Here is a 56359-nt window from a genome sequence, read left to right on the forward strand (position 1 = left end):
CGGCTGACCCGCGGGTCAGCCGTATCGCGCGGTTCCGAACTTCAGGCCCGGGTCTCAGCTCGCCGAGCGTCGCGACGCGTAGCCCGTGTCGTACGACGCGTCCCAGCCGCCGGCCATGACCGTCGCCGCGTGGGCCGCCGAGGCCAGCGTGATGTGACGGTGCCAGCCGCGGAACGATCGGCCCACGAAGTCCCGCAGCCCCGCCCCCTCGCCGACCTCCACGAAGTCCCGCTCCACCCGGCGGCCCAGCTTCGTGATCCGCACCAGCGAACCCACCGGGGAGTTCGTCAGATCGCTGATCCACACCCGGGCAGGGGCCCGCCGCGGGTCGTCCCACTCACCGAGCAGCACCAGCGGACGCATCCGCTCGCCGCCCGGCGCGGGCAGCGCGACCCGCACGGCCGTCGCGAGAGAGGTCCGCGAGGTCCGCGCGCCCGCCACCGTGTCCACCCAGCTCACCGGCCTGCGCAGCCCCTTGAGCGACTCCAGGATCTGCACGGCGGACAGCGGACCCGCGCCGAAGCCCGGCAGGGAACGGTCGGCGATCGCGAGCCGCGAACCCGGGTTGATCCGCGCCACCACCGGCACACCCGCCCCGGCGAGCCGCGTCAGGGCCGCCCGCCCCGCACCGCCCCGGATGTCGAGCAGCACCGGCTTGCGGGTGACGTCGCTCCAGCGGGCCGTGTCCAGCGCCGCCGCGACCGCGCACTCCTCGAGCGTCTCCTCGCCGGCCTCCTGCGGAACCTCCGCGCGGTCGCGCCGCGTACGGTCGTTCACCCAGGGATCCGGCAGGAACAGCCGCCAGTTGACCGGCACGCTCAGCTCGTCGCTCGCGAACCACACCCCGAACGCCTGCTGCCCGTGGAAGACCTGCCCGCGCTCCGGGTCGAACCTCCGGTCCACGCCCACCGAGTGCTCCCCGGCCTTCGGGATGGGCATCGGCCGCACCACCCACGCCTGCGGGCAGCTGTTCCGCTCCAGGTACTTGGCGAGCGCGGCCCGCATCGGCTGCCAGTCCCAGGTGGAGCTGGACACGAAGTGGTGCAGGCTCTGCTCGGCCGCGGGACCGCCGATCTGCGCGGCGATGTTGCGGATCGACTTGCGGCCCTGCGCCGTGAGCAGACCGTGCAGGTACTGCTCGGCCTTCAGCCGCTGGTCGCGGCGCGGGAAGCCGGAGAACAGCGCGGCACACAGCTCGGCGTAGACGTCCTCGCGCGAATCGGCCGCGCCGCCGGAGGACCTGACGACGCCCAGGGGCACGGCCGGGGCTACGGCCCCGGTGGCGGCCCTGCGCTTGGTTGCGACGGATGTACTCACGACACTCCTGCCCGAAGGTTGCGCAGCTCCCTCCCGCTGCTCCACCACCCTCGCCCGCCCCCGCCCGCCGGGACGAGGTGTACCCGGCACCCGAAATGGATTCCTGATGGTGGCCGGACCACCTCCCCCTCCGTCCGCGCAGGTCAGAGCCCCCGCCGGCGCCCTGGCACGGACCCCCGTCATGGGCTCCCGCAATACCCCCGGGGCACCTGGCGAATACCCCGCGGGGGGATCTGACAGACTCACCGGCCCGGCTTTGACCCGTCGCACGGCGTGGCCGGACCATCGCAGAGCGAGGCTGCACGGGCCGGACCCCGGTTAATGCCCCAGGCCGGGGACCGTGCCTGTGCGCCTCGCCTCGCGCCACCGGCGCCCGCCGGGACCCTTGGGGCCTGTCCGGCGGATCATGGCCGGGTCCGCGGGACAGGCCCTAACCTGGGGCGCATGGCGCTGCGGAGAGAACTGCCGGTCGTCGCGGTGATCGCCGCCGGCGGCGCCCTCGGCGCGTCCGCACGCTACGGCGCCTCGCTCGCCTGGCCCACCCCCGACGGCGCCTTCCCCTGGACGGTCCTCACCGTCAACGCCTGCGGCTGCGCGCTCCTCGGCGTCCTCATGGTCCTGCTCACCGAGACCACGACCGCCCCGCACCCGCTGCTCCGGCCCTTCCTCGGCACCGGCTTCTGCGGCGGGTTCACCACCTTCTCGACGTACAGCCTGGACACCCAGCGCCTGCTGGGCGCGGGCGACCCGACACGGGGCCTCCTCTATCTGGGCGGGACCCTGCTCACCGCCCTCGCCGCCGTCTGGGCGGGCGTCACCGCGGCCCGGGCGCTCGTACGGAGAGGGGGGCGGCACGCGTGAACTGGCTGCTCGTCGTGGCGGGAGCCGCCGTCGGCGCACCCCTGCGCTACCTCACCGACCGCGCGGTCCAGGCACGCCACGACTCGGTCTTCCCGTGGGGCACCTTCACGGTCAACGTCGTGGGCTCGTTCGTCCTCGGACTGCTGACCGGCGTCACCTCGGCGCAGGCGCACCTGCTGCTCGGCACGGGCCTGTGCGGGGCGCTGACGACGTACTCCACCTTCTCGTACGAGACGTTCCGGCTGTACGAGAACGGGGCGAAGGGCTACGCGGCGCTGAACGCGGCCGGGAGCCTGGCCGCCGGACTCGGAGCCGTATGGCTGGGAGTGGAGACGGCGACCAGGCTGTGGTGACCGCTACGCGGTGAGGCCGGACCGTGGTGCCTGCTAGGCGGTGATCCAGTCGCTGGTCGCGATCACCGGCTGGACGCCCTGACGGTGGACGGTGCCCTCGATCAGGCCGTACATGCGGTCGGCCGCGAAGTACACCTCGTTGTCGTTCTTCAGCCCGAACGGCTCCAGGTCGACCAGGAAGTGATGCTTGTTCGGCAGGTTGAGCCGGACCTCGTTGACCGTGGAGACATGGTCGAGGACCCGGTCCGCCATCGCGTGCAGGGTCTGCTGGAGCGAGTAGCTGTACGTCTCCGCGAACGCCTCCAGCATGTGGCGCCGCACCTTCGCGTACGAGGCGTCCCAGTCGTGCTCCGGATTGCCGGCCGCCGGGGCCGAGTTCGCCCAGCGGGCCGTCACCTTGGTGGCCAGGATGCGGTCGTACGCCTCCTGCAGCGTCGTGTACTCGTCCTTGATGAAGCCGTGGAACTCGGAGTTGGTCGAGTTCATCACCGTCAGCTCCTTCAGACCCGAGAGGACCTGGAGGCCGGTGGTCTCCGAGTACGTGATCTGCGCCGTACGGACCTCCTGCCCCTTGCGCGCGAAGGAGTGCTGCTCCTTGCGGCTCGGCACCGAGATCCGCTCCCAGGCGAACTCCTCGACGCGGATCTGCGCCTCGTGGATCACGGCCTGGGAGCTCACGAAGTGCTTCGCCAGGAGGATGCCGAAGGCCTCGGGGGAGGCGACGCCGTGCTCCTTGGCGAAGGCGTAGACCGTGTTCTTGGTGGTGTCGGTCGGCAGACAGTTGCCGTTGTCACCGGTCAGATGGACATCGCGGTACTCGCCGCGCAGGGCCACCGACACGTTCAGGTCACGGATCTCGTGCCACGCGCCGTCGTTGCCCTTGCGGGTGACCGTGACGATGCGGTTCTCGGCCTTGCCGTACTGGTTCTGGGCGAGGACGTGCTTGCTCATGTGCTGCTCAGCTCCTGCGGGTACGTGGATACGGATATCCCGTACGCCCGGCGTCCAGCACCCTCCGTCGTCCTGGAGGTGCGCTCCCCGCCGTCCGGCCCGTGAACGGCGGACCGCCCCGGGACTGACGAGCATCCCGGTCCGTAGGTGTCGGCTCGAAGATATGTGCACTTCCGGCCACAGGCAATGGGGGAGGGCCCCCGCGTAGGGGAACCGTCAAGACGGGCATTGACGGCGTTAGGGGCACGTCAACGGCGGCGGCGAGTCGCCGGAAAAGCGGTTTTCTCGTCTTGTCCGAGAATCCGTTCTTCCTTCTTCCTGCATCCGGGAGCTCACGATGGCCGACGTGGCCTTCGTCGTCACCACGGTCGCGATCTTCGCACTGGTGGCCTTCATCGCCAAGGGGGTGGCCAAGCTGTGAGTGCCGAGAACATCGTCGGTCTGCTCGTCGCGGCCGCCCTGCTGGTCTACCTCGTCCTCGCCCTCGTCAAGCCGGAGAGGTTCTGAGCACGTGAGTCCGGTTCTTGCTGGAGTGCTCCAGCTTCTGGCGTTGGCCGTCGCTCTGGGGCTGTCGTACCGGCCCCTGGGTGACTACATGGCGAAGGTGTACGCCTCGGAGAGGCACTACCGGCCCGAGAGGTGGATCTACAAGACGATCGGTGCGAACCCGGACGTCGAGATGCGCTGGCCGGCCTATCTGCGCGGGGTGCTGGCCTTCTCCCTGATGAGCGTGCTGTTCCTGTATCTGCTGCAGCGGGTGCAGGGTGCGCTGCCCGGGTCGCTGGGGTTCGTGTCGATCGATCCGGACCAGGCGTTCAACACGGCGGCGTCGTTCGTGGCGAACACGAACTGGCAGTCGTACTACGGCGAGCAGGCCATGGGCCATGTCGTGCAGACCGGTGGCCTGGCGGTGCAGAACTTCGTCTCGGCGGCGGTGGGCATCGCGGTCGCGGTGGCGCTGGTCCGCGGTTTCGCCCGGTCCCGTACCGGTGAGCTGGGCAACTTCTGGGCGGACCTGGTGCGGGGGGTCGTACGGATCCTGCTGCCGATTTCGGTGGTCGGCGCGCTGGTGCTGGTGGCGTGCGGCGCGATCCAGAACTTCTCCGGGATCCACGAGGTCGGCCAGTTCACGGGCGGGTCGCAGCAGTGGAACGGCGGGGCGGTGGCCTCGCAGGAGGTCATCAAGGAGCTGGGCACGAACGGCGGCGGATACTTCAACGCCAACAGTGCCCACCCCTTCGAGAACCCCAACGGGCTCTCCAACCTCTTCGAGATCTACCTGATCCTCGTCATCCCGTTCGCGCTGACCCGCACCTTCGGGCGGATGGTCGGTTCGATCCGGCAGGGCTACGCGATCCTGGCGACGATGGCCACCATCTGGCTCGTCTTCACGGCCCTGATGATGTGGACCGAGTTCGCGGGCAGGGGCCCGGCCTTCGACATCGCCGGCGGCGCGATGGAGGGCAAGGAGACCCGCTTCGGCATCGGCGCATCCGCGATCTTCTCCGTCGCGACCACGCTCACATCCACCGGCGCGGTCAACTCCTTCCACTCCTCCAACACAGGCTTCGGCGGCGGCATCAACCTGCTGGGCATGCAGCTGGGCGAGATCGCGCCCGGCGGTGTCGGTTCCGGCCTGTACGGCATGCTGATCATGGCGATCATCGCGGTGTTCATCGCCGGTCTGATGGTCGGCCGCACGCCGGAGTACCTGGGCAAGAAGATCGGCACCCGCGAGATCAAGTTCGCCGCCTGCTACATCCTGGTCACCCCGGCGCTGGTGCTCGGCTTCACGGCGCTGGCGATGGCCCTGCCGACGCCCGCGAACTCGATGACCAACTCCGGCGCGCACGGCTTCTCCGAGATCCTCTACGCGTACACGTCGGGCGCCAACAACAACGGTTCGGCCTTCGCGGGTCTGAACGCCGACACGCAGTGGTTCAACTCGACCATCGGCATCGCGATGCTGCTGGGCCGGTTCCTGCCGATGGTGTTCGTCCTCGCGCTGGCAGGTTCGCTGGCCGAGCAGACGCCCGTCCCGGAGACGGCGGGCACGCTGCGGACCGAGAAGCCGCTGTTCACCGGCCTGCTCGTCGGCACGATCCTGATCGTCACCGGTCTCACCTACTTCCCGGCCCTCGCTCTTGGCCCGCTCGCCGAAGGACTCGCAGCATGAGCACCCTCACTCCCACCCGGCCCCCGCAGCCAGGGGCGTCCACCGGAAGGCCTGCCGAGACCGGACGCGTCGGCAGTGGTCTGTTCGACCCGAAGCAGCTGGTCAAGTCGTTCCCGGACGCGGTCAGGAAGCTCGACCCGCGGGTGATGGTCAAGTCGCCGGTCATGTTCGTGGTGCTGGTCGGCTCGGTGGTCACCACCGCGCTGGCGTTCAAGAACCCGGGGGACTGGTTCGGCTGGGCGATCACCGCCTGGCTGTGGCTGACAACGATCTTCGCCAACCTCGCCGAGGCCGTGGCCGAGGGCCGGGGCAAGGCCCAGGCCGACACCCTGCGCAAGGCCAAGACCGACACCGTCGCCCGCCGTCTGACGAAGGACGGCAAGGGCGAGGAGCAGGTGCCCGGAACCGAACTCAGGATCGGTGACCTGGTGGTCTGCGAGGCCGGCGACATCATCCCCGGCGACGGTGACGTCGTCGAGGGCGTCGCCTCCGTCGACGAGTCCGCCATCACCGGCGAGTCGGCCCCGGTGATCCGGGAGTCCGGCGGCGACCGGTGCGCGGTCACCGGCGGTACGAAGGTGCTGTCCGACCGGGTCGTCATCAAGATCACGACGAAGCCGGGCGAGACGTTCATCGACCGGATGATCAACCTGGTCGAGGGCGCGGCCCGGCAGAAGACGCCCAACGAGATCGCCCTCAACATCCTGCTGGCGTCCCTCACCATCGTCTTCCTGCTCGCGGTGGTCACGCTGAAGCCGTTCGCGATCTACGCGGGCGCCGACAAGCAGACCTCGATGATCGTCCTGACGGCCCTGCTGGTCTGCCTGATCCCGACCACCATCGGGGCCCTGCTCTCCGCGATCGGCATCGCGGGCATGGACCGGCTGGTGCAGCGCAACGTGCTCGCGATGTCCGGCCGGGCGGTGGAGGCGGCCGGTGACGTCTCCACGCTGCTGCTCGACAAGACGGGCACGATCACGCTCGGCAACCGGCAGGCCTCCGAGTTCGTCCCGGTCAAGGGGACCACGGCCGCCGAGGTCGCCGACGCCGCCCAGCTCTCCTCGCTCGCCGACGAGACCCCCGAGGGCCGCTCGATCGTGGTCCTGGCCAAGGAGAAGTACGGGCTGCGCGAGCGCCACCAGGGCGAGCTGAGCCACGCCACCTGGATCGAGTTCACCGCCCAGACCCGCATGTCGGGCGTGGACGTCGACGGGCGCAAGGTCCGCAAGGGAGCGACCGGTTCGGTCGTGGCATGGGTGGAGGAGCGCGGTGGCGAGGTCACCAAGGATGCCCAGCAGCTCACCGACGCCATTGCGCAGGCTGGTGGCACGCCACTGCTTGTGGCGGTGGAGGACGCGGACGGGGCACGGGTCCTCGGCGTCATCCACCTGAAGGACGTGGTGAAGGAGGGCATGCGGGAGCGGTTCGACGAGCTGCGCCGCATGGGCATCAAGACGGTCATGATCACGGGTGACAACCCGCTGACCGCGAAGGCCATCGCCGAGGAGGCGGGTGTCGACGACTTCCTCGCCGAGGCCACGCCCGAGGACAAGATGGCCCTCATCAAGCGCGAGCAGGCCGGCGGGAAGCTGGTCGCGATGACCGGCGACGGCACGAACGACGCCCCCGCCCTCGCGCAGGCCGACGTCGGTGTCGCGATGAACACGGGCACGTCGGCCGCCAAGGAGGCCGGCAACATGGTCGACCTCGACTCCAACCCGACCAAGCTCATCGAGATCGTCGAGATCGGCAAGCAGCTCCTCATCACCCGCGGCGCGCTGACGACGTTCTCGATCGCCAACGACGTGGCGAAGTACTTCGCGATCATCCCCGCGATGTTCGCGGTCGCCTACCCGTCGCTGGACAAGCTGAACATCATGGGCCTGGCCTCGCCGGAGTCCGCGATCCTGTCCGCCGTCATCTTCAACGCGCTGATCATCGTGGCCCTCGTGCCGCTCGCCCTCAAGGGCGTGCGCTACCGGCCCTCCAGTGCCGACTCGATGCTCCGCCGGAACCTCGGGATCTACGGTCTGGGCGGTCTGATCGCCCCGTTCATCGGCATCAAGCTCATCGACCTCCTCATCTCCCTCATCCCCGGAATCGGCTGACCGATCATGAACAACTCCGTAGGAAACGCAGGACGGTTGCTGTGGGCCGGACTCCGCGCCCTCCTGGTCCTGACCGTGCTCACCGGCGTGCTCTACCCGCTCGCCGTCACCGCGATCGCCCAAGTGGCCTTCCCCGGCAAGGCGAACGGCTCCGAGGTGAAGGACGCGAGCGGCAAGGTCGTCGGCTCCGCACTCATCGGCCAGACCTACCTGGCCGGTGGCAAGCCGGACCTGAAGTGGTTCCAGCCCCGTCCCTCCAACGGCCTGGGCGCCAACAGCGTCAACACCCGGTACAAGCTGATCCTCTCCGGCGCCACGAACCGCTCCGGTGACAACGCCGATCTGATCCGGTGGGTGAAGGACGCCAAGGCGGCCGTCGTCAAGGACAACTCGGTGGCCGGCCACACCGTCGAGCCCTCCGACGTCCCCGCCGACGCCGTCACCTCCTCCGGCTCCGGCCTGGACCCGCACATCTCCCCGGCGTACGCGAAGCTCCAGGTCCACCGGGTCGCCGAGAAGAACCACCTCCCCGTCGCCCGGGTCGACAAGCTCGTCGCCGACCACACCGACGACCGCATCCTCGGCTTCATCGGCGAACCCCGCGTCAACGTCCTCGAACTGAACACCGCGCTCAGGGAACTGGTGGCAGGTCAGTAGGCCATCACCCGGGACTCGACCGTCGGCAGCCCCTTGACCCACCAGTGGTCGTAGCGGCGGTAGACGTGCGGGTCCCGGGCCGCGATCAGCCGCCCGAGCGACTCGGCCTCGGCGGCGAGGGCCTCCCACGCCCCGGCCGGGAGCGGGTGGAAGGCCGAGGCCTCGATCCCGCCCTCGACCGGTCGCCAGACCCCGGCCACGTACCCGTCGACGAGGAGCGTCGGGAGCGTGTCGCCGTTCACGCGGATGACGTGCTTGCGGTACTCGGGCGGGATGACCCGGCTGCGGTCGGCGTAGGCCAGCAGGACGCTGTCCCACATCGCCATCAGGCGGGGCGGTGCCGGGACGTCCTCGTCGGGCCGATCCGCCCCGGGTACGTCGTACAGCACGGTTCCGTCCGGCCCCTCCAGGCGGTCGAGCTCGCCCTCCAGGGCCTTCACCGCCTCCCGTACCAGGCCGCGGGGTGCCGTCGTGAACTGCGCCATGTCCGGTATGGACGCCGGGCCGAAGCCCTCCAGGTAGCGCCGGAGCAGGGCGGCGAGGCCGGCGGCGGAGGCCTCCGGGTCCCGGAGCACCGGCAGTTCGCTCGCCGTGACGAAGGACTGCGCGGTGCCGAACGACCACGGCGGGCCGGTCGGTGCGTGCCACAGCGGGGCGTACTGGCGGACCATCCGCCAGACCACGTTCTCCACGGGCCCGCCCCGGCCCTCCTCGATGTGCTGCTTGAGCTCGGCCCCGGTCCGCGCGCTCCCGGCGTACGCCAGGAGGCCGGGCAGCAGCGCGTCGGCGTCGGCGGCCGTGAACCCCGCCTTCGTGAACCGGGGATCGTGCAGCCGCGAGCCGCGCAGCGTCGGCTCCATGGCCTCCCGGAAGGCCCGGTAGTCCTCGGCGTGCACCAGGTGCAGCGTGAGCCGCATCAGCGTCGACCTGACCAACTCGAAGCCGGAGACGGCCCCGTCGAGACGGTCCGGGTCGAAGCCTTCGACCCTGTTCCACAGCGCCACGTACGGCGAACCCGGGTGCTGGGCCTGGAGGCCCACCACCCGCCGTACCGCGTCCGCGACACCGAGCGGCGCGCGCTCCAGGAGCAACTGGCGGTGCAGAGTCGAGCGGTTGAGGGCGCGCGCGGAGATGACCATGGCGGGATTCTCCCTCCCCGCCCCCATGGAAACGCAACGTAATGTCATGGCCATGGGATCCGCGCCGCCGCACCTGCCGACCCGCCCACGCCCGTCGGGAGAACGGGACGCGACGGCGGCCTCCGCCCCGACCCGGGGCGCGTCGCGGGCCGGTGGCAGGGGCCCGGCCCTCACCGCCCACTGCTTCCTCGTCTGCGCCGCCCTCGGCCTCCAGTCCTGGACGGCCCTGCGGGCCACGGGCTTCGACCTCGGCATCTTCGACCAGGCCGTGCGGGCGTACGCGCACCTCGAACTGCCGAGGTCGCCCATCAAGAACGTCCACCACGAGTTCCCGCCCGGCTTCTCGCTCCTCGGCGACCACTTCACCCCCGCGCTCGCCCTCCTCGCCCCGCTGTACTGGCTCTGGGACGACCCGAGGACGCTGATCCTCGCCCAGGCAGGGCTGTTCGCTGCGGGCGTGCCGGCGGTCCGCCGCATCGCCCGGCACGCCTTCGCGGGCGCGGAACCCGTGGTCGTACGCCGGGCCGCCGACCTCGGCGGACTCGTGTACGCCCTCGGCTGGCCGCTCCTCGACTCCGCCTACAACGGCTTCCACGAGGTCGCCTTCGCGGTGCCCTCCGCCCTCCTCATGCTGGAACGCGGCCTGGCCCAGAGGTACGGCGCGGCCGCCTTCTGGGCCGCCCTGCTCTGCACGGCCAAGGAGGACATGGGCCTCGTCGTCGGCGCGTACGGCCTCGTCCTCGCCGTCCGCGCCCACCGCGCCGGCCACCGCTCGGGCCGCGCCACGGGGATCGCGCTGGCCCTGGCGGGACCGCTGGTGTCGGCGCTCGCGATCTGCTGGTTCCTCCCCGCCATGGGCGGCCCCGAGGGCTACTACTGGTCGTACGGACGCCTCGGCGCCGACCCGGGGGACGCCCTGGCCCACGTCCTCAGCGCCCCCCGGGTGCTGCTCCAGGTCGCCGTCACCCCCTTCGTCAAGGTCGCCATGGTGGCCTGGATCCTGGGCACCCTCGCCCTGCTCCCGCTGGGCTCCCCGACCTTCCTGCTCGCCGTCCCCCTCCTCGCGGAACGCGTCCTCTCCGACAACCCCAACCACTGGCCGGTGATCAACCACTACGACGCCTTCCTGTGGCCGATCCTGCTCACGGCGGCCGTGGAGACCCTCGCCAGGCTGCACGAGCGCCGCCGAGGCATACGGCTCTGGGCGGTCGCCGCGCTCGCCCTGTCCTCCGTCGCGGCCGTCGTCCTGGGCCTGAACCTCCTCGTCCGCCCGGATTCCTGGCGGCCCTCCCCGGACAAACGGCCCCTCGCCACGGCCGCCGCGCTCATCCCCGACGGGGCGACGGTCGAGGCCGACAACACCATCGCGCCCCGGCTGACCGCCCGTACGGAGGTGGTCATCGCCGACCGGACACCACGCGGCGCCGACTGGGTCCTCCTCCGGGTGAACGACCGCACCTTCCCCTTCGCCTCCCCGGAGGAACAGAGGCAGCGGATCGACCTCCTCCTCGCCCACGGCTACACCACGGCCTGGCAGCAGGACGGCACGGTCCTCCTCCACCGCACGGACGACGTACCGATCCCCGGCATGCACCGCCCGGGCCCGGACAGCACCCCCGTCCGGGAGGCCGTCCCGGAGGACGTGGGCGCGAACCTGCTGCTGCGGTAGGACCTTTCGGCGGTCCCGGTAGCGAACCCGCGGCTGTGGTGCAGGCTTTCGGCTGCTCCTGCGGCAGGCCCCGTCCCGTTCCGTCCGGTTCACCGGGGCCACGTCCGCGAGTCACGCCGTCCTCACCCGCGCTCGTGAGCATCGGCGCATGACCTTCCTGCCTCGGGCCACGCGCCCGGCCGCCGTCGGCTCCGCCGTCGCCCTCGCCGTCGCCGCCGCACTCCTCGCCCCGACCACGCCGGCGTACGCGGCGGCCAACGCCGTCCCGACGTACGAGGTGAAGATCAACCTCACCACGGCGGCCCTCGACGCGAGCTTCGCCCCGAGCACGGCGGTCAAGTCCGCCTTCGGGATCACCGGTTCGGCCAAGGCCCGCTCGTACAGCTACTACGACACCGACGCGCTCGCGCTCGACGCCCAGGGCTGGAGCGTCCGCCTCCGCCACAAGAGCGGTTCGTCGTTCGAGGAGACGTACAAGAAGCGGTTCCCCGTGACGAACGGCGACATCGACGCCGCGCTCACCACGGCCAACGCCGCCGGCTTCGACAGCGGTGACACCAACTACGACGCCGAGGTCGACTGGGGCTACGCCAAGCAGACCCTGAGCTTCTCCAACGAGAAGTCCCACAGCTCCAGCGGCTACTCCGGCACCGCGATGCCCACGAGCACCACCGGCCGCACCTGGCTCGTCAACGACATCCCCGGCAAGCTGGAGAACTGGGGCAGCGCCGGCTGGGGCAGGACCACCCTCCAGGCCTCGCGCGCCCACGGCCCGGTGACCTCCAAGGTGTACGGGGGTGCCTGGGGACCCTCCAGCGACGCGAGCATCGAGGTGCTGCCGGTCGTCGGCGCGGGCGGGACGGGCACGGAGTACGTCGTCGAGCTGTCGTTCAAGACCGACTCGTACGCCGACGCGGCCGACCTGCACGCGGACGCCATCGCCGTCGCCGAGGCCAACGGCTGGCTCTACCACGGCGACATCCTCAAGACACAGCTCATCCTCGACCGTTACTAGGGCGGAGGACGTACGAGGGCGGACCGCGCGTTCACCCAGGACTCGCTCGGGCGTTGCGAACACGTCGCCCGGCGTTGTGTGAAGGACTGGACCATGAGGCCGCCCTCACCGGCGACTTTTCCATGTACTCCAGGGAGTTCACATGCATCCGCTGAGCGCGCGTCTCCTGCGCCGGCCCGCCCTCGTCGTCCTGCCGCTCTCCGCCGCGCTCGCCTGCTCGGTGGTCGTGGGCACGGCCGACGCCACGCCGGCGCACCACGGCGGCCCCGCCGCCCGGACCGTCTCCACCTCGACCCTCCCCGACATCCCGCTGGCCGGCTTCAGCAACGCCCTGCTGCCGGGCAGCGTCGCCGACGACCGGGGCGTCGACCTCGGCGGCATCGGCAGCGACCTCTACCCGGCCGGCCGGCGCGGCGAGTACTGGACCGTCACCGACCGCGGCCCCAACGGCCAGATATCCGTCGGCAAGGACAAGCGGCGCACCTTCCCCGTGCCCGGCTTCGACCCGGCCATCGTGAAGATCCGCACCGTCGGCGACCGGATCCAGGTCCTGAAGGCCATCCCGCTCACCACGGCCTCCGGCGCCCCCGTGACGGGCCTGCCGAACCAGCCGGGCCGCGACGAGGCCCCGTACACCTTCGACGCCTCCACCCCGCTCCCGTACAACCCGAACGGCCTGGACACCGAGGGTCTCGTCCGGGACCGGGACGGCAGCTTCTGGCTGGTCGACGAGTACGGGCCCTCGCTGGTGCACGTCTCCGCGAAGGGCCGGGTCCTCGCCCGCCACGTACCGAAGGGCCTCGGCCTGACCGGCACCGACTACCCGGTCGTCGAGTCGCTGCCGTCGATCTTCCTCCAGCGCAAGACCAACCGCGGCTTCGAGGGCCTCGCGCTGCTGCCCGACGGCGACCTCGTCCTCGGCCTGCAGAGCCCCCTGCTCAACCCCGACAAGGTCTCCGGGGAGAACTCGCGCACGACCAGGCTCCTGCGCTTCTCGCCCCGCGAGAACCGGGTCACCGCCGAGTACGCCTACCGCTTCGACACCGTCGACGCCGTCGAGCCCGGCCAGACCAAGACCTCCGAACTGAAGCTCTCCGCGCTCGTCGCCGTCGGCGGCGACCGCCTCCTCGTGCAGGAGCGCACCGACAAGGCCGCCCGCCTCTACGAGGTCCGCCTCCGCCGCGGCTCCGACATCCTCGGCTCGGCCTGGGACACGGCGGCGGGGCCCACCCTGGAGCAGCTCGACGACGCGGCGGCGGCCGAGGTGCCGGTGCTCGGCAAGCGGCTCGTGATCGACCTCAACACCGTCGAGGGCGTGCCCGGGAAGATCGAGGGCGTCGCCGTCGAGGGCTCCTCGACGCTCGTCCTGCTCAACGACAACGACTTCGGGATGACGGACGGCCCGGAGGCCTTCGACGCGAACGGCCGTCTCGTCGACAGCGGCGTGGAGACCACTCTCGTACGGGTCAGGCTGGACCGCCCCGTCCGCTGACGGCCGTGCCCAGCGGATTCGCCATGGGTACGTAGCGGGCGTCGGCGCCGTCCACGTCGAGCCAGCGCAGGAGCAGGTTGGTCTTGGCGGGCACGTACGGCGAGCCGAGCAGCTCGGTGACCTCCGCCGGGCCGCCGTGCTCCGCCGCGTACCCGGCGAACACCGCCCGCGCCCGCGGCCACAGCTCGCCGGCGAGCTCCGGATGGCGGTCGGTGAGCGCGCCGACGATCTCGGAGAGGTTGTTCGTCACCAGGCAGTACGCGAGCCGCTCCCAGCCGTGCGCCGCGTCGAGGACCGGGGCCGGCCCCCGCGCCGCGTACCGGTCCAGGAGGTCGCGGTGCCGCTCGGCGACGATCCGTATCCCCTCGTGGTCGCGGAAGACCACCTGCGCGGGGAGGCCGGCGGAGTCCACGCCGACGAGGGCGTTCTGCAGATGGCACTCCAGGACCAGGCCGTGCGCCCGCCAGGCGTGCAGCACCGGCGGCACCAGCTGGTCGAGATAGCGCTGCCACCAGACGAGGGCCCGCTCGGCGGTCAGTCCGTCGAGCGGGTTCCCGGGGAAGCCCTCGCCGATGCCCGCAGCGAGCAGCGGTGTCACCCCGGGCAGCAGATGCGGCCGCAGACCCTCGCGGGCGATCACCGCGAAGCCCTCGTAGGCGTGCTGTCCGCCGAGGTCGGCGGTGCGGTAGCCCAGGTCGGCGAGGAAGCTCGCGGTGGGGAGGGGTTCGAAGACGGGCTCGAGGAGCTCGCCGACCGTCCGCAGCCAGAGGAGGTCGCGCAGCTCGAGGCGGCGGTTTCCGTTGGTGATCTGCACGTCGAGGCTGAACTTGCAGAAGGTGTCGGTCTCGGGGAGGTACACGGTCCGCACCGACGAGGTCGCGACGGCGTGCCCCGCGCCCGGCGCACTGGGGCCCAGCCGGAGCAGCCGGCCGTCGCGGAAGGCCGGCAGGTCGCCCAGGAGTTCGAGCTCCCAGGGGTGGATGGGAAGAGGGACGTAACCGTCGGGGGCCGTCGTCCCCAGCGCGTCCAGGGGGGACAGGTCGCCGTCCTCCGCGACGGCATCGGCACGGACGCCGAGGAGCTCCAGCGGGAAGCGGGCGTACGCCTCGGGCGCGTACGGCAGCCAGCTCTCCGGGGCGCCCGTGCCCCGGGCCTTGGGCGCGGGGTGGTAGCGGTGCCCGGCGAGCAGGGCCTGTTCGGACCGCAGGTACGGGTCCTCCGGCGGGCGGGCGGACGCGCGCGCGTGCTCGAGCGCGGCGACGACGTCCCGGCTGTCGGTCATCTCGCGGACGACGGTCCGGTTGGTGACGCCGGTGCGGCGGGCGAGCTCGTCGGCGGTCAGCGCCACGAGGGCGTCGAAGGTGAGCGGGAGCCAGCCGCCGTCGGTCCGGACACAGGGCTCGGTGGGCCGCCGCCCGGCCCGCACCCGCAGCAGACGGCCGGTGGCGGGGAGCCGGTGGATGACGTGGTCGGCGGGGTCGGGGTCCGGTCCGGTCTCGGGGGCTGTTCCCGTCTCGGCGTCGGAGGCTGTTCCGGTCTCGGCGTCGGGGGCTGTTCCGGTCTCGGCGATCTCCCGGATCAGGCAGTTGAGGAGGGCGGTGGCCGACAGGGCGTCGGCCCGGCCCTTGGCTTCACTCACGACAGCGCCTTCCACCCGTGCCCCGGCGGGTCGTCCACCGGTAGGGACATCCTGCGCAGGGTAGTGAGCCTTCATGCACTCCACTCCGGATCACGATACGAGCGCTCATGACGGACCGCGCGCCCCCGAGCCGGTCTGCGGTGCCGAGCCCTCGCACGGCGCCGACGGGGCCTCCGGTGCCGAGGTCTCGATCGGTCGCGGACTGGCGGAGGCCGCTCCCCGGCTGCTCGCCGCCTACCGGCAGGAGCTGGCCCCGGCCCGGGCGGCGGTCCTCGGGCGGCTGTGGCGTGCGCTGCTGCACGAGCCGCTGCCCGGGGTCGCGGCGCGCGACGCGGACACCGGGCGCGTGGAGCTCGCCGACGGCCGGGTCCTGAGCGGGCCGCCCCGGCTCCCGTACGACCTGGCGGTCCCAGGCGAGGACGCGACGGTACGGCTCGACGGCCGCGCCCACGACCACCCGGCGGTCCTCCTCGCCGCGCTGGGACTGCCGGGCGCCGACACGCTCGTCGCCGAACTCGACCACAGCGTCGCGTCTTTGGCGCTGTCCAGGGCGGGCGCGGGTCCGGGTTCGGGTTCGGGCGCGGGTCCGGCTTCGGGTTCGGGCGCGGGCCGGGGCGCCCCCGGCGGCGACGACCCCCTCGCGTACGTCGAGCAGGGCATCGTCGACGGCCACCCGTACCACCCCTGCTGCCGCAGCCGCCCCGGCCTCTCCGTGGCCGAGCAGCTGGCGTACGCGCCCGAGCACCGGCCCGTCGTCCGTCTCGACCTCGTGGCGGTGCCGGCCGGCCGGTGCCGCGTCGTGGGGGAGTGGCCGGACCGGCTGCGGGACGGCGACCGGCTGTTGCTGCCCGTGCATCCCTGGCAGACCGCGCACGTCCTGCCGGGCCTCGGACACGCGCCGTACGTCACCGGGGCGATCCCCGCCCGGCCGCTGATGAGCGTACGGACCCTCGCCCCGCTCGACGGCGGCCCGCACCTGAAGACCGCGCTGAGCACGCGCATGACGAGCGCCGTCCGCGACATCTCGGCGAGCGGGGTGGAGAACAGCGCGCCGCTCTCCGCCCTGCTGGCGCACGTCGTGGCCGACCTGGCGGGCACCTTCCGGATCACCCGCAACCTCGCGGGCGCCTCCGCTCTCGTACGAGGAGAGCCCAGCGCCGACCTGGCCGTGCTGCTCCGCGAGTCACCGTCCGCCGCCGCGCGCCCGCGCGAGGGGGAGACGGTCCTGCCGGTGGCGGCGCTCGCCGCCCGCCCCGCCGGCGACGGACCGCCCCTGATCCGGACCCTTCTGGCGTCCGCCGGCGCTTCCGGCGCCGAGTGGCTGGCCGCCTTCGCGGAGCTCGCGGTCCCGCCGCTCGTCCGCCTCCTGAGCCGGGGCGTCGCGCCCGCCGCCCACGGCCAGAACCTCCTGGTCGTGCTCGACGCGCACGCCCGCCCGCGCCGGCTCGTCTACCGGGACCTCGCCGACGTCCGGCTGAGTCCGAGCCGTCTCGCCCGGAACGGTTTCGACGCCGCCCCCGTGGGCGGGAAGGTGATCGACGACGACCCGGAGGTCCTCCGCAGGATGGTGTTCGGCCACCTCTTCGGGACGACCTTCGGCACCCTGGTCTCCGCCCTCGCCGAGCGCGACCTGGCCGCCGGGACCCACCTCTGGTCGCTCGTCGCGGCCGCCGCCGACCGCGCCTACGACGCCCTCCCCGCCACCCCGGAGAACCGGGCCGACCGCGCGGCCCTCTTCGCTCCGGAACTCCCGGTCAAGGCCCTCACCCTGATGCGCCTGCGGGGCGTGGACGCCGACGCCTGGACCCCGTGCCCGAACCCCCTGGCCCGTACGCCCAAGCCCGGCGGGCGCTGAGGTCCCTGCACGCGGTGGGGCGAGGACGGGCGGCGCAGGAGGCGGAAGCCCCTACGGAAGGGCACCCGTGAGGAGGACGTCCCCGCCCAACCGCACCCCTGAGCCGGACATCCCGGCCCGGATGGTGGCGGGGCTGCCGAGGGAGTCCCCCATGTCGACGGTGATGCGGTCGATGCCGGCGCCGGCGAGGTGGGCGGCGAGGCAGGCGGTGCTGTTGGCGTTGGCGATGTCCTCGGGGACGCCGATCGAGGGGGCGAACATCCGGGCGGCGGCCCGTCCCGAGGGCGACGGCGCGGAGTACACGTAACAGCCCAGGAGCCCGAGGCGGTCGCAGGCGGCGCGTAGCCGCTCCATGTCCGGGGCGAGCGCGGCGAGTACGGCCCGCGAGGTGACCGGGACCAGCAGCCGGGGCCGGCCGACGGAGGCGACCCGGATCCCCGGGCCGAGCGCGTCGGGGCGGATGCCGAGCGCGGTCAGGGCGGGCTCGGACCCCTGGCCCGGCTCCGGCTCGCGCAGCTCCACGGACCCGTACGCGAACTCGGCTTCCACGTACGTCCCTCTCCGTACGGCCCGGGCGGGGAAGGTGCGGCCCGCGACCCGGAGGAGCACCCGGCAGGAGTCGGCGCCCGCGCGTGCGGCGAGGTACCCGAGGGCGGCGATCGTGCCGTGCCCGCAGGAGGGCAACTCCCCGGCGGAGGTGAAGAACCGGAGGGAGAAGAGAGGCAGCCCGTCCTGTTCGGGTCCGGGTGAGACGAACACGGCGTGCGAGGCGCCCGCGGCCCCCGGCAGGCGCCGGCGCTCGTCGTCGCCGAAAAGCCCGTCGTCCAGGACGGCCGTGGGACTGCCGCCCCGACCGTCCCGTACACAGGCGTGGACGACGGTCGGGGACGGCTCTCGGGAGAACATCACGTGACTTCCGTACCCACGGGCGGCCGGGTTCAGAGGCTGCGGGCGGTGATGTCGCCGTAGGAGGTGGTGGCGCGGATGCTGAGCCCGGCGGCGGCGCCGTCGGCGTTCCGGAGGGAGTTGCTGATCCGGCCGTAGGAGGTGCCGGCGTCGAGCGAGGCGGAGACGCCACGGGCGGCGGCGACGTTGATCCCGCCGGCCTCGGTGCGCAGCACGACCGTGCCGCGCAGGGCCTCGTCGATCCGGAGGTCGCCCTTCTGGGTCCTGATCTCGGCGTCCCCGCCGAGCCGCCCGACCGTGATGTCGCCGTCCTGGAGGGTGAGGCGGGCGCACGCGGTCTCGTCGAGCTTGACGGTGGCCTGGGCGCCGTCGAACGTGACGTCGCCGAGCCGCCCGACCCCACGGAGCTCGGCGGCGGCCGCCTTCGCGTCGACCCGGGAGCCGGCGGGCAGCTGGACGGTGACCTCGACGGCCCCGGAGGGACCGAAGTACTGGTTCTTCGCCGGCGGGGCGGTGATCCGCAGCACCCCGTCCGTGAAGGAGACCCCGATCTGCGCGGCCGCCTTCACGTCCCGGCTCTTGGAGGCGTCGGCGGGGAGGACCTCGACCGTGGTGTCGGTCCGGTCGGCGGCGATGAGGCGGATGCGGCCGGCGGGGATGTCGAGGACGGTGGAGACGGGGGCGGTGGTGGCGAACTTCTGCATGGTGCTTCTCCTTGGAGTCGTCGTTTCCGATGAAGGAAAAGCTACGTTGCATTCACGAGTCTGGCAACGCTCAAATTGCACCCATATCCAGTAACTGCAGGTGAGAGTGGCGATTTCATTGCAACGAGAGCAAGGTTAATGCAACGCCCGCCCCCTCCCTCGTTGCAATGGATGAAGGTGAACGCTATGGCGGGCGCGCGAAGGGCGACGGGCCGTCCGCCCCCGGACGGGACCTAGGCCAGGCGGGTCTGCGAAGTCGTGGCCCGGATGCGGCCCTGCCTAGCCTGTGGACGGGTGGCCGAGCGGGCGGGGGCGGCCGCCGTCCGACCTCGACTGTCGGCGTTCGGCAACTCACGTCCCAGGAGGCCGCTTGTGGTGCTGTGGATGCTCAACCACCTGAGTACGTTCGTACTGGCCCTGCTCATCGTCGGTTCGATCGTGCTCGTCGCCGTGGCGGGCAGCGCGCTCGCCCGCCGCCGCTACCCCCGCCTGGCCGAGGGCGAACACAACGAGATGGTCGGCGTCGTGCTCGGCATGTTCGGCGCGATCTACGGGATCATCCTCGCGTTCGTCGTCGTCACCCTGTGGACCCAGCTGGACCACACCCAGACGGTGGTCTCCCAGGAAGCCACCGACATCTCCCTGGTCGTCCGCGCCACCCGCTCCTTCCCGCTCGCCGAACGGGCACGGATCGACGAGGCGGTCGGTGAGTACGTACACGCCGTCGTCGAGGTGCAGTGGCCGAAGATGCGCGAGGGTCGGCCGAGCTTCGCGGTCACGTCCAAGCCGCTCACGGAGATGTACGACGCGCTGCAGGCCTACGACCCGCCCACCGCGCGCGACCAGGCCTTCTACGGGGAGGCCGTCACCCGGCTCAACGACGCGGCCGCCATGCGCCGGGAACGGATCAACATCGCCACGAACGAGCTGCCGGTGCTCCTTCAGGTCCTGGTCTACGGCGGTGCGGTGGTCATCATCCTGCTGACCTTCCTCTACGGCCTGCGCAGTCTGAGGATGCAGTTCCTCTTCGTGGCGACCGTCGCCGGCCTGATCGGCTTCAGCCTCCTCCTGGTCCTGGTCCTCGACCGCCCCTTCGCGGGCGACCTCACGGTGAGCTACCAGCCCTTCAAGGAGTCGTCCCTGTCCCAGTTCTGGCCGCAAGGAGCGCTGGGCGCACCGTGATGCGCCGTGTGTCGGGAGGGCGTCATGCGGTTCGACGCGAAGTGCTTCCGGCGGCCTCCCATGATCCCCGGCGCCCCCTCCGCGGGACCGTTGCACTGTATGGCGGAGCGACGAATCGGTTCGTCCGACCTGGCCGGGTGAAGCAGGGTGACTGGGGCTGGGCCCGGCAGGGCGGGCGGCGGCAGCCTGGGCGGTGCGAGGGCGGGCCGACGACCCGCCCCGCCGAACAGGGAGAACCCCACCATGAAGGCGTTCACGCGTCTTGTCGCCGTTGCCGCCTGTACGGCCGCGGCAGCGCTCGCCGTCGTCCCCACGGCACAGGCGGCGCCCACCGCGAAGGCGGCCTCCGGCTGCCGCTACTACTACACCAGCTACTTCACGGGCCCCAACGGCGAGAAGACCGGCAGCGGCGAGTACGCCGAAGGCGACCACGACCCCGAGGGCCGCATCTGCCGCAACGGCTGGTGGGTGTCCCCGTACGAGCTGGACGACCCGGCGGACCTCATTCGCTGACCCGGCGGTGACGAGGCGGGCCGCTCCGGCGGCCCGCCGCCCTCGCATCCGCATCCTGCGACGGTGTGACCGTGCGGGACGGGGAGCGCGTGGCGGACGGCGACGGCGTTCGACCTCATGGAGGACATGTGATCACCCGTTCGAAGGGCGGGTGATCGTTTTTGCGGCAGGAGGCCCGTGGAGACCACGACATGATCGCGGCGCCCTCGTCGACGGCGAGGGAACTCCTCACCCTGTTTCCGGAGGTGCACCGCCGTGGTCCTCGTCATCGTCGTCGCAGTAGTGGCCCTGCTCGCGGGGCTCGCGGCCAACCGCTGGCTGCGGCCGAGGCTGCTCAAGGAGGACGACGACACGGGCATGGCCGTGAAGGACCTGGTCGGTCCGCTGCTGACCATGACGGTCCTCCTGCTCTCCTTCGTCCTGGTCACGGCCAACGGCTCGTACGGGAAGGCCGAGGTCGCCTCGCGGGGTGAGGCCCGGGCCCTGGACCAGCTCGTGGAGACCGCCGAGTACGCACCCCAGCTGCAGCGGTCGCGGATCCAGGCCGACGCCGTGTGCTACGCCCGCGCCGTACGCGAGCGGGAATGGCCGGCCATGTCGGACGGCCACGGCTCGCCGGCGCCCAGCGTGTGGTCGACCGACTTCCGGGTCACGTTCCGCACCCTGGAGGGCAAGCCGGTCTTCGGCATGCTGATCGCCGCCGACAACAAGCGCTCCGACGAGCGCGAGGAGCGCCTCACGCAGGCGAGCGCGAGCATCCCCAGTGCCATCTTCTGGTTCCTGCTCGCCACGCTCTTCATCACCGTGATGGCCCTCGGCATCTGCCTGCCCCGCAGGAACAACCGCGGCCAGCTGGTCACCCTGACGGTGATCACCGCGCTCCTGACGACGATGCTGATCATCATCCGGGACGTCGACCGGCCCTTCGGCGGCATCGTCGACGTCCAGCCCACGGCGATCACCGAGGTCGAACGGCAGGCGACGCGCGACTTCCTCGCCCACAGCCCGGCAACCGCCCTGCCCTGCGACGACAAGGGCGCCCGCCGCGCCGTCTGAAGGAGCGGCCTCCGGCCCGGAGACGCTGATGCCCGCGCCGACGGTGGACCATTGATCCGAACCGGCCGAATTGGCTCGGACCACCGCGTAGTTGGCCACGTCGTCCCGATGGGGGGCAGGCGGAGCAAAAAAGGACCCTCCCGAAGGAGGGTCCTGATGTTGCGCCCCCGGCAGGACTCGAACCTGCGGCCAAGTGCTTAGAAGGCACCTGCTCTATCCACTGAGCTACGGGGGCCGGGTGGTGGCCGTGTGGCCAGGAGCCCCTGGTGGGTGGGGTGTGCCTGCCGGGACAAGGATAGGGCTCCGATGGCCTTGGCCCGGTTGCTTCACCTGCGTGGCACGATGTGGAGGTTCGGTGAAGCGAACCGATAATCGCAGGCAGGTGCGATTCGCGCAGCGCTTTTCGCGCCGCTCGCGGCGGGTGTTGTGCACTCGTTATGCCCGACCTTCCGGTCACCACCCTTCTCTTCGGCGCGCAGGGTCGCAATACGCTTCAAAAACACTCATAAATTGGGCATTCTTCGCATGTGGTGACCTTGGACGAACGGCCTCAGCTGATCGACGCACTCTCCGCCCTGCGCGACCGAGTCGCGGCCGTGCGTCTCCCACTGCCCCTTCCCGACACGCCCCGCGCCCGCCAGACCCGCTCCGAGTTGCTCGCCCAGCTCGACGACTACCTGGTGCCCCGGCTGAAGGATCCCGACGCGCCGCTCCTCGCCGTCGTCGGCGGATCCACCGGGGCCGGCAAGTCCACCCTGGTCAACTCCCTTGTCGGGCGCCGCGTCAGCGAGGCGGGGGTGCTCAGGCCGACCACCCGGACCCCCGTGCTCGTCTGCCACCCGGAGGACCACCACTGGTTCGCCGGCATGCGCGTCCTCCCGCAGCTCACCCGCGTCTGGCTGCCCCAGGCCGACGAGGACCACCCCGTCGACGAGCCCGCCCCCGAGGAGAACGCGCTCCGCGTCGAGACCGCCTCCTCCCTGCCCCGCGGGCTCGCCCTCCTCGACGCCCCCGACATCGACTCCCTCGTCGTCGAGAACAGGCTCCTCGCCGCCGAGTTGATCTGCGCCGCCGACATCTGGGTGATGGTCACCACCGCCTCGCGGTACGCCGACGCCGTGCCCTGGCACCTGCTCCGTACCGCCAAGGAGTACGACGCCACCCTCGTCACCGTCCTCGACCGCGTCCCCCACCAGGTCATCGGCGAGGTCTCCCGGCAGTACGAGGCACTCCTCGACAAGGCCGGCCTCGGCGACGTGCCCCGGTTCACCATCCCCGAGCTGCCCGAGTCCACGGGCGGCGGCAGCGGACTGCTGCCCGACAGCGCCGTCGCCGCCCTCCGCGGCTGGCTCGCCCACCGCGCCCAGGACCCCGCCGCCCGCCAGCAGGCGGCCGACCGGACCGCCTCCGGCGTCATCGACTCCCTCGACACCCGGCTGCCCGAGCTGGCCGGCGCCGTCGCCGCCCAGTACGCCACCGCCGTCCGCCTCGGCGGCGTCGTCGAGACCGCGTACGGCGAGCAGGGCAAGCGGGTCCGCAAGGAGCTCGGCCGCGGCGCCGTCCTCGCCGGCGACGCCCGCACCCGCTGGCGCGGCTACCCCCGCGACAGCACCGCCGAGGAGCTCCTGGACGCCCTCGCCGAGTCCCTCGCCGCCCTCCTGCACTGCGCGGTCTCCGCCGCCGAGGAGCACGTCCGGGACACCTGGCGCCGCGAACCCGCCTCCGAGCCCCTCGGCCCGCTCCGTACCGGCGGCGACCGCGAGACGGCCGAACGCATCGGCGTGGAGGTGCGCCGCTGGCGCCGCGTGCTCGAAGAGCTCGCCGAGGAAGAGGTACGGAACGTCGAGCGCCCCTCGGGCTCCCGCACCGCCGTCCCCGAGCCCGACACCGTCGCCGCCCTCCTCGCCGCCTCCCTCCTCGGCGGCCGCCGCGCCCGCGCCGCCGGCGAACGCCTCGCCGAACTCCTCGGCGCCCAGGCCGCCCTGCGACTGCGCGACAAGGGCGGCGAACTCGTCCTCTCGTACGTCGACCGCGTCCTCCACGCCGAGCGCGACCGCCGCCTCGCGCCCCTCGACGCGCTCGACGTCACCCCCGAGCCGCAGGCGGAGCTGATCGCCGCGCTCTCCGTACTGCAGAAGGAGAAGTGACGTGCTGGACGACGACCGAGGCCGCGCCCGAGGCGGTGCCCGCGACCCGCGAGACCCCCGTGCCCCCCGTGACCTCCGTGGCGGTGAGGACGGCAGCCGCCAGGGGGGCGGGGGGAGCGGAGGCGGGAGCGATGCGCGCGGTACTGGGCTTGGCCCTGGGCCGGCACACGGCCGGGATCGCGGGCGTGACGGTGAGCGGGATCGTGAGCGTGGGAGGGAGGCCGGCTCTGCGGCCGGTCCGGACGGCCGCCCCGCGTTCGGCGCGGCTCGCGGCCGTGAGCGTGGTCCGGACGGTCGCGCCCCGCTCGGCACGGAGCGCGGTCCCGCGCCCGGTACGGAACGCGGTCGTGAGCATGGTTCCGACGGGCGCCCCGCGTTCGGCCCGGAGCGCCGCCCCCCGCTCGGCCCGGAGTCCGGCCCCGCTCACGGCCACGCGCCCCGTGCGGAGGACGGTCGGCAGCGTTGGGACGACGGGTTGATCGCTCGGCGCGCGGCAGAGCGGGCCGCCGCCGTCGCCGAGGAGAAGGCGCGTGAGCCGCAGGTGCAGGACACCCTGCCGCCCCTCGGCGGCAGCTACGGCGGACCGCTGCGCAGCCGGCTCGACGCGCTCCACGAGCTCGTCGGCCTCTCCCGTACCCGCGTCGAGAGCGAGGCCCTCGCCGAGGCCGGGCGCGTCCTCGACGAGGCGGCCGCCCGCCAGCGGCTCTCCTCCCGGCACACCGTGATCGCCCTCGCCGGCGCCACCGGAAGCGGCAAGTCCACGCTCTTCAACGCCCTCGCCGGCGTCCCCGTCTCCGAGACCGGCCTGCGCCGCCCCACCACCTCCGCGCCCATCGCGCTCAGCTGGTCCGAGGGCGCCGCCGGGCTGCTCGACCGGCTCGCGGTCCCCAGCAGGCTGCGCCGCCGTCCCCTCGCGGGCGGCGCCGCCGACACCGAGCTCCAGGGGCTCGTCCTCGTCGACCTGCCCGACCACGACTCCGCGGTCACCGCCCACCGCGACCAGGTCGACCGGGTCCTCGGTCTCGTCGACGCGGTGATCTGGGTCGTCGACCCCGAGAAGTACGCCGACGCCGCCCTCCACGAGCGCTACCTGCGGCCCCTCGCCGGGCACGCCGAGGTCACCTTCGTCGTCCTCAACCAGATCGACCGGCTCGGCACCGAGGCCGCCGACCTCGTCCTCGACGACCTGCGCCGCCTGCTCGACGAGGACGGCGTGGCGCTCGGCGAGCACGGCGAGCCCGGCGCGACCGTCCTCGCCGTCTCCGCGCTGACCGGCGACGGCGTTCCCGAACTGCGCGAACTCGTCGCCCGTTTCGTCCAGGAACGCACCGCCGCCGAACGCCGCCTCGCCGCCGACGTCGACGCCGCCGCGGCCCGGCTGCGCCCGGCCTACGTCGCCGACGGGCGGGCCGGCCTCGACGAGCGCGCCCGGGACGCCTTCACGGACCGGCTCGCCGTCGCCGTCGGCGCCCAGGCCGCGGGTGAGGCCGCCGAACGCGTCTGGCGCCGGGGCGCCATCCGCGCCTGCGGCACCCCCTGGCTGCGGCTCTACCGCTGGTACGAGCGGCTGCGCGCGCACGGCTCCACCGACCCGCGCCTCGCCTCCCCGGTCGAGGATGAACTGACGGCACGCCAGCGCGTCGAGCAGGCCGTACGGATCGTCGCCGAGGAGGCTTCCCGCGGGCTCCCCGTGCCCTGGGCGCAGGCGGTGCGCGAGGCGGCGGCGCGCGGGGCCGAGGGGCTGCCGGAGGCCCTGGACGAGCTGACGGTCTCCATGGGGGACCCGGCGGCCCGGCCGCCCCGGCCCGCCTGGTGGCCGGCGGCCGTGCTCGCCCAGGCGGTCATGACGCTCCTGCAGATCTTCGGCGCGCTCTGGCTGGTGGCGCAGATCGTCGGAGTCGTCGAGCCGGGCCTGCTGCCGCCGGTCCTCGTGATGCTGGGCGGGATCATCGGCGGTCCGCTGGTCGAATGGGCCTGCGAGAGCGCGGTGAAGGGGCCGGCGCGCCGGTACGGGCAGGAGGCCGAACGCCGGCTGCGGGAGGCGACGGCGGCCTGTGGCCGGGCCCGGGTCCTCGACCCGGTGGCGGCGGAGCTGATGCGCTACCGGGAGGTCCGCGAGCAGTACGCGACGGTGGTCGGCTCACGGCCGTCGGCGGCGGCCCGGGTGGTGGGCGGCAGCCGGCCGGGAACGACGCGGCTGGGTGCGACGAGGGCGGGGGTACGGGGGAGGTAGGAGCCCCGCCGGGCGGCAGGTTTCACCCTTGCGGGTGAGGGAGTTGTGCACCGCCACAGGGCTGTCCACAGGCCCGAGCGAGATCCTCCCGACCGCCCGAGCATGGTCCCCACAGGGTGTCCGGAGAGATGGACACGGGACATTGGGGGCGAAACCATGAACGACACGACCGTGACGCTCGTCGGCAACGTGGCGACGGCGGTGGACTACCGGGAGACGGTGGCCGGCGGGGTGGCCCGCTTCCGGTTCGCGGTGACCGCGCGCCGCTGGGACCGGGAGCGGGGCCTCTGGTCCGACGGGAACACCAGCTTCTACACGGTGTCGGCCTGGCGCTCGCTCGGCGCCAATCTCGCCGCCTCGGTCTCGGTCGGCGAACCACTGGTGGTGCACGGCCGGTTGAAGGTCCGTGAGGAGGACCGCGACGGGCAGCGCAAGACCTTCGTCGACGTGGACGCGGTGGCCGTGGGGCACGACCTGAGCCGGGGCACGGCGGCCTTCCGGCGCGCCCCGAAGGTCGAGCGGGCGGCGCCCGAACCGCAGCCGGAGCAGGACCCGTGGACGGTCGCGGCGGAGGAGGGATCAGCCGTGAATCCGCACCTGGTAACCGCGTCCTGACCTTGCGTTGTGGCGATTTGTCGACCAACTCGCCCGGGTGATAACGATTCCGAGTCGGAATGGTTATCTGACCGTACGACAGGGGACCGGGGGGTTCCACGTCCCTAGGATTCCCGAATACTCATGTGGCACGTGAGCCCATCGAGTCTGCGAGTTCTGCTGGCGTGCGCTCCCCCCACGCGAATCGACCAAGTTCGCGGAGCGGCACGCCTGGAGGGGAATCCAATGTTTTCAGTTCGTGGGCGTGGCGTTGCCCGCCTGGCAGCCACGATCCTGGTCTCCGGCCTCGTCGCGACGGGTGCGATAGCGACCGCCGGACCGGCGCTGGCTGATGAAGGCGCCCCGGGCACCGGCGGTGTCACGGCGAAGTTCGGGGGCATGACCGACGACGCCGGCGCCGTCGTGATCACCGAGAAGGACGGCAGCAAGTGGCCGGTCAACGGTGGTCTGTTCAAGATGGAGGTCGAGGGCGGGGGCACCCTCTTCACCTACTGCATCGACCTCCGCACGGGGGCCAAGCGCGACTACGACTACAAGGAAGTCGGCTGGGACGAGTCCTCCCTGCACAACAACTCCAACGCGGGCAAGATCCTCTGGATCCTGGAGCACGCCTACCCGAAGCTCTCCGCCGAGGCCCTCGGTGGCAGCGTGGGCGTCGACCTCTCCAAGCAGGAGGCGGCCGCCGGCACCCAGGCCGCGATCTGGACCCTCTCCGACAACGTCGTCGCGACGCCGAAGGACGAGGACGCCGAGAAGCTGAAGGAGTACCTCCTGGAGAAGGCGGTCGAGCTCGACGAGCCGACGGCCTCCCTGAGCCTCTCCCCGGCCACCGTGGCGGGCAAGGCCGGCGAGAAGCTCGGCCCCATCACCGTCACCACCAACGCCACCGCCAAGATCGCGGCCGCCGCCGGCACCCCCGCCGGCGTGCAGATCGTCGACAAGACCGGCAAGCCGGTCACCGACGCCAAGAACGGCGACGAGATCTACTTCGACGTTCCGGCCGGCACCGCCGACGGCACCGCCGAGCTGACCGCCGAGGCCACCACCAAGGTCTCCCTCGGCCGCGCCTTCGTCTCCATCGACGGCCCGTCGCAGACCCTGATCCTGGCCGGCTCCAGCGACTCCACCGTCACCGCCAAGGCCTCCGCCACGTGGGCCAAGAAGGGTGCCGTCCCGTCCGTCCAGGTCGCGAAGGACTGCGCCAAGGGCGGCCTGGAGGTCATCGCCTCCAACAAGGGCGACGAGGCCTGGACCTTCGACCTGAAGGGCACCTCGTACACGGTCGCCGCCGGTGAGTCGAAGACCATCACGGTCCCGCTCGCCGAGGACGAGGCGTACAAGTTCACGATCACCGGCCCGAACGGCTTCGAGGAGACCTTCGAGGGCGTCCTGGACTGCAAGACGGCCACCCCCGGCCCGAAGCCGTCGGAGACCCCCTCCACCACCCCCTCGGCCACGCCGTCCACCCCGTCCACCACGGGCGGCACCACCGGTGACACCACGGCCGGCACCACGACCGGTGGCGGCGACCTCGCCGAGACCGGCGGCTCCAGCGCCACCCCGATGATCGCCGGCATCGCCGCGGCGCTCGTCGTGATCGGCGGCGGCGCGGTGTTCTTCCTCCGCAAGAAGAAGACCGCCGGCCAGTAGCCACACCCCCATGGGGTGAGCGCCCGACCGCACGGAGTGATCCGCGTCACGCGCGCCCCGCCCCATGACCCCGCACGACCCCGGACCGCACCCGCGCCCGGGGTCGTCGCACGTCCACGCCCCGAAACGGCCCCATTCGGCCCCCGCCGCCCCCTCCGCGCCCCCGCCCGGCGTCTTACCGGTTTCCGCCTGGGGGTGGCGGTCAGGCAAGATGGGGTGTTTCTCTCCGGCAGAGGGCACAAAACAGCCCCTCACCAGCAGTTTTCCCGCTGATGAGGGGCCGTCTCAGGCAGCCTGGGCCGTCTCTGGGCCGTCAGGCGAGTGCGGGGAGAGTCATCAGGCCCCGATTGCCAGTTGCTCGCCAGCGCTGTCCCCGACACCCAGGTCGGTGCGCATCACGCCCCGCATCGTCTCCCATTGCTCCCATAGCCGAACGAAGTCGCCCCTTATGTCGCCAAAGGATCCATCCGGGTCGGGGTTCCCTTCCTCCAGGCACATGATCCGGCGGTAGATCTCAGACAGTGCCGTCGTCATCTCATCCAGCTCGGCCAGAACTGCTGCGGACGCGATGAGCTGAGCCTCAGCGAAGACTGAGTGGTGATCGCGTCGGGCTTCCTCGACCAGTTCCCGGGCTTCCGGCGTGACAGCTCCCTTGTGCACGGTCCACAGGAAGTCCATGAGATGTGTCCGATAGCGTCGGAAGGACGCATTGACCTGCATGTAGCTTTCACGCCGGCGGGTCAGCTCGGCCACCTGCTGCTCGCGGCGCCACTGGGCGGCAGCCACCTGTTGCTGTCGCTCGAACTGTTCAGATTGAACGCGGCCTAGCAGGCGTTGCGACAGGACAGACGCGATGAGCGTGCCTGTTACACCCACCACCGCAGCGGCTAACCCGATGAGCGCGCTTCCCATGGAACCCCCTGACTGAGCGAGAGACATCGGTGGCATCCTGCCCGCAGTGCCATGGCGGCGGATGTCCTTTCGCGCCTTCGAGACGCCTGACAGAACGACCGCACAGATCCTGTTGGGGGCGCTGTTGGTACTGTCCGGCCGTGACGTTGACTGACCTAAGGCACGGCTTTCGCGATGATGACCAGCGGCGGTGCGTCCAAGCAGCGGTTCACAGTCGCCTCGCGGACGACCGGGAGCCGCAGGAGTGTCGCTACCTGATGCGCTTCTGGTGGCAGCTGAGCATGCCGTACCAGGAAGTTTCGCTTGAGGAACTGCGCCTGAACGTCGGTGGGCAGAAGCTGGACGCCCTCTTGGAACTGATCAGCGCCATCCGGTCGTCCCACGATGAGATCGACGCGTGGCTTGCCGCTGCACAGCAAGCGTTCCCGGTGATTCAAGACCGCGGCTTTAACTTGAACAACAACCTTTGAAGCTTGTCACGTGAAGGCACAGAACAGCCCCTCACCAGCAGGTTTCCCGCTGATGAGGGGCCGTCTCAGGCAGCCTTGGCCGTCTCTGGGCCGTCATGAGCGTGACCGGCGGCCCGGTACATCGCGGAGATGGCCTTCCGAGTCCGTGTCTCGCTGCTCGGCATCAGGTGCGTGTAGACCCGGAGCGTGAACCCCGGGTCGCTGTGCCCGAGGTACAGACTCAGCGCCTTGATGTTCTCGCCGGCGTCCAGGAGGACCGAGGCGTAGAAGTGCCGGAGCGCGTGCATCCCGTGCTCGCGAGCGGCGGCGTAACGGTGCCCCTTCTCAGGGACCGGGATGACCCCGGCGGAGGCAAGCGCCGGCTTCCACGTCTGGTCATTGAAGGCGTTGCTCCACAGGGCCGTTCCGGTAGGCGCCGTGAACACGAGCCGGTGAGTCACCTTCGGTCCGTTCGGCGTCAGCCACGGCAACGTGACCTCGACGGGCGGGAAGTGCTTCATGTGCTCGCGCAAGGCCGCCGAGACCTCCGGGTCGAGGGGGACGTCCCGGAGCTTCCCGCGCTTCGGGGGAGCGAAGACGAGCCCACCGCGCACCTTCTTCACCTGCTGGCGGACGTAGAGCCAGCCGAGATCCCCGATGTTGTCGACGGCGATCCCGAAGATCTCCCCTTGCCGAAGCCCGCAACCGGCACCCACGTCCACCATCGCCTGGTAGTGCTCAGGCAGGCCAGCGCGGACGCCGAAGACCTGAGAGGCGGCCCAGGGGTGTACTCGAGTCGGCGCCGGCCGGGGAGCCTTGACCGAACGGGCCCGGCACGGGCTGGACGCGAGGAGCCGATCGTCCACGGCGGCATTCAGCACCGAGGACACCGCGTCGAAGATGAGCCGCCGGTACGAGGCGGACCCGACGGTCTCTTCGAGCTGCCGGCTCCAGTCGCGGATGTGCTCCGCTTGGAACGAGCCGATGGGACGACCACCAAGGTATGGCAGCGCGTGAAGGCGAAGGCGCCCTTCCACGGCCGCACGGCTACTCAGGTCCGTGGTGAGAGCGGCGATCCAGCGCTCGGCGTACTCCCGGAACGTCGTCCGACTGGCCTTGGGATCGATGTACTGGCCCCGTGCCATGTCGGCTTCGATGTTGGTCAGCCAGACGTCGGCCAAGCGCTTCTGCTTGTCCGGGAAGCTCTTGCTCTTCTCCGAGCCGTCGGGGCCGACGTAGCGAGCGCGGTAGCGCAGCCCGATGCCGTAGCGGTCGGTCTTGACCTTGCGAGGCTTGCCATCGGGGCCGGTCTCGACCCTGAACCATCGATCCTGGATGTGTCCGGCCATCAGGCAGCAGCCCCTTCCATCTGTGCCTGAACCCAGGTCTGCACGTCGGTGGGGTCGAAGCGCACGTGCCGACCGACACGGAAGCCCCGGGGCCCGATCCGCTTGCGCCGCCACTGGTAGATGGTCTCGATGGGCACGCCGAGGAGCTCGGCGACGTCGACCGGGGTCAAGTACCGGTCGGGGAGGCTGTGCGACATGGTCACCACTCCTTCTCCTCGGGCAGGGCACGTAGGGCTTCGCGGGCGGTCTCACGGTTGAGCTGGATGTCCCGGGCGATGGATGCGGCGAGGGCGGCCTCACCGAGGGAGTGGCCCTGGCCGGCGTAGGACCAGGAGTTGAGGACGAGGACGGTGTCCGGCTCGATGTCGTCGAGGCCGCGAGCGGTGCGTTCCTGGGCGGCGCGGTAGTCGGCGCGGGTCTGGCGGAGTTCGCTCAGGGTGGTGGAGTACTGCCGGGACTTGGTGGAGAAGTGGCCCCGGAAGCCGAGCATGTGAGCCCAGGCGAGGAGTCGGCGGTCGGGGTAGAGCGGGTCGAGATCGAAGCAGGCTTCGACGAGGCGCCGGGTGTGGTCGGGGACGCCGAGGAGGACAAGAGCCTCGCGGTTGCCGACGCGGCGGTCGAGGCTGCCGGTGGTCTCGGCGGCTTTGGTGGCGTACTTGGCGATATAGGAGGCGACGACCTGTTCGGTGATGTCGGAGCCGTCGCCGAAGGCCTTGACGGGCCGGATGTCGATTTGGGTGCCCCAGCGGAGGCGGCGTAACGGCTGATCACCGGCGGCGGGGACCGTGACGGTCGTGTACGCGTGGGTGGCGGCGGCACGGATGGCATCGGTGAGATGCTCGGTGGTCGCCCACGACGGCGGCGGGGAGTCGGGACCATCCGGCCCGTCGATGCGGACAACGGCGTGGAAGTGGACGGCGCCCCGTCTCTGGAACTCGGCGACCTTCCCGTACGAGATCCGGGCGACCTCCTTCAGCTCCCTCTGCGAGAGGCCGGCCGCGGAGGCGATCTCCCGGCGGAGGCGGTTCGTGAACCGCTGCCAGAGCTGCCCGGCGTGGTTGTTGAAGAGGACGGCGGCGGCGTAGTCGTACGACTCGGGGTCGAGCGGCGTGCCGAGGACGACGTCGTCCTCGGAGTGGCGGGTGCCGCAGCGGCAGGGCCGGGTGCCGGGACGGTTGTGGACCGGTCCGAAGGACGGGGCGGTGAGGGTGAGGAAGACGCGGGGGTGCTCGCGGACGGTGGCGGGGATGTCCCGGGCGTTGTCTCCGGCGAGGCCGGCGCGGATGAGGTGGAAGGTGTCGCCCGCGTACGTCCAGGCACAGGCGGGGCAGCGGGAGGCACGGCGGTTGCCGCAGGCGATCCGGAGTCGTGCGCCCGGTTCGGTGTCGGTGGAGTACCGGTGGAGGGTCTCTCCGGTGGTCTTGTCTCGGGTGAGGGTCCAGCCCTGGATGTGGATGGGGTGGGAGCAGCCGCCGGTGCGGTGGATCTGTTCCTGCCAGCGGTCGAAGCCGGGGGACCCGGCCACCCGGAGCATGTCGCTCAGGGTGGCGGTGTCCAATCCCGCCGACGAGGCGGCCGGGGCGGTCATCATGGAGTGCTTCCTTCTGGTTCTGCGAGCTGGGTAGGGGCGGGGCTTCCGGGCGGCGGAGACTTGGCAGTTGAGCCGCCCGGAAGCCGACTGGTGCGGTGACTGGAATGGCCCACCGGACCGGCGCGGGTGGGGGACTGGACGGGCGCTCCGAGAGCTCGGGCGGCCCTGTCAGAGGGCGGTGAGACGATCACGCCGTGACGATCAACCTGCATGATTTCGACGGCGAGTACTCGCTGACCTTCAACGCTGGCGGCTTGGCTGCCGATGCCGCTGTAGCCGCTGCTGGGCACGAGCCGAACGGGTACTTCTGGGAAGATCTCGTGCAGTTCGCCTGGCCGGATATTGCCGAGAACCTCGAATTCGACAGCGAGGCAGGCATGTTCTGCGCGGTCGGGAGTCCGAGCGACCTCGCACGACTCAAGACGGCCCTTGGATCCGTCATCGCGAGCCCTGAGGCAGTCCGCGACATCGTTGCCCGTGCGGAGGCATCGGGCTTTGAGTTCGACGACTAGCGCTGTCGGCGCTGGCCGCTGAGGAGCGAGCGCAGGACGACGGCGCAGACGGCGACCGACGCGGCGGTGACGGCGACGGCGAGGAGCATGGAGACCAGGACCGTGCCGACGACCAGGACGGCTCCGGCGCCGCCGGCGACAACAACGGCCAGCCCAGCCGGGGTGAGGCGCACAGCGGAGGACGGCGCGGGGACCGGTGCAGGGACCGGGGCGTGGTGGTGGTTGCAGGCCGCCGCGTGGTCGGTGGCGTGGGGCGTGATGTCGGCGGTGACGGTCGGCTGGACGAGTGGGGTGACGATGCCGGTCGGGAGCGGGTTGACCGGGATGCGCGGCTGGAACGTGACGGTTCTCCCTACCTGTTGATCGTGGTGTCGATGAGCGGGGCGAGGACGCTGTCGGCGAGGAGGAAGCCGCCGAGGAGGATCACGGCGACGAGCCACCAGGGCGGGCGGATGAGCTTGATGCCGAGACCGCCGACGACGATCAGGGCGAGCCAGAGCGGGACGTCCATGAGACGGGCTCCTTCGGGTCAGCGGGGGTGGCAGCGGTGGGTGCGGGCGGCGAGCTGGGCGGCCGAGGAGCTGGAGTACTCGGTGGACCAGCCGCATCCGTCGGACGTGCACACGGCGGCGTACTTGGTGCGGCCGTGGCGGTCCCGGTGGGTACCGATCTGCACCGGCCCGATCCGCATCACGGAGTGGAAGTGGTCACGAGCGGCCATGAGGGTCTCCCTTCAAGCGAGCTGGGCGGCGATGGCAGCGGCCATCAGGGGCGGGACGCCGAGGCGGGCGCGCAGGGTGTCGGCGTCGATCGGGTAGCCGGTGCGGGCGCGGTAGTCGTCGGCGACCTTTCGGGCGTGAGCGACGAGGGCCGGCGGTACGGCCACGGGGGCGGGTTCCGGTTCCGGGGCGGGGAGGACTGGTGCGGCTGCGATCTCCGGCTCCGGCTCGGCGACGTCATACCGCTCGATGACCGCTTCCACGGCCGGGGCCTGCCCGGTGGCCGTGTCGGGTTCGGCAGGCTTGGCGACCGTCGGATGCCCGGGGGAGTGGACAAGCAGAGTGCCGCCGAGGAACGCGAGGGCGGGCCAGCCCGCGACGAGGATGCGCAGCCAGGCGGGGACGTGGCCGAGGTCGAGGAGCCCGGCGGTGGCGACGTTCGCACCGAGCGACGCGGCCAGGGCGACCATGAACCACGTCCAGGCAGAGCGGGCAGGTTCACCGGCGGCCCGTGAGGTCCGAAGCCGGTGCCAGGCGGCGACGAGCAAGAGATCCACGGAGACCGGGTAGGCCCACGCCTTCCAACCGGACTGTCCGGCAGCCGGAGCCAGGTCGTGGAGGTGAGCGAAGGACAGGGCGCCGTGAGCACGCAGCCGGCACGGCGGATGACCCGCGAGGAAGCGATCCTCCTCGTCGAGCGCGTCTTGAACCCAGAGACACCCGAGGAAGAGTCCTCCCAGATCCTGGAGGCCCTTGAACAGGGCCTGTCCTGCCCGCACATCAGCGACTACATCTTCTGGGACCCGGACCCCGAGCTGACGCCCGAGAAGGTCATCGACAAGGCCATGGCCTACAAGCCGATCGCCCTCTGAGGGCAGCGCGGTAAGACTTTCTCTACTTCATCAAGGCACCCGCCGCGCACGGCGCGGCGCGCGCGGCCCGTCGCCCGGGCCTGCGCTCCTGTCTGCGCCCCGCTCCAGCCCGGCCGCCGGCCGCACGCCTGACAGCTCGGGTTGACGGGTGACGAACCCACGATGCGGCCGAGGCGATACGCGAGCGCGGCTCAAGACGATGCTTCCGGCGGGGGCGCTCAGGCTCCAGGATGGCGGGGGCGCCGTTCGCGAGCGCCGGCCGATTGGTGGCGTGCGCGGGAAGCTCCCATCCCGTCTGCCATCGACCCAGGCAAAGCCGAGCAGTCGCGGCCCAGGGCGTCAAGGTCGTTCGTACAGTGGCGCGCTCCACCTTGACGCCCTGAACCACGCCCGCTCCACGGTGTGTGGGTCGACGGCAGACGGGATGGGAGCTGAGGTGAGTGGTGGGTCGAGGCGGGCGGTGAAGACCCGCAGTAGCGTGACCGCAAAATGCAGGCGGCTGTCACACCGGATACGACAAGAGGGCAGAACCGGCCGGATTCGAACCGGCGTCCTCGCGATTTTGGAGACCGCGCGCGACGACCTCTGCGCTACAGCTCCGCCCCGCCCGCCATCCTACGGACTCCTGCTGCTGCCAAGGTGGCACTCGTGCCCTTGGCGTGCCCGTTCGGACGGGAGCTGACGGGGAGCCACGGTGGTTGACGAGCAACGCACGTAAGGACAGCCCCCGACCGATCTGCCTGGTCAGGGGCCGTTTACCTGCGGTGGGTGTGGGATTTGAACCCATGGAGACATCGCTGTCTCGACGGTTTTAGACACCTACCCGACTAGGGACCCGCGTTGAGCACGGCCATGGGCTCGCTTGATCGCATTGTTGTCAGGCTCAAGAGCTGCCCAGTTACCAACCCGCGCACGGCCCCTTGGTCATGCTCGACCTCAGTCAGGCAGGCTGCCAGCCAAACCCGCTCCGTCAATGTCTGCTTTAGAGGAGTCGGCGAGCGTGAGCCGCAATCTCGATGGACTGGGGCTGCCCTGGCGTGGCACCACGACGACGAATCTGTTGAGACGAAACCCAAACTAGATCCGGGTGGTTGGAGGCTGCCAGCTGCCGGAGCTCGTTCTCCTGATCCTGATTGGGAATGAGTTCGTAAATGTCGGCAACGAGAATTTCGAGCGAGTCCGCGTATTCACTGTATCGGATCGGGTCCACCTCCCTGCGGAGATAATTATGCATGATGTGCGGGAAGTTGGAGGCGGACAAGATTCCCGTAGCTACCAACTCCTCCTGAAACTCGCGCCAGGGAGAATCCTCGCGCCCCTGCCTGGAATCGAACCAGCGAAAGAATTTTGCAATCATCTTCCCTGGCACACGCACGCGAATGTCTCCATATCTGGCTGGGTCAACCGGGATCAGGTCGTCATCGGTAACGCCCATCGCGTGGAGCGAACTGCTACCTTGCGGGGAAACCTTGTGCACCCCACCTATCGGTTGAAATTGATGCGCGTATCGAGCTCCGCGGATGAGAAGGTATTTCCCATCGATGATTATCCGGAAGAGGTAGGAGGTTGAAACCCTGATTACCCTCCTTCGATATCGGATTGAATACCAGACATGCCGAATCTGCCCCCAGTTCTGGCCGATTTCGTCAGCGATAGGAATAAGTAGCCCGACGCTCAGCCCTGCCGTCATGTTGACGATCGTCGAATTACTTATGTAGAAGCTTGCCGTTCCTGCGGCAATCGCCAAGATGAGATATGCAACGAGTCGGGACAAGTGATTGCTCCTATCGCGGAAGCGGGATGAGTGGATCCTTGAGCAGGTACCTACTTACCCAAGTAAGTTGAGAATCGGAGGCGGCAAGGCTCCTGAGTAAGGTCCGCGAAACGGATCTAGCTTCGTACATAGCGACCAAGAGGGCTCGCCGGACGTTGACGTTTGACTCGTCCTCGAACTCTCTACGGAGTAGCTGACCATCTGCCACTGTGCTGACCCGGCCCAAGTAGCGGGCGGCGAACTCTCTAGGCAGATTTGACTTATTCCTATCCTGAAGGATGCCCCAGGCGAGGTCACGAATGTCCGTTGATTGAATTTCTTGCCTCGTGGCCGCCTGGAGAACTCGCTGTTCGAGGTAGTCGTACTTGTGGCCGGCGGCCAGGTACAAAGTTGATTCATACCAGCGCCCGATAGTCGCGTATCGCGCAGGGAAGCGTTCCAGGTAACTTAGGAGTTGACTGGCCAGGTGATGACTATCTTTGAGATTTTTAAGGGCCCACGGAATGGCGCGATCATCTTTCAGTCGCCCCATTCTGAATAGAGCGAATTTCACATCGCGATCTCGCTGGACCCCCTCGACTGCTTCCGTGAATAGCTTGTAAAGCCTTTCCTCCGCCCCTCCTTCGCCTATATTGATGCCGTAATTGATCGCATCCTTTTCGAGATCCTCCAGCTGGGAAAGGGATTGATTATGTTCATATATATCGGTTTTGGTCGAGGACATCGAAAGGCGACGAGATCTGAGGATGGTATTTATCTCCAGTAGTGTGTTCCGAAGCGTCTCCCTGTCCGTGTCGAAGATCATCATGTCGTCCGAGTATCGCAGGTAGTGCATTCCTGATCGGTGAACGAACTCGTCGACAGGTAGCAAATAGAGGTTGGCGAGGATTGCAGAGGAATCAGGGCCCTGGGGGATCCCCCAGGCATGACTGGAGGTCTGGAACATTCGAAGGTACGTAGTGAGCCGCTCGACGATTTTCAGATTCGTCCCAACGGACTCGATGTCGATCCCTAGTGTGTGCACGTCTATGTGCTCGTAGAAAGATGTGACATCGGTGCGAGCTAGCTGAAAAGGGGTTTCTTCCATCAGCTTCACGCCATGTTTCTGCATTGAGACCCACGAATTCACGGGGCTCCAGAACAATTTCCCCTTATTTTTCCAGCGGGCACTGTAAACGCCGTCTCGCAGATGGGGTTCGATCAAGTCGGCCATCGAGAAGATGAGCGTGTCATAGACCAACCGGTCATGAACGGAAAGTCGAGCTATTGGGCGAACTGCTACCGCATTCTTCGGGATGTCTAGGATCTCGACATAGTCGGGACCGACGTGCCCACTCTTTATGGATGTGACAATTTCTGCGCGTATGTCACCCCAAGAGGCGTTAGTGTCAGCAAAGTTAATAATGTCCGGAACTTCCGACTGGCCTCGACCGTGAAACAGGCGCCCCCAGGCCATGTCGAGGTGACTGAAGAACGGTTGACTCACCCCGCACCCCCTACGTGTAGCAACTAAGAGTAATGGTCAGGCACTTCAGTCGGGTCTGCTCCGGGAACGCGCAGTTCGGTGGCTGCTTCTTGCTGGTTCACCGCTAGAGAGCGACAGTCCAGGCCCGATCGCAATGGGGTGTTTTCGCCTGTAATGACATGGCACGAGTGGCGAGCATGGTCGGCTCTGGTCCGAAGTGGGAACGAGGAGGGCATGACCATCGATCAGAAGGCAGCACACCAATTAGCCCGCCAGGCTCACGAAGTGGGGCGGGCGTCCGGGCGGAAGGGGTGGCTCGACCTGTTTCGGCGGGTGAGCCGCGGGCGGTTCGGGCGATGGCGTGGGTGGGCGAGAGTGCCGAAGCTGGACACGCCATGGCAAGACACTCTCTCGGGGGAACGGCAAGGCTGGCGTGAGCGCGCAGCCAATCTCGATGGCGAGTTCGCGTTCAGTGTCGACTACCAGGTCTGCCCGGACTGTCAGCTTGGGTGGGTGGAGCAGCCATACACGCTGCCTGAGTATCAGCGTTGCGGTTTAGCCTCCGCCGGCCTTGCAGCACTACGGATCGAGCATCCAGGTCTGTCGTGGCACACCTTGGGTGGGCACCTGCGTGATTCCAAGGGCTTCTGGGAGGCGGTGGGAGCCCATGTGCCTGGCGGTTACCAACAGAGAAGCCCGTGTGCCCACATCACTACTGGATGAGGCCCGACGACGCCTAGGGCCTGTTGCGAAAGTGGATCTTGTTCGTTGATGATCTCCTGCTGTGGGGCGTGGGGATCTGACGAACGGCCAGTGGGCCCGGCTTGAGCCGCTGCTGCCGCGCGGCATCAAGCCGGGTCGGCCGCAGGTGTGGACGCGGCGGCAGCTGATAGACGGCATACGGTGGCGGACCCGGACCGGTGCTCCCTGGCGGGACGTGCCCGAACGTTATGGGCCGTGGGACCGGGTCTATGACCTGTTCCGGCGCTGGCAGCGGGACGGCACCTGGGCCCGCATCCTGACCCGACTCCAGGCCGAGGCCGACGCGAAGGGTCTGATCACCTGGGACGTGAACGTCGACTCCACCGTCTGCCGGGCCCATCAGCACGCCGCCGGGGCGGCGAAAAGGGGGATCTCCAGAAGGAACCGCCCGGCGGGGTCTTCGTCGAGCCGGCCGACCACGGCCTCGGACGCTCCCGCGGCGGCCTGACCAGCAAGATCCACCTCGCGGTCGAGCAGGGGCAGAAGCCCCTGTCCGTCGTGATCACGGCCGGGCAGCGGGGCGACTCCCCGCAGTTCGAGCCGGTCCTGGAAGCCATCCGGGTTCCCCGGCTGGGTCTCGGCCGACCACGCAACCGCCCGGACCGAGGGACTTGGGAGAGCCGGAGCGAGGCGATGGTGCCAGCCCCGGTGGACATTGCGGCGCGCCTCGGCATCCCTGAGGCGGACTACTGCGTGCGTACGTCGTACGAGTACTTGGCCGACGGCAAGCCTGTGCTTGTGTCGACGAGTTGGGAGCCGTACAGCATCACGTCCGGCACGCTTGCCGTTCTGCCCGAGGGTGGGCCGTATGCGGGGATGGGCGTCGTGCGCCGTCTGGCGGAGATCGGCATCACGGTCAGCCGCGCGGTGGAGCAGCCGGAGCCGCGGCAGGCGAGCGCCGAGGAGGCCTCGCTCCTAGGCGTCCAGAAGGGTGCTCTCGTCACGCATATCCGACGGACCTACTACAGCGACGAGGGGCGGCCCGTGGAGACGGCGGATATCGTTGTGCCCGCGGCTCTCTGTGAAATCGTCTACGAGGTTCCCGTCAGTCGCTGACGGGGCAGGCGCAACCGAGGCGCACGGCTTCGAGAGGCCAGATGTGCTGTCTCTGATATAGCCCTGGTCGGTTCGTGGTGCGGACGCTAGTTTCACTTAGCAGGACGCTCACCGGGCCCCAGGCGACTGCCGGCTACTTCGTGCGAGCTGGAGGCAGACGAGATGAGCGCAGCAGTGGCACTCTTTGGTCGAGGCACCAGCTCTGTGGCCAGCGTCGAACTACCGGCAAATAATTCACGCCTCTGCAGGTGGTGCCATGTCCACTCCTGAGACGGTTGGGTCGTTGCGTGGTGACTCGGCCTAGGTGTGCGAGAGAAGGCCCCGAGGCGCGCGCGTTCACCTCGGGGCCCTGGTTTAGAAACTAATTAATAGCTACCTGTTGTTGCTTTTGATCAAGTAATAGAGGGTTACAAAGATTCCTAGCACGGTAGCCCCGCCAATGAAGGCGCTACCTGCCGCCTGAAGTGCTTCCCATTTCGTATTGCCTGCGGTTGTGGATAGCCATCCTGCCCCCAGTGCAACCACCAGCGAGGCGGTTAGTACCAGCAAGGTGGCGAGGAGGGCGTTCTTCCTAGGTTCGAAACCGGACGCGGACATGTCTTCGTTGGCTCCTTAGCGTCGTCTGAAATGTCATTTCTGCTCCAAATTGGTTGATTTCACCGATCGAATCGACTTCGATGGGCCGCATTGCAATTGCACTCGAGTCGATTCGTTTTAGATGTGCGGCTGCTGTGGCGGATCTCTCACGGCGACACCAGTTTCTTGTGTCTAGTCAGGATGGGTGACTCGCGTGTGAGTTGGGATTGCTCGACGATGTCACGGTGGATCCCTCATGATGCGCCTCCCGTTGATCATTTACGACAAGATCACGAACGCGCCTCCGCAATGGGAGGTGACCGTCCCCTGATACTTGGGGGTTCCGAGGGTATCTGCCATGCCCTCAGATGAGTAGACGTGCATTCGAGGCTGCGAGTTCCCCACTTCACCTGTTTGGGTTGGCCGACCGACGGCGAGATCACCAAGTCAAACCCTCGGCGGATGTCTGGCCTTCGGCCACTGCCTCTGTCATGCCAACGGCAACTGGAGGCGTCTACCAGGGCACGCCTGACGGTGGCCGCCAACCGTGGAGTACGGCAGCGCCGTACCGCAACCCCAGCAACCGCCCCTGTCCGGTAGTCCCTCCCCAGGGCCTCAGAGCGGCCGGTATGACCGCAGCTGACCGATCCTGCTAGAGCTGCGGATCAGAAGACAGCCGTGCCTATCCCGTACCCGACGATGCGGGGAACCGGGCTCACTCAGGCACCGGCTTGCCATGGCCGCGCAGAAGGTCGGCAGCGGCCAGCTGCATGTCCCGTTCGATGGAGGCGCGCTTGTCCGGCCAGTCTTCGCAGCTGCTCCACAACCCTACGAACAGGTCCACAAGCTTGGTCGAAGCGTCCGTCCGTTCCGGATGGCAGGCGCACCAGTAGATCTCGTTGCTGGCCTCATAGTGCGTGAGGGAGCCGGTGAGCATGCCCTCCGCCGCCTCAAGCATTCGTTCGCGCCAGGCTTCCTCGACTCCGGGCACAGGGAATTCCAGCTCTGCCATGGCCTGTGCGAAGAGGTCGCGGATGTCGGCCGGCGGGTCGCGTCGGGAGAGCCCTGCCAGCTCGACCGGGGCCGGGCTCTCCAGTCCGTCGGCCAACGCCTGGGCAGCGATCATCGGCAGGTCCTCGGTGGGCTGCTCCCCGAGGGCCAGCTTCAGGGCTGCACGGCGTAGGCGATCCATGAGGGCGCGCTAACCCTCCCGCCCGTGCGGTTACCAAGGAGTATCCAGGTAGGTCGCCAGCCTGGGCGGCGCGGCAGTCCTGGGCCGTCTGTGGGCCGTGCGAGGGGGCTCGGGGGTGATCGATGGCGACCAACAGTGACAGGTCGGCTACGAGGGTCATCCGGGAATCCGCAGGTCAGCGGGCCCGCCGCCTACTGGTTCGCACCCAGGGGTGGCGGTCAGGCAAGATGGGGTGTATCTGCCCACTCACTCTTTGCCGGACGGTTTCTCTTGGCTGAGTACATCTACACGATGCGCAAGGCGCGCAAGGCGCACGGCGACAAGGTCATCCTGGATGACGTGACGCTGAGCTTCCTGCCGGGCGCGAAGATCGGTGTGGTCGGCCCGAACGGTGCCGGTAAGTCCACCGTTCTCAAGATCATGGCGGGCCTGGAGCAGCCGTCCAACGGTGACGCGTTCCTGTCGCCGGGCTTCTCCGTCGGCATCCTCATGCAGGAGCCGAAGCTCGACGAGAGCAAGACCGTCCTGGAGAACGTCGAGGACGGCGTCGCCGAGATCAAGGGCAAGCTCAACCGGTTCAACGCGATCGCCGAGGAGATGGCGACGAACTACACCGATGAGCTCATGGAGGAGATGGGCAAGCTCCAGGACGACCTGGACCACTCCAACGCCTGGGACCTCGACGCCCAGCTGGAGCAGGCCATGGACGCGCTGGGCTGCCCGCCCGGCGACTGGCCGGTGAACAACCTCTCCGGTGGCGAGAAGCGCCGCGTGGCGCTCTGCAAGCTGCTCCTCGAGGCCCCCGACCTGCTGCTCCTCGACGAGCCCACCAACCACCTCGACGCCGAGTCGGTGAACTGGCTCGAGCAGCACCTCGCCCAGTACAAGGGCACCGTCGTGGCCATCACCCACGACCGGTACTTCCTCGACAACGTCGCCGAGTGGATCCTCGAGCTCGACCGCGGTCGCGCCCACCCGTACGAGGGCAACTACTCCACCTACCTGACCAAGAAGTCCGAGCGGCTCAAGGTCGAGGGCCAGAAGGACGCCAAGCGCGCCAAGCGGCTCAAGGAAGAGCTCGAGTGGGTGCGGTCCAACGCCAAGGGCCGTCAGGCCAAGTCGAAGGCCCGTCTCGCCCGCTACGAGGAGATGGCGGCCGAGGCCGACAAGATGCGGAAGCTGGACTTCGAGGAGATCCAGATCCCGCCGGGCCCGCGCCTGGGCTCCATCGTCGTCGAGGTCGAGAACCTCTCGAAGGCCTTCGGCGACAAGGTCCTGATCGACGACCTGTCCTTCACGCTGCCGCGCAACGGCATCGTCGGTGTGATCGGCCCGAACGGCGCCGGCAAGACCACGCTCTTCAAGATGCTCCAGGGTCTGGAGACCCCGGACTCCGGCTCCGTCAAGGTCGGCGACACCGTCAAGATCTCGTACGTCGACCAGAGCCGCGAGAACATCGACCCGAAGAAGACGCTGTGGGCCGTCGTCTCCGACGAGCTCGACTACATCAACGTCGGCCACGTCGAGATGCCCTCCCGCGCCTACGTCTCCGCGTTCGGCTTCAAGGGCCCGGACCAGCAGAAGCCGGCCGGCGTGCTCTCCGGCGGTGAGCGCAACCGTCTGAACCTCGCGCTCACCCTCAAGCAGGGCGGCAACCTGCTGCTCCTCGACGAGCCGACCAACGACCTCGACGTCGAGACCCTGTCCTCCCTCGAGAACGCGCTCCTGGAGTTCCCGGGTGCGGCCGTGGTCATCTCCCACGACCGCTGGTTCCTCGACCGGGTCGCCACCCACATCCTGGCGTACGAGGGCGACTCGAAGTGGTTCTGGTTCGAGGGCAACTTCGAGTCGTACGAGAAGAACAAGATCGAGCGCCTCGGCCCGGACGCGGCCCGTCCGCACCGCGCCACCTACAAGAAGCTGACCCGAGGCTGATCACCTCATGGCTCGGCACATCTACAGCTGTCCTCTGCGCTGGTCGGACATGGACGCCTTCGGGCACGTCAACAACGTCGTCTTCCTGCGGTACCTGGAAGAGGCGCGGATCGACTTCATGTTCCGGCTCGCGCCGGGGGACGGTTCCCCCTCGTTCTCCGGCGGGTCCGTCGTGGCCCGGCACGAGATCGACTACAAGCGGCCGCTGGTCCACCGGCACGAGCCGGTGACCATCGAGTCGTGGGTCACGAAGATAGGCGCGGCGTCGCTGACGATCGCGTACGAGGTCAAGGACGCCGACGTCGTGTACGTCCGGGCGTCCACGGTCGTCGTGCCCTTCGACCTGGAGGCGCAGCGTCCGCGCCGGATCTCCGCCGAGGAGCGCGAGTTCCTCCAGGAGTACGTCGACGACGGGATGTCGTCCGCCGCATGACCGTGCTCGCCCCCCTGCACTTCGCCGACCCGAGGGAGGCGGCGGCACTCGCCGCCTTCCTCGGCCGGCTGGTGCACTACGACCGCGCCGCCGCCGTCCGCCTCCAGGCCGCCGGCGGGGCGCTGGCCGTCTTCGGGCGGCCGCCGTCGTTCGAGGTGCTCGCGATCCGCACGGCCCGCCTCGTCGACGCCGTCGAGCTCGACGTCACCGTCTCCGCCGGTGAACTCCTCGACGGCATCGAGGAGTCGGCCGGCAAGGCCGTCGTCCCGGACTCCGTCACCGGCCCGCCGTGGGCCGGGGTCCTCCCGCCGCGCGGCGGCTGGGAGCCGGTCCCCGGCCTCCCCGACGTCGCCGGGATGCGGGGTGCCGTCGCCGCCGCCGTCCGTGAGTTCCGGGCGCGGGACGAGGAGCTGCCGGAGGAGCGGCGCACCCGCACCGAGCGGGACGCCATCGGCCGCGAGATCTGGTCCCGGACCCTCGGCACCACCGGGCTCCCGCTGCGCGCCGTGCACGCGGCCCAGTCCCTCGGCTTCCTCCCTTCTGGGCAGACCGGGGGCGAGGTGGCGGTCGCGCTGTTCGCCTCCGGGCCGTGGCTGCGGCTGCGCACCCCGTACGGCTCGATCGCGCTGCGTACCGGATCGTCGATCTCGCTGGGCGTCGCGCCCCGATGACCGGTGCCGGGGTCGACATCCACGTCGACGCGCCCCTCTCCGACGACGAGCTCAACGCCCTCTTCCGCGCCGCCTGGCCCGGCCACCGGGACACCGACTTCGGGCCCGTCCTCGCCCGCAGTCTCCTCCGCGTCACCGCCCGCCGGGCCGGGCGGCTCGTCGGGTACGTGAACGTCGTCGGCGACGGCGGCGTCCACGCCTTCCTCCTCGACACCACCGTCCATCCGGACGAGCGGCGTCAGGGACTCGGCGTCACCCTCGTACGGACCGCCGCCGAGGCCGCCCGGGCGCGCGGCGCGCACTGGCTGCACGTGGACTACGAGCCGCACCTCACCGCCTTCCACGAGCGGTGCGGCTTCCGTCCCACGGCGGCCGGGCTCATGGCGCTCGACGGCCCGACCGGCTGAACCGCCGTGCCCCCGCGGTGGCGGCGGCCAGCAGGAGTACGGCGAGGACCGCCTGCCGCCACGGCGAGGTGGAACCCTCCAGGGCCGGCGCCACCCGCCGCCGCGGATCGTAGGCCACGCGGACCTTCCCGCCGTCCGGCGCGGCCCGGTGGCCCTCCGTCACGGCCGACGGATAGCCGCCCGGGCAGCGCAGGGTGTGGTGGTACAGGACCCTGGTGGCGCCGCCGTCGCCGGACGAGGAGGAGCCCTCCTCGCGGACCTTCACGACGACGCACTCGGCGACCTCCCCGCGCGCGGCCGCCCGGTCGGCGGCGGCCACGGTGAGCAGCAGCGCGGCGACCAGCGCGAGCGCGCCGAAGAGTCCCGTGACGCCGTCGACGAGCAGGAAGTACGCCACTCCCGCCACCAGGACGGCCGCCCCGCCGACCGAGACCGCGACGGTGGTGGACGGCGCGGAGGCGCCGCCGAAGCACCAGGCCGACCACGCGTACACCGCGACCGCGCAGACCGCGGGCAGGGCCGCGGTTCCCCAACTCGCCACGCCTGACGTGGACTCGGCCGACGATTCCGTCGATGACATGGACATCACCCCCTGGGGGGAGGGACGCCCGGTCGCCGGGCGAGGGTTCCTCGGAAGACCTCGGCCTCGGCCCGGGGGAGGGTTCCTCGGAAGACCTCGGCCTCAGCCCCCGGCCTCGCCCTCCGACTCAGCCCCCGGCCTCGCCCTCCGACCCAGCCCCCGGCCTCAGCCCCTCGCCCCCGGCGCCCCGCCTCACCCCTCCGCGTCGTCCGGCCAGACCCCGATGTGGTCCTGCTCCAGCTCCAGGGCCACCCGGTGCTCCATGCCCAGCGCCTGCGTGTACTCCGCCGGGAGCTGGAGCCGGCCCGCGCGGTCGAGCATCGCGTACTCCCGGGCCACCAGGGACTCATGGCCCTGCTCGTCGACCTCCGTGCGGCGCAGCACCTCCGAGGAGGTGCGGCCGTCGCGGATGGCGACCGTGCGGCGCACCTCGGAGGCGACCGCCTGGTCGTGGGTGACGATCACGATCGTCGTGCCCAGCTCCTCGTTGGCGCGGCGGAAGGCCGCGAAGACCTGCTCGCCGGTGGCCGAGTCCAGCTCGCCGGTCGGCTCGTCGGCGAGGAGTACGGCCGGGTTGTTGGCGAGGGCGACCGCGATGGCCACCCGCTGCTGCTGGCCGCCGGAGAGCTGGTGCGGGCGCCGGTCCCTGATCTCCGCGATGCCCAGCATGGCGAGGAGCTCCTCGGCCCGCTCCGCCTTCTGCTTCGATCGGCCGCGCAACTGCATGGGAAGCGCCACGTTCTGGGCGGCCGTCAGGTACGGAAGGAGGTTGCGCGCGGTCTGCTGCCAGACGAAGCCGACGACCTCGCGGCGGTAGCGCAGCCGCGCCTTGCCGTCCATGCCGAGCAGGTCGCAGCCGGCGACCCGGGCCGCGCCGGCGGTCGGCACGTCCAGGCCCGCCAGGATGTTCATCAGGGTCGACTTGCCGGAACCCGAGGCGCCGACCAGGGCCATCAACTCGCCCTCCTTCACGAGGAGATCGAGGCCCTGGAGCGCCTGCACCTCCACCCCGTCCGTGGTGAAGATGCGGACGAGCCGGTCGCAGGCGATGAGCGCGTCATGACCGTAGGAGGGCCGGTCGCGGCGCGCCGTGGCCCGCCGCTCCAGCTCTTCCAGGGTCGTGTCGGACGGGGCCGTGTCGGTCTTCGTCATCGTGCGTCTCCTGCCCTGAGTTCCTTGATCGAGCCCGTGCGTCCCGCCCACCAGGCCTGTCCGACCGCCGCGAGCCCCGTCAGGACGACGACGGCGAGCGCGGGCAGCACGAGCGACCACGGGTCGGCCCGCAGCGGGGCGCTGTCCAGCGGGGCGAAGCCGGGTGCCGACGCGAGCGCGAGCCGGAACAGGTCGACGCCCGGGGCGAGCAGCGGCACCGTCGCCCAGCCGACGAGGATGCCGCCCAGCGCGGCGAGGACCGCCTGCGGCAGCGCCTCCAGGGCGAGCAGCCGGCGTCCCTGCTTCCGGGTGAGGCCCATGGTCCGCAGCCGTGCGAGGAGCGTGTTGCGCTCGGGTGCGCTCTGCATGAGGGAGAGCAGCACGGCCACGACGGCGAAGGCGGCGCCCGCGCCGATCGCGCCCAGGTAGATCCGCTCGGCGCCGGACTGGAGCGGCGAGTCCACGTACGTGGCCCGCTCCTCCTGCCGCAGCTTCACCACGAGGGAGTCCGACTTCGCCGTCGCGGCGGCGCGCAGCGCGGTGCCGTTCACCGTTCCGGTGACGAGCAGTGCGGTGTTCGTCCGGTGGGTGAGGTCGGCGCCGTTGACGAGGAGGAAGTCGGCGTCGTCGAGGGCCGGGGTCGTGGAGCGGACCGCGACCACCTTCACGCGGAAGACCCCGGCCGCCGAGATGATCTCCTGCGGTTCGCGGCCGAGCCGTTCGGCGACCTTCGGCGAGGCGATCGCGGGCAGCACCCGCTGGGTGTCCGCCACGGCGCCCTCGCCGCCCTTCCCCGTCGAGGCGAGCAGCCCGGCGGGGAACGGGCCGAAGTCCGTCCGGTGCGCGAGCCGGGTGTACGAGGCGGGCTCGACGCCCACGATCGGCGCGCTCATCGGCTCGGCGGTGGTCCCCTCGTGGGACGGCAGGTCGACCCCGTACTCGATCTGCAGCGGCGCCACGTCCCGTACCCCCGGCAGGCCGCGCACCGACTCGGTGAGCCCGGCGGGCAGCGGGGTCCACTCCACCGCGCCGCCGATCCGCGCGTCCGCGCCGGTCGCCAGGAGCGCCGCCCGGTCGCGGGCGTCGGCGACGCCGGCGAGGACGGAGCCGCCGAAGGCCGCGGTGGTCAGCGCGAGGACGAGGGCGAGCAGCGGGAGGGTGCCCGAGGAGGAGGCGCGCCCGGCGCGGGCGAGGGCGAGCGGTCCGACGGCCCCGCGCAGCCGGCGGGCCGGGCGGGCCAGCCAGCGCAGCGGCAGCGGGTAGATCCGTACGAGGACGGAGGCGGCGATCAGGCCGACGAGCACGGGCGCGGCGCTCACCAGATGGTCGCCGGAGTCGCCGGTGCCGCGCAGCCGCAGCGAGGCGACGGCGCCCACGGCGAGGACGAGCAGGGTGAGTTCGAGGACCGTGCGGCGCCGGGAGGGGCGCGCGGTGAGCAGGTCGTCGCGGCCGCCGTGCAGGCGGGGGCGCCGGTGGCGGACGAGGGCGCGCGCGGGCAGGACGAGCGTCGCGATCAGGGCGACGAGGGCGGCGGCGAGGACGGAGGGGGCGAGCGGGATGTCGCCGGAGCCTCCGGAAGGCGGCCGGACGGTCGCCACGGCGAGACCGAGGGCGAGGGCGGCGGCCGGTACGACGACGGCGGAGGTCTCGCCGAGCAGCCGCAGGCCGATGCCGGTGAGCGAGGCGCCGCGGGAGCGGAGCAGGGCGAGCTCGCTGTCGCGGCGGGCGACGAAGAGGCCGCCGGTCATCGCGAGGACGACCGCGGCGACCGCGCCGATCCCGAAGACGGCGACGGCCACGACCGGGTTGATGGCCTCGCGCATCGAGCGGTACGAGTCGACGATCGCGTCGAGCTGGGTGGTCAGGGTGGCGTTGCCCGGGACGACCTCGCGCATCCTGACCAGGCCGGGGCCGCCGGTCGCCGAGTCGAGTGCGGCGTCGAGCCGGTCGGTGTCGCGCCCGGTGAGGTGGCCGGCCTCCGGCATGAACCGGAAGAAGACCTCCACGTCGTTCGTCGTGGACAGCGCGGCGGGCGCGGAGGCGGGGGAGAGCAGCAGCGCCGCCTGCCAGTAGTACTTCACCTCGTCGCCGACCAGCGGGGTGAGCGCCGGAGTGTGCAGCAGCGGCTCGACCGCCCAGTACGGGGAGTCGGGGCTGCGGGGCTCGACGATCCCGGTGATCGTCACGGCGACCGGCTCCGGGCGGAACTTGTGCGGGACGTGCACGACGGAGCCGGGCTTCAGGTTCAGGGACTTGGCGGTCTCCGTGGTGACGACGGCCTCGGGGGCGTTGGGCGTGCCCGCGGCCGCCCGGCCCGTCCGCAGGGTGGTGTGCTCGGCGAGCCCGGACGGGGAGGCGAGTTCGAACTCGGGGAGGAGTCCGTCCGGTTGGGGAAGCCAGCGGTCGGTGCCGGCGACCCGCTTGAACGTGCGGACGCCGTGGACGGTCTGCTCCGGGTCGGTGAGGATCGGCGCGGGGAACAGCTTCTGCAGCTCGTCGCGCCGCTTCTGGAGGACGCCGGGGGCGATGCCGGCCCCGTGTTCGTCGACGGGGAGCGGGGTCGTCAGTTCGAGGACGGTGTTGCGCGGCGCGGCGTTCCGGATGTCGTGCCGCAGGCCCTCCGTCTCGTACCGGTCGACGGCGCGCGGCAGCGCCGCCGCGAGGTACGCGGTGACGAGGACGAGCAGGGCGAGGGAGGCGGCGGCCCAGGGCGCGGTCCGCAGCCGGGTCCGCACCCAGGGCGCCACCGGTCGGGCGGGCTTGTCGGACCGGGACCGGGGCATGTCGGGGGCCTTCCTGCGTACGGCGGGCATGTCGGTGTTCTCCCCGTCCTCGTCAGGGGCCGTCGGCGGCATCAGTTGTCCCCCTGGTGGCGCAGGGTCACGGCCGGGTCGGTGCGGCGCAGGGCGATCGCGGCGACGATGGCGAGCGGAAGGGCGGCGACGCCGGCGAGCAGCAGCGCCACCTGGCCGAGGGGCAGTTCGACGAGGACCGGCGGGATGGGCCGGGCGGCCTGGCCGGTGAGGACGACGAGCGGGACGACCGCCCGGGCCAGGACCGTGCCGAGACCGATGCCGACGAGCAGGCCGATGCCGATGAGCAGGCCCTGCTCGGCGGCGACGAGCCGGGCGAGCTTGCGGCGGGGCGCGCCGAGTGCCCGCAGCACGCCGAACTCGGCGGACCGTTCCCGCATCGCGCCCGCCGAGCCGACCGCGAAGCCGACGGCGGCGAGCGCGGCGGCGGCCGCGGCGACCGCCATCAGGGCGGCGTTGGGGCCGGCGCCGAGCGGGTCGCCGAGGAGTTCGGCGGCGACCTCGTCCCGTACGAGGACCTGGGCGGGGTCGGTGTCGGCGCGGGCGCGCAGGGCGGCGGCGACCTCGTCCGCGTGGCCGGGGGCGGTCTTCAGCCACCACTCGGTGGCCGGCAGGGTCGCGAGCCCGTCGGAGTCGGCCGCCAGCAACCGGTTGACCGAGGCCAGGTCGAGGAGGATCGCGCCGCCGTCCTCGGGCGTGGCGACGGCGGAGGCGACGGAGGCGCTCAGGGCGCCCGGTCCGGTGGTCGGCAGCTCCTTGACGACCCGGTCGACGGTGACGGCGAGCTGACGGCCTGCGATGCCGACCTGGATCGGGTCACCGGGCTCGGCACCGGTCGCCTTCATGAAGGTCTCGGTGGCCACGGCCGGGAGCCGCGCGGGAGGCTTCGGGGCGGGGGAGGCCAACCGCAGGGTGAACTCCGGGATCTCCCCGGGGAAGCCGGGCTTCGCGCCGACCACGGGGAACGCGGCGGAGTACGGGGCCGGGCGGCCGCCGGCACCGGCGGACCCGGTGCGGGCGGTCGGCTTGCCGTCGGTCGTGCTGCCGTCGGGCAGGGTCTGTTCGAACGTGGCGGCCCAGGGGCCGAGGACCTGCCCGGGGGCGTGGGTCTTCGTGCCGCCGGTTCCGGCCGTGGTGAAGGCCTCGACGTGGACGGTCTCCGTGGCGTCCGCGCCGTCGGCGACCACGCCGGTGAACTCCAGACCGGTGAGGGTGAGGAGGCCGCCGGTGCCGGGGGCGTCCTCGGCACCGGGCACGGCGGTCTCGGCGCCCAGGTCGAGGCTCAGCCGGTGGGTGCGGCCGTCCGAGGGCAGCAGCCCCAGGTCCCGTCGGTACGGGACCCCGCTCGGGTCCTCCAGGACGGCGCCGACCCGGGTCTCGGGCGCGCCGGCGGGCGTGGACGTCCGCAGGTCGACCGTGAGCGTGCGGGTCCCGGCGGGCAGCCGGAGACCGGTGCGGGCGGCGGCCCCGGGGGTGAGCGGGGCGAGCAGGGCCGGGGCGGGACGGTCGGCGAGGTCGGAGCGGAGGAGGATCCCGCCCGCCTTGCGGGTGTCGACGGCGAGGACGGTGGCGTTCTTCCCGGACACGTCCAGGGAGGTGCGGTGCACGGGCGCGACGGAGGTGACGCCCGGCACGGCGGCGAGGCGTTCGGTCTGCGTCGGCTCGCCCGGGCCCGCCCCGAGGACACGGACGTCCGTGCCGACCCGGAAGTCGGCCTGGTCGCGCTGCGAGCGCTCCCAGGAGCCGCTCTGCCCGATGGCCAGCATGCCCATCGCGACGGCGAGCACGAGGAGGAGGACGGGGCCCGCGCCGCGCAGCGGCCTGCGGCTGAACTGCCAGCCGGCGAGGGCGGCGGAGAGCCCGCGCCCGCCGGCCGCGCGCCGCTCGGCCAGCTTGGCGGCGGGCGGCAGCAGACGCAGCGTCAGGACGGTGCCGGCGAGCAGCGCGAGGGCGGGCGCGGCGACGAGCACCGGGTCGACGGACCCGCCGCCGGACTCGTCCGCGCCGAGGGTGCCGCCCGCGGCGGCCGGCCGCTGGAGCTGCCAGTAGGCGACCGCCGCGATCGCGAGGAGGCCGAGGTCGGCCCCGGCCCGTACCGGAGCGGGCAGGGCGGCCGAGCGGGCCTTGCGCAGCGAGACGACGGAGCCGTCCCCGGCGGCGAGCGCGGGGGCCACGACGGCCGCCGCACAGCACAGCGCGACGACGGCGGCGACCAGCCACACCTGGGCCGAGGGCGAGGTGTCGAGGCGCACGCCGAGCTCGGAGAGCGCGGACCGCTCGGCGAAGAGCCGGGTCAGCGGGCCGGAGAGCAGCGGGGCGGCGAGCGCGGCGGGCAGGGCGAGCAGCAGTGCCTCGGCGGCGGCGAGCCCGGCGATCCGGCGCCGCGAACCGCCGCGGGCCCGCAGCAGGGCCGTCTCGCCGGACCGCTCGGTGCTGAGCAGCCGGGCGACGAGCAGCAGCGCGTAAGCGGCGAGCAGCACCAGCTGGACGGCGACGATCAGCAGGGTGGAGCGGGAGACGAGCAGGGCCCGCCCGGTCTGGTCGAGGACGGTGGGGAGCGCGGTCTGCACGGAGATCGTCGTCCCGAACGCGTCCGTGGAGTCGGCGAGTTTCTTCGGGCCCTCGGTCGCCGTGGTGCGCAGGGCGTCCATCCGGTCCGTGGTGAAGCCGGTGAAGTCGGCGGAGCCGAGCCAGGAGGTGTCGCCGGCGCTCAGCGCCCCGGAGGTGAGGAGGGCCGGGTCGACGAGCAGCGGCCCGTACGTGGTGAACGCGACGGTCCGCACGCCGCGGCCGCCCGCCGGGTCCAGCTGCCAGTACAGGTCGGCGGTGTCGACGGGCTTGTAGACGCCGGTGATCCGGGCCTTCACCTTCCGGTTCGCGAGCCGGTCGGTGAGGTCGAGGACGGTGCCGGGGCCGACCTTGAGCCGCCGGGCGACCTCCTCGGGCAGCGCCGTCTCGACCACGCCCGCGGCCCGGGCGGGGGAGGGCCAGGAGCCCTTGACGAGCGAGAGCCGCGAGCGGTCGAGTGCGGCGAACTGTGTCAGGTCGGGGTCGCCCTCGCGGGCGGCGGGCGGCTGGAGGCCGCGGGGGAGCGCGTACGGCCCCGAGCGTTCGAGCCGCCATACGGTCACCGGCAGCCCGTCGAAGGTCTGCCGCATGCCGTCCTCCACGGCCGCCTCGGCACTGGCCCGCTTCCCGGCCGGCACCTGACCGCTGACGAGCAGCGAGGCGGCGGCCGCGGACCGGCCCCTCAGGCCCGCCTGGAGCGCGGCGTCCCCGATCGCGCCGGAGAAGGCGGCGAGGGTGGCGAGCACGGCGGTCGTCAGGAGCACGGCCAGGAGCGCCGCGGCGAGCAGCAGCCGGTGTGCCCTGACGCGCAGAAATACGAACCCCGTCACCCATCCCCCTGGCACCGCTGAAGTTTCCTCGGATGCTTTCAGAGGGCACGTGTCGCTGGTAACCGCTTACACGCGGACCTTGATGCGATCGTGACCGTTATTCGGCGTTCCGTGTCCGGAACGTTTCAATCCGTGGAGTGCGGACGGGGGAGCAAGAACGGACGGGCCCGCTAGCCCGCCGTGTTCACCATCGACGCCGCCGCGTACGTCAGATACCGCCACAGCTCCTTCTCGTGCTCCGGAGCGAGGTCCAGCGAGTCGAGGGCGTCGCGCATGTGGCGGAGCCAGGCGTCGTGGGCGGCCTGGTCCACGGTGAACGGGGCGTGGCGCATCCGGAGCCGGGGGTGGCCGCGGTGGTCGCTGTAGGTGCGGGGCCCGCCCCAGTACTGCATCAGGAAGAGGGCGAGGCGCTCCTCGGCCGGGCCGAGGTCCTCCTCGGGGTACATCGGGCGCAGCAGCGGGTCCGCCGCGACGCCCACGTAGAAGCGGTGGACCAGGCGGCGGAACGTCTCCTCGCCGCCGACCTGCTCGTAGAAGGTCTGCTCCTGCACTGTTTCCCCGGGAATCTCGTTCACCGTTCCATCGTCTCAGATGCCCCGACGGAGGACCGGAGGCTTAGGACCGCTCGAACGGGCGCTCGCTCCCCGGCCCCGGGGGCGGGAGAGTGGGGGCATGGGTGCGCTGCGGGACGAGTTCGCCGAGGCCGGGGCGAGGGAGCGGCGCGCGCTCGTGCGGGAGCTCGAGGCGCAGGGCCTGCTGACCGACCCCGCCTGGCGGGCCGCCTTCGCCGAGGTGCCGCGCCATCTCTTCGTCCCGTACTACTACGTCTCCGCGACCGGCGGCTACGAGCGGCTCTGGGCCGGCGACCCCGAGCAGGAGCGGCGGGACCGCTGGCTGCGCGGGGCGTACGACGACACGGCGATCGCCACCCGGGTCCGGGACGGGGACCTGGTCTCCTCCGCCAGCCAGCCCTCCCTGATGGCGCTGATGCTCGACGCCCTGGAGGTACGCGCCGGGAACGACGTCCTGGAGATCGGCGCCGGCAGCGGCTACCACGCGGCCCTGCTCTGCCACCGGCTCGGCGAGGAGCACGTCACCACCGTCGACCTGGACGAGGAGATCGCCGAGTCCGCCCGCACCCATCTCGCCGCCGCCGGGTACCGGCCCGCGGTGCTCGCCGCCGACGGCGGCCGGGGCTGCCCCGAGCACGCCCCGTACGACCGGATCGTGGCCACCTGCGAGGTGCCCGCCGTCCCGTACCCCTGGCTCGCCCAGTGCAGGCCCGGCGCGCTCGTCCTCGCCCCGCTCTCCACCGGGCTGATCCGGCTGCGGGTGCGCGACGCCGCGCACGCCGAGGGACGCTTCCTGGAGACCTCCGCGTACTTCGTGGCGCTGCGGGGCGTCGCAGCCGAGGCCGCGATGCCGGTCCCGCGCCACGGGCCCGCCGGGGACGAGCGCTTCCTCTTCCTGTGGGGACTGGTCGCAGGCAGCCTCGACCGGCGCGAAGCGCTCTCGCTCTGGCTGCGCGAGGGGCGGCCGGAGCGGGAGCGCTTCGGGGTGACGGTCAGCGGCGACCGTCAGTGGGCCTGGCTGGACGACCCGGCGGGGCCGTACGCCTGGCCCCTGCGCTGAGGTGTCCCGTCAGGCGCAGCGGATCGTGATCGTGGTCCAGGCACCGACGTGCACCCGGTCGCCGTCCTGGAGCTGGACGGGGACGTAGGGCTGGATCGGCTCCTCGCCGCCGTTGACCGTGGTGCCGTTGGTGGAGTTCTGGTCCACCACCGCCCACGAGCCGTCCGGCTGCTGCACGAGCACGGCGTGCTGGTGCGAGACGCCCGGGTCCTCCGGCGGCACCGACAGGTCGATGTCGGGGGACTCCCCGGTGGAGTGCCTGCGGCGGCCGATGGACACCTGGTTGCCCTGGAGCGGCAGGTGCTTGTCCGGCGAGTACGCGGGCAGGTTCAGGCCCGTGGCCTCCGGGCCGCTGCGCTGCATCATCGCCATGAAGTACTCACGGTCGGGACCGATGACCGCCGTCCAGCTGAGGGGCTGCTGCGGCTGCGGGGGCGGCTGCGGCGGCTGGAACTGCTGCGGAGGCTGCGGCGCCTGGTGCGGCGGCGGGCCCTGGTGCTGCGGGGCCTGCGGCGCCTGGTGCTGCTGCGGGGGCGGCGGGGGCGCCTGGTGGGGCGGTCCCTGCGGCGCCTGGTGCTGCGGCGGGGCCGGCGGTCCCTGCGGCGGCTGGTGCTGCGACGGCGGCGACAGGACCCAGTCGTCGTCCGCGCGCGGCTGCGGCGGCGCCGGCGGGGCCGGAGCCTGGGCCGGGGCCTGGACGTACGCGGGCGGGGCCGGCGGCTGCTGCGCCGACGGGCGCTGCGGCGGGGCCTGGTGGTGCGTCGGCTCGGCGCCCAGCGGCTCGGCCGGCCGGTTCACCTGCGAGGGCCGCGAGCCCTGGTAGCCGAACGGGTCCGGCTGCTGCGGGGGCTGCTGCTGCGGCGGCGCGGGCGGCGGGGACTGGAAGCCGGGCGGCAGGTTGAGGCCGGGCGGCGGGCCGGGCTGCTGCTGCGGCGCGCTCGGCGGAGCGTGGTGCGGGGCGCCCGGCGGGGCCAGCGGCGTGTACGAGGTCGCCGTGTTCGTGAGGAAGTTCCAGCGGCACTCCTCGCAGAACGGCGCCATGGGTTCGCGCGGCGTACGGCACTGCGGGCACAACTCCGCCTGGGCCGTCGCGTTCGGGTCGCCGCCGGGGCCGAAGCCCGCGTGGGCGGCGGGGGCGCCGGGAGCACCGGGACCGCCCGGGCCGAAGCCGGCCGGAGCACCGGGAGCGCCGTGAGGAGCGCCCGGTCCGCCCGGCGGCGGGCCCATCGGAGGCTGACCGGGGCCGGGCTGGCCGGGGCCGGCCGGGCCGGGGTATCCGTACGCGGGGGGCGGCGGCGGGGGAGGCGGCGGTACGGCACCCGTCGGCGCACCCGCCCCGGCCATGCGATGGCCGCAGACCTCGCACCAGTCGTCGGAGACCGACTGGTGTCCGTTCGGGCAGGTCGGCATGTCGGTGCTTCCCCCTCTCGTCTTCCGGCCCGGTGGCCGGGCTACTTCTTGACGCGAACGGTCTTGGTGGAGCGGGTCTCGAGTGTCATCTCGTCCGCTTCCGCGACCTTCGCCTTCAAACGCACAGTACCGGTCGCCGCGTCGACCACGTCGACCACCTTCGAAAGCAGTTTCGCCGTATCCGCGTTGCCGGAGGCCGCCGCGAGCTGCACGGCACGGCCCAGTTTGGCCGTCGCGCCGTCGCGATCGCCCGATTTGCGGGCATCCAGGCCCTGCTGGATGGCGTCGGCGAGCTCTGCCTGGCCCGTGTAGTGCGCGACCTGCGGGTTGATCGAGGTCGACATCGCGAGGTCGTCCGTCCACACCGCCCGTACCAGTCCTTGAGACAGCGGGCGCGGATCGCCGCCGGCCGGGTCGGGGGCGAGCAGGGAGACGCGGGCGGCGAGCATCTCCTGGCCGAC

At 71.2% G+C, this 56359-nt stretch carries 50 protein-coding genes, 2 tRNA genes and 1 pseudogene (1 of these 53 cut by a window edge); 27 read left to right on the top strand and 26 right to left on the bottom strand.

Features of this window, described 5'->3' with window-relative positions:
* Positions 1 to 54: 54 nt before the first annotated feature.
* Complete coding sequence (locus ABT041_RS11570; protein ID WP_351182754.1) at positions 55 to 1317, bottom strand: IS701 family transposase; 1263 nt, start codon at positions 1315 to 1317, stop codon at positions 55 to 57.
* Positions 1318 to 1761: 444 nt separating this feature from the next.
* Here ABT041_RS11570 and crcB (ABT041_RS11575) point away from each other — a divergent pair, with 444 nt between their 5' ends.
* Together crcB (ABT041_RS11575) and crcB (ABT041_RS11580) are read left to right on the top strand one after the other, a co-directional pair.
* Positions 1762 to 2178 (top strand): fluoride efflux transporter CrcB, encoded by a 417-nt coding sequence (gene crcB / locus ABT041_RS11575; protein ID WP_351182756.1) that lies wholly within the window; start codon positions 1762 to 1764, stop codon positions 2176 to 2178.
* Positions 2175 to 2531 (top strand): fluoride efflux transporter CrcB, encoded by a 357-nt coding sequence (crcB, locus tag ABT041_RS11580; RefSeq protein WP_351182758.1) that lies wholly within the window; start codon positions 2175 to 2177, stop codon positions 2529 to 2531. The genes crcB (ABT041_RS11575) and crcB (ABT041_RS11580) overlap by 4 nt, the downstream gene beginning before the upstream one ends.
* Before the next feature lie 33 nt (positions 2532 to 2564).
* Here the strand turns inward: crcB (ABT041_RS11580) and pucL are convergent, their stop codons facing one another.
* On the bottom strand, positions 2565 to 3482 hold the full coding sequence (gene pucL, locus ABT041_RS11585) for a factor-independent urate hydroxylase (RefSeq protein WP_351182760.1): 918 nt from the start codon (positions 3480 to 3482) through the stop codon (positions 2565 to 2567).
* A gap of 417 nt (positions 3483 to 3899) precedes the next feature.
* Here pucL and kdpF point away from each other — a divergent pair, with 417 nt between their 5' ends.
* From kdpF to ABT041_RS11605, 4 genes are read left to right on the top strand one after another with little or no spacing between them, the layout of a single operon-like run.
* A complete protein-coding gene (kdpF, locus tag ABT041_RS11590) occupies positions 3900 to 3989 on the top strand; it encodes a K(+)-transporting ATPase subunit F (RefSeq protein WP_150264922.1) in 90 nt (29 codons plus the stop codon).
* Positions 3990 to 3993: 4 nt separating this feature from the next.
* The gene (kdpA, locus tag ABT041_RS11595; protein ID WP_351182762.1) at positions 3994 to 5658 is read left to right on the top strand and encodes a potassium-transporting ATPase subunit KdpA; all 1665 of its coding nucleotides are present in this window, start codon (positions 3994 to 3996) and stop codon (positions 5656 to 5658) included.
* On the top strand, positions 5655 to 7766 hold the full coding sequence (gene kdpB, locus ABT041_RS11600) for a potassium-transporting ATPase subunit KdpB (protein WP_351182764.1): 2112 nt from the start codon (positions 5655 to 5657) through the stop codon (positions 7764 to 7766). The genes kdpA and kdpB overlap by 4 nt, the downstream gene beginning before the upstream one ends.
* Before the next feature lie 6 nt (positions 7767 to 7772).
* Positions 7773 to 8423, top strand: a complete 651-nt coding sequence (locus ABT041_RS11605; RefSeq protein WP_351182766.1) for a potassium-transporting ATPase subunit C — start codon at positions 7773 to 7775, stop codon at positions 8421 to 8423.
* Here the strand turns inward: ABT041_RS11605 and ABT041_RS11610 are convergent.
* The gene (locus ABT041_RS11610; protein ID WP_351182768.1) at positions 8417 to 9562 is read right to left on the bottom strand and encodes a winged helix DNA-binding domain-containing protein; all 1146 of its coding nucleotides are present in this window, start codon (positions 9560 to 9562) and stop codon (positions 8417 to 8419) included. The genes ABT041_RS11605 and ABT041_RS11610 overlap by 7 nt on opposite strands.
* Positions 9563 to 9608: 46 nt before the next feature.
* Here ABT041_RS11610 and ABT041_RS11615 point away from each other — a divergent pair, with 46 nt between their 5' ends.
* From ABT041_RS11615 to ABT041_RS11625, 3 genes are all read left to right on the top strand, one after another.
* Positions 9609 to 11231, top strand: coding sequence for a DUF2079 domain-containing protein (locus ABT041_RS11615; RefSeq protein ID WP_351182770.1), 1623 nt, complete (start codon positions 9609 to 9611; stop codon positions 11229 to 11231).
* Positions 11232 to 11379: 148 nt separating this feature from the next.
* On the top strand, positions 11380 to 12246 hold the full coding sequence (locus tag ABT041_RS11620; protein WP_351182772.1) for a hypothetical protein: 867 nt from the start codon (positions 11380 to 11382) through the stop codon (positions 12244 to 12246).
* 142 nt (positions 12247 to 12388) lie between these two features.
* Positions 12389 to 13738, top strand: a complete 1350-nt coding sequence (locus ABT041_RS11625) for an esterase-like activity of phytase family protein (protein WP_351182774.1) — start codon at positions 12389 to 12391, stop codon at positions 13736 to 13738.
* On the opposite strand, the gene ABT041_RS11630 is transcribed toward ABT041_RS11625, so the two are convergent.
* Positions 13713 to 15377, bottom strand: a complete 1665-nt coding sequence (locus ABT041_RS11630; protein ID WP_351182776.1) for an IucA/IucC family protein — start codon at positions 15375 to 15377, stop codon at positions 13713 to 13715. The genes ABT041_RS11625 and ABT041_RS11630 overlap by 26 nt on opposite strands.
* Positions 15378 to 15450: 73 nt before the next feature.
* Between ABT041_RS11630 and ABT041_RS11635 the strand changes: the two genes are divergently transcribed.
* The gene (locus tag ABT041_RS11635) at positions 15451 to 17232 is read left to right on the top strand and encodes an IucA/IucC family protein (protein ID WP_351182778.1); all 1782 of its coding nucleotides are present in this window, start codon (positions 15451 to 15453) and stop codon (positions 17230 to 17232) included.
* 51 nt (positions 17233 to 17283) lie between these two features.
* Here the strand turns inward: ABT041_RS11635 and ABT041_RS11640 are convergent, their stop codons facing one another.
* Entirely contained in the window at positions 17284 to 18138 is an 855-nt protein-coding gene (locus ABT041_RS11640) for a PhzF family phenazine biosynthesis protein (protein WP_351183254.1), read from the bottom strand.
* 32 nt (positions 18139 to 18170) lie between these two features.
* Positions 18171 to 18842: a DUF4097 family beta strand repeat-containing protein gene (locus tag ABT041_RS11645; RefSeq protein ID WP_351182780.1), complete on the bottom strand. Its 672-nt coding sequence runs from the start codon at positions 18840 to 18842 to the stop codon at positions 18171 to 18173.
* A gap of 384 nt (positions 18843 to 19226) precedes the next feature.
* Between ABT041_RS11645 and ABT041_RS11650 the strand changes: the two genes are divergently transcribed.
* The 3 genes from ABT041_RS11650 (at position 19227) to ABT041_RS11660 (ending at position 21593) form a co-directional block, all read left to right on the top strand.
* On the top strand, positions 19227 to 20024 hold the full coding sequence (locus tag ABT041_RS11650; RefSeq protein ID WP_351182782.1) for a bestrophin-like domain: 798 nt from the start codon (positions 19227 to 19229) through the stop codon (positions 20022 to 20024).
* A 243-nt stretch (positions 20025 to 20267) separates the two neighbouring features.
* Positions 20268 to 20537 carry a hypothetical protein gene (locus ABT041_RS11655; RefSeq protein WP_351182784.1) on the top strand — a complete coding sequence of 90 codons (270 nt, stop codon included), beginning with the start codon at positions 20268 to 20270 and terminating at the stop codon, positions 20535 to 20537.
* Between the two features lie 255 nt (positions 20538 to 20792).
* Positions 20793 to 21593 carry a bestrophin-like domain gene (locus ABT041_RS11660; protein WP_351182785.1) on the top strand — a complete coding sequence of 267 codons (801 nt, stop codon included), beginning with the start codon at positions 20793 to 20795 and terminating at the stop codon, positions 21591 to 21593.
* A gap of 162 nt (positions 21594 to 21755) precedes the next feature.
* Here ABT041_RS11660 and ABT041_RS11665 read toward each other — a convergent pair.
* A tRNA-Arg gene (locus ABT041_RS11665) sits at positions 21756 to 21828 on the bottom strand.
* A gap of 301 nt (positions 21829 to 22129) precedes the next feature.
* On the opposite strand from ABT041_RS11665, the gene ABT041_RS11670 reads away from it, so the two are divergent.
* From ABT041_RS11670 to ABT041_RS11685, 4 genes are all read left to right on the top strand, one after another.
* On the top strand, positions 22130 to 23740 hold the full coding sequence (locus tag ABT041_RS11670; RefSeq protein ID WP_351182787.1) for a dynamin family protein: 1611 nt from the start codon (positions 22130 to 22132) through the stop codon (positions 23738 to 23740).
* Between the two features lie 475 nt (positions 23741 to 24215).
* Positions 24216 to 25973 carry a GTPase gene (locus ABT041_RS11675; protein ID WP_351182789.1) on the top strand — a complete coding sequence of 586 codons (1758 nt, stop codon included), beginning with the start codon at positions 24216 to 24218 and terminating at the stop codon, positions 25971 to 25973.
* A 156-nt stretch (positions 25974 to 26129) separates the two neighbouring features.
* Positions 26130 to 26588 carry a single-stranded DNA-binding protein gene (locus ABT041_RS11680; RefSeq protein WP_351182791.1) on the top strand — a complete coding sequence of 153 codons (459 nt, stop codon included), beginning with the start codon at positions 26130 to 26132 and terminating at the stop codon, positions 26586 to 26588.
* 225 nt (positions 26589 to 26813) lie between these two features.
* Positions 26814 to 28238 (top strand): LAETG motif-containing sortase-dependent surface protein, encoded by a 1425-nt coding sequence (locus ABT041_RS11685; RefSeq protein WP_502976445.1) that lies wholly within the window; start codon positions 26814 to 26816, stop codon positions 28236 to 28238.
* 336 nt (positions 28239 to 28574) lie between these two features.
* Here ABT041_RS11685 and ABT041_RS11690 read toward each other — a convergent pair whose 3' ends face one another.
* Positions 28575 to 29150, bottom strand: a complete 576-nt coding sequence (locus ABT041_RS11690; RefSeq protein ID WP_351182795.1) for a hypothetical protein — start codon at positions 29148 to 29150, stop codon at positions 28575 to 28577.
* A 140-nt stretch (positions 29151 to 29290) separates the two neighbouring features.
* Here ABT041_RS11690 and ABT041_RS11695 point away from each other — a divergent pair, with 140 nt between their 5' ends.
* Positions 29291 to 29620 carry a hypothetical protein gene (locus ABT041_RS11695; RefSeq protein ID WP_351182797.1) on the top strand — a complete coding sequence of 110 codons (330 nt, stop codon included), beginning with the start codon at positions 29291 to 29293 and terminating at the stop codon, positions 29618 to 29620.
* Between the two features lie 65 nt (positions 29621 to 29685).
* Here ABT041_RS11695 and ABT041_RS11700 read toward each other — a convergent pair whose 3' ends face one another.
* Genes ABT041_RS11700 through repSA form a run of 3 tightly spaced genes read right to left on the bottom strand, consistent with a single transcriptional unit; the run spans position 29686 to position 32539 of the window.
* Positions 29686 to 30948 carry a tyrosine-type recombinase/integrase gene (locus ABT041_RS11700; RefSeq protein ID WP_351182799.1) on the bottom strand — a complete coding sequence of 421 codons (1263 nt, stop codon included), beginning with the start codon at positions 30946 to 30948 and terminating at the stop codon, positions 29686 to 29688.
* Complete coding sequence (locus ABT041_RS11705) at positions 30948 to 31145, bottom strand: helix-turn-helix transcriptional regulator (protein WP_351182801.1); 198 nt, start codon at positions 31143 to 31145, stop codon at positions 30948 to 30950. The genes ABT041_RS11700 and ABT041_RS11705 overlap by 1 nt, the downstream gene beginning before the upstream one ends.
* Before the next feature lie 2 nt (positions 31146 to 31147).
* A complete protein-coding gene (repSA, locus tag ABT041_RS11710) occupies positions 31148 to 32539 on the bottom strand; it encodes a replication initiator protein RepSA (RefSeq protein ID WP_351182803.1) in 1392 nt (463 codons plus the stop codon).
* A gap of 194 nt (positions 32540 to 32733) precedes the next feature.
* On the opposite strand from repSA, the gene ABT041_RS11715 reads away from it, so the two are divergent.
* The gene (locus ABT041_RS11715) at positions 32734 to 33051 is read left to right on the top strand and encodes an Imm51 family immunity protein (RefSeq protein WP_351182805.1); all 318 of its coding nucleotides are present in this window, start codon (positions 32734 to 32736) and stop codon (positions 33049 to 33051) included.
* Here ABT041_RS11715 and ABT041_RS11720 read toward each other — a convergent pair.
* From ABT041_RS11720 to ABT041_RS11735, 4 genes are read right to left on the bottom strand one after another with little or no spacing between them, the layout of a single operon-like run.
* Positions 33048 to 33377, bottom strand: coding sequence for a SpdD-like protein (locus ABT041_RS11720; RefSeq protein WP_351183256.1), 330 nt, complete (start codon positions 33375 to 33377; stop codon positions 33048 to 33050). The genes ABT041_RS11715 and ABT041_RS11720 overlap by 4 nt on opposite strands.
* A 26-nt stretch (positions 33378 to 33403) precedes the next feature.
* A complete protein-coding gene (locus ABT041_RS11725) occupies positions 33404 to 33562 on the bottom strand; it encodes a hypothetical protein (protein ID WP_351182807.1) in 159 nt (52 codons plus the stop codon).
* Positions 33563 to 33580: 18 nt separating this feature from the next.
* The gene (locus tag ABT041_RS11730) at positions 33581 to 33772 is read right to left on the bottom strand and encodes a mobile element transfer protein (RefSeq protein WP_351182809.1); all 192 of its coding nucleotides are present in this window, start codon (positions 33770 to 33772) and stop codon (positions 33581 to 33583) included.
* Positions 33773 to 33784: 12 nt separating this feature from the next.
* The gene (locus ABT041_RS11735; protein WP_351183258.1) at positions 33785 to 34423 is read right to left on the bottom strand and encodes a DUF2637 domain-containing protein; all 639 of its coding nucleotides are present in this window, start codon (positions 34421 to 34423) and stop codon (positions 33785 to 33787) included.
* Between ABT041_RS11735 and ABT041_RS11740 the strand changes: the two genes are divergently transcribed.
* Positions 34412 to 34642, top strand: coding sequence for a bacteriocin immunity protein (locus ABT041_RS11740; RefSeq protein WP_351183290.1), 231 nt, complete (start codon positions 34412 to 34414; stop codon positions 34640 to 34642). The two genes, ABT041_RS11735 and ABT041_RS11740, sit on opposite strands and share 12 nt — an antisense overlap.
* Before the next feature lie 525 nt (positions 34643 to 35167).
* On the opposite strand, the gene ABT041_RS11745 is transcribed toward ABT041_RS11740, so the two are convergent.
* The 3 genes from ABT041_RS11745 to ABT041_RS11755 form a co-directional block, all read right to left on the bottom strand.
* Positions 35168 to 35242 (bottom strand) — tRNA-Trp (locus ABT041_RS11745).
* Between the two features lie 382 nt (positions 35243 to 35624).
* Entirely contained in the window at positions 35625 to 36416 is a 792-nt protein-coding gene (locus tag ABT041_RS11750) for an SMODS-associated NUDIX domain-containing protein (protein WP_351182811.1), read from the bottom strand.
* Positions 36417 to 36426: 10 nt separating this feature from the next.
* On the bottom strand, positions 36427 to 37902 hold the full coding sequence (locus ABT041_RS11755) for an RNA-directed DNA polymerase (protein WP_351182813.1): 1476 nt from the start codon (positions 37900 to 37902) through the stop codon (positions 36427 to 36429).
* 763 nt (positions 37903 to 38665) lie between these two features.
* Here ABT041_RS11755 and ABT041_RS11760 point away from each other — a divergent pair.
* Both ABT041_RS11760 and ABT041_RS11765 read left to right on the top strand, forming a co-directional pair.
* Positions 38666 to 39091, top strand: a complete 426-nt coding sequence (locus ABT041_RS11760) for an IS5 family transposase (protein ID WP_351182815.1) — start codon at positions 38666 to 38668, stop codon at positions 39089 to 39091.
* 155 nt (positions 39092 to 39246) lie between these two features.
* Positions 39247 to 39699, top strand: a pseudogene (locus ABT041_RS11765) (UTRA domain-containing protein); the annotation flags it as partial.
* Between the two features lie 1291 nt (positions 39700 to 40990).
* Here the strand turns inward: ABT041_RS11765 and ABT041_RS11770 are convergent.
* Positions 40991 to 41467 carry a hypothetical protein gene (locus ABT041_RS11770; protein WP_351182817.1) on the bottom strand — a complete coding sequence of 159 codons (477 nt, stop codon included), beginning with the start codon at positions 41465 to 41467 and terminating at the stop codon, positions 40991 to 40993.
* A 270-nt stretch (positions 41468 to 41737) separates the two neighbouring features.
* Here ABT041_RS11770 and ettA point away from each other — a divergent pair, with 270 nt between their 5' ends.
* From ettA to ABT041_RS11790, 4 genes are read left to right on the top strand one after another with little or no spacing between them, the layout of a single operon-like run.
* Positions 41738 to 43402: an energy-dependent translational throttle protein EttA gene (ettA, locus tag ABT041_RS11775; RefSeq protein ID WP_351182819.1), complete on the top strand. Its 1665-nt coding sequence runs from the start codon at positions 41738 to 41740 to the stop codon at positions 43400 to 43402.
* Positions 43403 to 43409: 7 nt separating this feature from the next.
* The gene (locus ABT041_RS11780) at positions 43410 to 43835 is read left to right on the top strand and encodes an acyl-CoA thioesterase (RefSeq protein ID WP_351182821.1); all 426 of its coding nucleotides are present in this window, start codon (positions 43410 to 43412) and stop codon (positions 43833 to 43835) included.
* Complete coding sequence (locus ABT041_RS11785; RefSeq protein WP_351182823.1) at positions 43832 to 44506, top strand: DUF8010 domain-containing protein; 675 nt, start codon at positions 43832 to 43834, stop codon at positions 44504 to 44506. The genes ABT041_RS11780 and ABT041_RS11785 overlap by 4 nt, the downstream gene beginning before the upstream one ends.
* Positions 44503 to 44913, top strand: coding sequence for a GNAT family N-acetyltransferase (locus tag ABT041_RS11790; RefSeq protein WP_351182825.1), 411 nt, complete (start codon positions 44503 to 44505; stop codon positions 44911 to 44913). Before ABT041_RS11785 ends, ABT041_RS11790 begins: the two co-directional genes overlap by 4 nt.
* Here ABT041_RS11790 and ABT041_RS11795 read toward each other — a convergent pair.
* The 5 genes from ABT041_RS11795 to ABT041_RS11815 form a co-directional block, all read right to left on the bottom strand.
* Positions 44885 to 45493: a hypothetical protein gene (locus ABT041_RS11795; RefSeq protein ID WP_351182827.1), complete on the bottom strand. Its 609-nt coding sequence runs from the start codon at positions 45491 to 45493 to the stop codon at positions 44885 to 44887. The two genes, ABT041_RS11790 and ABT041_RS11795, sit on opposite strands and share 29 nt — an antisense overlap.
* Before the next feature lie 192 nt (positions 45494 to 45685).
* Positions 45686 to 46645, bottom strand: a complete 960-nt coding sequence (locus ABT041_RS11800; protein WP_351182829.1) for an ABC transporter ATP-binding protein — start codon at positions 46643 to 46645, stop codon at positions 45686 to 45688.
* Positions 46642 to 49458 (bottom strand): FtsX-like permease family protein, encoded by a 2817-nt coding sequence (locus tag ABT041_RS11805; protein WP_502976458.1) that lies wholly within the window; start codon positions 49456 to 49458, stop codon positions 46642 to 46644. Before ABT041_RS11805 ends, ABT041_RS11800 begins: the two co-directional genes overlap by 4 nt.
* Positions 49459 to 49499: 41 nt before the next feature.
* Entirely contained in the window at positions 49500 to 52856 is a 3357-nt protein-coding gene (locus ABT041_RS11810; RefSeq protein WP_351182833.1) for an ABC transporter permease, read from the bottom strand.
* A gap of 170 nt (positions 52857 to 53026) precedes the next feature.
* A complete protein-coding gene (locus ABT041_RS11815; RefSeq protein WP_351182835.1) occupies positions 53027 to 53431 on the bottom strand; it encodes a globin in 405 nt (134 codons plus the stop codon).
* A 97-nt stretch (positions 53432 to 53528) separates the two neighbouring features.
* On the opposite strand from ABT041_RS11815, the gene ABT041_RS11820 reads away from it, so the two are divergent.
* Positions 53529 to 54488 carry a methyltransferase domain-containing protein gene (locus ABT041_RS11820; RefSeq protein WP_351182837.1) on the top strand — a complete coding sequence of 320 codons (960 nt, stop codon included), beginning with the start codon at positions 53529 to 53531 and terminating at the stop codon, positions 54486 to 54488.
* Between the two features lie 9 nt (positions 54489 to 54497).
* Here the strand turns inward: ABT041_RS11820 and ABT041_RS11825 are convergent, their stop codons facing one another.
* On the bottom strand, positions 54498 to 55898 hold the full coding sequence (locus ABT041_RS11825) for an FHA domain-containing protein (RefSeq protein WP_351182839.1): 1401 nt from the start codon (positions 55896 to 55898) through the stop codon (positions 54498 to 54500).
* A 41-nt stretch (positions 55899 to 55939) separates the two neighbouring features.
* Positions 55940 to 56359 carry the final stretch of a vWA domain-containing protein gene (locus ABT041_RS11830; protein ID WP_351182841.1) on the bottom strand. The gene runs 906 nt beyond the window's last position, so only the last 420 of its 1326 coding nucleotides appear in the window; its start codon lies off the right edge, out of view; its stop codon occupies positions 55940 to 55942.

It is taken from the genome of Streptomyces sp. NPDC002825 (assembly GCF_040295385.1).
Classification (GTDB): domain Bacteria; phylum Actinomycetota; class Actinomycetes; order Streptomycetales; family Streptomycetaceae; genus Streptomyces.

Excerpts from the sequence above, each read along its gene's own strand:
- crcB (WP_351182756.1), top strand. The coding sequence starts at position 1,762 with ATGGCGCTGCGGAGAGAACTGCCGGTCGTCGCGGTGATCGCCGCCGGC.
- pucL (WP_351182760.1), bottom strand. The coding sequence starts at position 3,482 with ATGAGCAAGCACGTCCTCGCCCAGAACCAGTACGGCAAGGCCGAGAAC.
- kdpB (WP_351182764.1), top strand. The coding sequence starts at position 5,655 with ATGAGCACCCTCACTCCCACCCGGCCCCCGCAGCCAGGGGCGTCCACC.
- ABT041_RS11605 (WP_351182766.1), top strand. The coding sequence starts at position 7,773 with ATGAACAACTCCGTAGGAAACGCAGGACGGTTGCTGTGGGCCGGACTC.
- ABT041_RS11610 (WP_351182768.1), bottom strand. The coding sequence starts at position 9,562 with ATGGTCATCTCCGCGCGCGCCCTCAACCGCTCGACTCTGCACCGCCAG.
- ABT041_RS11615 (WP_351182770.1), top strand. The coding sequence starts at position 9,609 with ATGGCCATGGGATCCGCGCCGCCGCACCTGCCGACCCGCCCACGCCCG.
- ABT041_RS11620 (WP_351182772.1), top strand. The coding sequence starts at position 11,380 with ATGACCTTCCTGCCTCGGGCCACGCGCCCGGCCGCCGTCGGCTCCGCC.
- ABT041_RS11625 (WP_351182774.1), top strand. The coding sequence starts at position 12,389 with ATGCATCCGCTGAGCGCGCGTCTCCTGCGCCGGCCCGCCCTCGTCGTC.
- ABT041_RS11635 (WP_351182778.1), top strand. The coding sequence starts at position 15,451 with ATGCACTCCACTCCGGATCACGATACGAGCGCTCATGACGGACCGCGC.
- ABT041_RS11640 (WP_351183254.1), bottom strand. The coding sequence starts at position 18,138 with ATGTTCTCCCGAGAGCCGTCCCCGACCGTCGTCCACGCCTGTGTACGG.
- ABT041_RS11645 (WP_351182780.1), bottom strand. The coding sequence starts at position 18,842 with ATGCAGAAGTTCGCCACCACCGCCCCCGTCTCCACCGTCCTCGACATC.
- ABT041_RS11650 (WP_351182782.1), top strand. The coding sequence starts at position 19,227 with ATGCTCAACCACCTGAGTACGTTCGTACTGGCCCTGCTCATCGTCGGT.
- ABT041_RS11655 (WP_351182784.1), top strand. The coding sequence starts at position 20,268 with ATGAAGGCGTTCACGCGTCTTGTCGCCGTTGCCGCCTGTACGGCCGCG.
- ABT041_RS11680 (WP_351182791.1), top strand. The coding sequence starts at position 26,130 with ATGAACGACACGACCGTGACGCTCGTCGGCAACGTGGCGACGGCGGTG.
- ABT041_RS11685 (WP_502976445.1), top strand. The coding sequence starts at position 26,814 with ATGTTTTCAGTTCGTGGGCGTGGCGTTGCCCGCCTGGCAGCCACGATC.
- ABT041_RS11690 (WP_351182795.1), bottom strand. The coding sequence starts at position 29,150 with ATGGGAAGCGCGCTCATCGGGTTAGCCGCTGCGGTGGTGGGTGTAACA.
- ABT041_RS11700 (WP_351182799.1), bottom strand. The coding sequence starts at position 30,948 with ATGGCCGGACACATCCAGGATCGATGGTTCAGGGTCGAGACCGGCCCC.
- ABT041_RS11705 (WP_351182801.1), bottom strand. The coding sequence starts at position 31,145 with ATGTCGCACAGCCTCCCCGACCGGTACTTGACCCCGGTCGACGTCGCC.
- repSA (WP_351182803.1), bottom strand. The coding sequence starts at position 32,539 with ATGATGACCGCCCCGGCCGCCTCGTCGGCGGGATTGGACACCGCCACC.
- ABT041_RS11725 (WP_351182807.1), bottom strand. The coding sequence starts at position 33,562 with ATGGACGTCCCGCTCTGGCTCGCCCTGATCGTCGTCGGCGGTCTCGGC.
- ABT041_RS11730 (WP_351182809.1), bottom strand. The coding sequence starts at position 33,772 with ATGGCCGCTCGTGACCACTTCCACTCCGTGATGCGGATCGGGCCGGTG.
- ABT041_RS11770 (WP_351182817.1), bottom strand. The coding sequence starts at position 41,467 with ATGGATCGCCTACGCCGTGCAGCCCTGAAGCTGGCCCTCGGGGAGCAG.
- ABT041_RS11780 (WP_351182821.1), top strand. The coding sequence starts at position 43,410 with ATGGCTCGGCACATCTACAGCTGTCCTCTGCGCTGGTCGGACATGGAC.
- ABT041_RS11785 (WP_351182823.1), top strand. The coding sequence starts at position 43,832 with ATGACCGTGCTCGCCCCCCTGCACTTCGCCGACCCGAGGGAGGCGGCG.
- ABT041_RS11790 (WP_351182825.1), top strand. The coding sequence starts at position 44,503 with ATGACCGGTGCCGGGGTCGACATCCACGTCGACGCGCCCCTCTCCGAC.
- ABT041_RS11795 (WP_351182827.1), bottom strand. The coding sequence starts at position 45,493 with ATGTCATCGACGGAATCGTCGGCCGAGTCCACGTCAGGCGTGGCGAGT.
- ABT041_RS11800 (WP_351182829.1), bottom strand. The coding sequence starts at position 46,645 with ATGACGAAGACCGACACGGCCCCGTCCGACACGACCCTGGAAGAGCTG.
- ABT041_RS11805 (WP_502976458.1), bottom strand. The coding sequence starts at position 49,458 with ATGCCCGCCGTACGCAGGAAGGCCCCCGACATGCCCCGGTCCCGGTCC.
- ABT041_RS11820 (WP_351182837.1), top strand. The coding sequence starts at position 53,529 with ATGGGTGCGCTGCGGGACGAGTTCGCCGAGGCCGGGGCGAGGGAGCGG.
- ABT041_RS11825 (WP_351182839.1), bottom strand. The coding sequence starts at position 55,898 with ATGCCGACCTGCCCGAACGGACACCAGTCGGTCTCCGACGACTGGTGC.